We start from the raw sequence: 56,730 nt of genomic DNA, 5'->3' as shown, positions 1-56,730 counted from the left end.
AGGTCGTATTGCTGAGCAAGACGGCCAACTTGTTTTGATCTTTAACCCTGATAAGGAACCGCAGCGATGAGCGAAGCGCCAGAAACGAATGCATTCGACGCAGAAGAATTGAACTTTGACGACTTTCAATTAGAAGACTTTGAAGCTGAAAGTACGCTCCAACAAGAACCAGCAACTGCGGAACGTGATCTTAGCTTTTTCAAAAGTATTCCCGTCACTGTCACGCTGGAAGTTGCAAGCAAAGAAATCCCACTTGGGGACTTAATGAAAGCCGGAGAAGGCACGGTTATCGAACTTGAAAAGCTCAATGGCGAGCCTTTAGACGTAAAGGTAAACGGATCTCTAATGGGTCACGCTGAAGTCGTCGTCGTTAATGATAAGTACGGACTTCGTCTGATCGATGTACATGACTCTGCATTGAGTGGCGTTGGTCAATAATCTTAGGTAGGCATCACAATGAAAAATCTGAGCGCTTGGCACCGTTGGTTACCTCTTTTGGTACTGGTGTCACTTTTGTTTGCTTTCCCAACCATGGCGGCAGACAACGGCTTAACTATCTTGTCCGTTTCTGATGGCGACACACAGCAAGAATACAGCGTTAAATTGCAAATTCTGTTGTTGATGACGGCGCTCAGTTTTCTTCCAGCATTCATTCTGATGGCAACGAGCTTTACTCGGATTATCGTCGTCCTCGCGATTTTGCGCCAAGCCCTTGGTCTTCAACAAAGTCCTCCTAACCGCGTATTGGTTGGGATTGCTTTGGCATTGACCTTGCTGATCATGCGACCTGTTTGGAGCGATATTCATGAAAATGCATTTCAACCGTATGACAATGGTGAAATCACGCTAATACAAGCATTCTCTGTAGCAGAGAAACCAGTGAGAGAGTTCATGCTGGCACAAACTCATCAAAGCTCTCTTGAGCAAATGCTGCGTATTGCCAATGAACCACTCGACCAAAACGTTGAGGATATTTCTTTTGCGGTTGTCTTGCCTGCGTTTGTCATCAGTGAACTAAAAACCGCCTTTCAAATTGGCTTTATGCTCTTCATCCCCTTCTTAGTTATCGACTTGGTTGTCGCCAGTGTGCTCATGGCAATGGGTATGATGATGCTATCGCCTTTGATTGTTTCACTCCCTTTTAAACTGGTAGTGTTTGTACTCGTGGATGGCTGGGCAATGACGGTTGGCACATTATCTGCCAGTTTCGGTTAAATAGGAGCATGCTATGACCCCTGAACTAACCGTAACGTTATTTTCCGATGCAGTATGGCTGATCATTTTAATGGTTGCGGTACTGGTTGTTCCTGGCTTAATTGTCGGTTTGTGTATCGCCGTTTTCCAGGCCGCCACACAAATCAACGAGCAAACACTCAGCTTTTTACCACGTTTGCTCGTTACGCTATTGATGGTGATTTTTGCGGGTCATTGGATGCTCCGAAAAATCATGGAACTGTTTGATTTCTTATTCCACAACATACCGGGGATGATTGGCTAATGGCCATCACATTTGCAGAGCTCTCAGCGATACTCGGTCAACTCTGGTGGCCGTTTTTTCGTGTGGGAGCTGTATTTATTTCGATGCCCTTCTTTGGTGATGCAATCATTCCCGTTTGGATCCGTACCCTACTGGCACTTTCGATCGTCGTGATTACCGCACCATTGATGCCACCAATGCCACAAGTCGAATTATTCTCCATGACGTCTCTATTCCTTGCTTTTGAGCAAGCGATTTGGGGCGTGATGTTTGGGCTAATTTTGCACATGCTCTTTAACGTTTTCACCATGCTTGGTCAGGTCGTTTCTCTGCAAATGGGATTGGGTATGGCAATGATGAATGATCCTATCAACGGACTTTCCGTCGCCATTTTGGGCCGCATATTTCTTATATTTTCAACCTTGTTATTTCTCGCGCTAGAAGGACATTTGCTCGTCATTGATATCGTGATTCAAAGTTTTGTCGTGTGGCCGGTCGGTTCTGGAATCACTTCGCTTTCTCTGCAAGGCGTTGTAAATATTTTCGGTTGGATGTTTGCCTCTGCTTTAGCACTAGCGTTGCCTGCCATTGTTTCAATGCTCCTAGCCAACATCAGTTTTGGTGTGATGAATCGCGCCGCCCCCTCACTCAACGTGTATGCGTTAGGTTTTCCAATGACGATGCTTCTTGGCCTGTTCAGCGTATTAATTTCAGTATCTGGTGTGCCGGGTCGCTACACCGCGCTTGTACACGACACCATCAGACACTTGAGTAACTTTATGTTGGGGGGCGCATGAGCGATCAATCGTCTCAGGACAAAACTGAAAAAGCCTCGCCGCAGAAAGTAAAAAAAGCACGTCAGGAAGGACAAATTCCTCGTGCGAAAGAGTTTACTACTGCGGTGATATTTCTAGCGGTGGCGCTCTACTTTTACTCTCAGCTCAATAGCATTTGGGAAAGTATGTCAGGTATTTTTCGCTACAACATGATGCTGACGCGAGCCGACTTAGAAAACCCGAATCAGCTTGTCGAGCAATTGGGACAAAGTTTAGCGGTAATCATCGACATGCTATTGCCGTTGTTTACCGTCATTATTATCGTGACCTGTGGTAGCAGCCTTGTACTAGGCGGTTGGATGTTCCGTCCGGCGAACGTTATGCCAAAGCTGAGCAAAATTAATCCTTTAAGTGGGATAAAGCGCATTTTTTCGACACGCTCAGTGGTTGAGCTCTTAAAGTCCACATTCAAAGTAGCCGTTATTTTCGGCATCTTATATGGCTATTTAGACAACCACTTACAGCCTCTGCTAGGTATGCAAAACTTACCTTTAAGCCAAGGCTTTTCCCTCGTGATGTCTATTCTCTTTGAAGGCTTATTGTTGATGGGGTTTGCGTTGTTGTTATTTGGTGTTGTAGACATTCCCTACCAACGTTGGGAGCACCTAAAAGAGCTGCGTATGACCAAACAAGAGCTGAAGGAGGAATTCAAGAACAACGAAGGCCGCCCTGAAGTAAAGCAGCGAATCCGTCAAATTCAACAGCAGTTTGCACGCCGTAAAATCGATAAGATGGTACCAACGGCTGACGTAATCATCACTAACCCAACTCACTACGCTGTCGCTCTGAAGTACGAACCTTCACTTTCTGATGCTCCATTTGTGGTTGCAAAAGGCGTAGACGAAACTGCCATGCACATTCAACGAATCGCCCAAGAAAACAAGGTGGAGATCATCAACTCACCACCGTTGACTCGTTCGATCTATCACACCACGGCGATTGAACAAGCAATCCCAAGCCAACTGTACATTGCCGTGGCACATATTCTTACTTACGTTTTGCAATTGAAAGCCTTCCGTAAAGGTGAAGGAAAAGAGCCAACTCCTTTGCCTCATTTTTCGATTCCAAAACATTTGCAGCACTGATTAACCCGCGTTTATCCAAGGACACGAAAGTATGCTTAACCGGTTAAAACAACTTCAAACATCAACCAAAGGCTACATTGGCATTCCAATTGTCTTGCTAATGATTTTGGCAATGGTGATTTTACCTTTGCCTCCCCTGCTATTGGATGCGTTGTTTACCTTCAATATCGTCTTGGCAATCCTAGTATTGCTGGTCAGCACTACCGCAAAGCGACCATTAGACTTCTCAGTTTTTCCAACAATTTTGTTAGTCGCGACATTATTGCGTCTTACACTGAACGTCGCTTCCACACGAATCGTACTCCTAGAAGGACATAATGGGGGGGATGCGGCAGGTAAAGTCATCCAAGCGTTCGGTGAAGTCGTTATTGGCGGTAACTACGTCGTTGGTATGGTGGTGTTTGTTATCTTGATGATCATCAACTTCGTCGTAATTACCAAAGGTGGCGAACGTATCTCTGAGGTGTCAGCGCGCTTTACTTTGGATGCCTTACCGGGCAAACAGATGGCGATTGATGCCGACTTAAATGCCGGTCTTATCGATCAGGAAACCGCTCGATTGCGTCGTAAAGAAGTCGCTAACGAAGCCGATTTCCATGGCTCGATGGACGGTGCCTCAAAGTTTGTGCGAGGCGATGCTATCGCTGGTTTGCTGATTCTGTTTATCAACATCATTGGTGGTATCAGCATCGGCGTCTTTGAGCATGGACTCGCAGCATCTGACGCCTTTAAAACCTACGCACTACTTACAATCGGTGATGGCTTAGTAGCTCAAATTCCATCACTTCTATTGGCAACGGCTGCAGCGATTATCGTTACGCGAATTAATGATAGCGATAATGGCATGTCGGAAACCATGCAAAAACAATTGCTGGCAACCCCGGCGACACTGTTTACCGTCGCAGGCATCATGGCTGTGATAGGCATGGTACCAGGCATGCCACATTTGGCCTTTTTTGCTTTCGCGGGTGCTTTAGCTTTCGCGGGTTGGCGTCAAACGAAAAAGCCCGTGCAAGACTCCCAAATCGAGGAGGTCGAAGCACTTTCACAAGCCATGCAAGAGGACGATACACCACTTACGTGGGAAGATATTCCTCATGTTCAAACGTTGTCGCTTTCCCTGGGTTACCGTCTCGTTCACCTAGTCAACAAAGAACAAGGTGCACCTTTATCACAGCGTATTCGCGGTGTGCGCCGTAACCTATCTGAACAAGTCGGCTTTTTATTACCAGAGGTGCGTATTCGAGACAACCTAAGCCTTAAACCGAATCAGTATACAATTTCTCTCAATGGCGAAGTGATCGAACAAGGCTTTATCGAGCCAGAACGTTTGATGGCGATTGCAGTCGGAGAAACGTACGGTGAAGTAGATGGTATTTTGGGCAGTGATCCTGCTTACCAATTACCAGCAGTGTGGATTGAACATCAAGACAAAGCGAAAGCGCTGAACATGGGTTATCAAGTGGTCGATGATGGCACGGTCATCGCGACTCATATTAGCAAGATAATGAAAACAAACCTTGCTGAGTTGTTTACGCACGACGATGTTGAAGCCATGACGCAACGTTTGACACAGCAAGCACCGAAGTTAGCCGAAGCCCTAGCCGCGGCACTTAACCCTGCGCAGCAACTCAAAGTATATCGCCAGTTGTTACTAGACCAAGTGCCACTAAAAGATATTCGTACGATTGCTAACACGATGCTGGAGTCCGCGGAAAACACTAAAGACCCGATTTTACTGGCATCTGATGTGCGTTGCGCACTAAAACGCACGCTCGTAAACCTGATTGCGGGACAGAAAAACGAATTAAATGTCTATGCTCTCTCTGATGAACTAGAACAAATGCTACTGACTTCGCTACAACAAGCACAATCTTCTGGTACAGTAATGTTAGACAGCTTCCCAATTGAGCCAAATATTCTTGGTCAGTTCCAACAAAACTTGCCACTGATAAGACAACAGCTCAAACAACAGGGATTACCTCCGATTCTTCTCGTTATGCCTCAGTTACGTCCACTTCTGGCTCGTTACGCACGCACATTTACGCAAGGGCTGGCAGTATTGTCTTACAACGAAATTCCAGAAAACAAACAAATCAATGTGGTAGGAAACCTTGGTTAATCTTATTTCAACACATGCGATGTACGAACATTTGGTTGGTCTCGCAGTACAACATATCGTCACGGATGACGATCAATTAGTATTTGATGCTTTAAAGCACAATGACATTCAACACGCGTGCCAAGCCATTCGCGAGACTCAATCAGGCGAGGTAGAATTCCAACACCTGACGTTGAGATTTGGCACGCGTGGCGAACAAAGCGTCTATCAATTCGAACTCTCTGAACAAATGCAGTACTGCCTAGATTTGTTCAGCCTTTATCTCGCATTGCGACAAACACAGTTTCAGCTAGAAGCCTTTCACCCCGACTTAATCAGTAACGTCGTCGTGCCGATAAGAATTGACGCATTACTATGGGAACCAGGCATATACTTTCTCGAACAGATGATTCAGTTTCACTCTTGCGCTTTTCAACATGTGATTCCTTCTCTTCAAGCAGACAAAACGCTATGCGCCTATGATAAAGTCTCAGCGCTGATAGAGAAGTTAAGAGAAAACGCCTACTCACTTTGGTTTGAAGTCGCGACATCACAAGTGAACTTCGAACGAGTCGCTGACTTTAGCCCCGACATGATCAAACTATCGGTCACATTAGAGGATAAAGAAGAAAGACATGCTTTCCTACCGATTGCTAAGTTCTTAAGAAAGCACAAATACCCTTGGGTAGCCGGGCGGGTAGCGAGCCAAACAGAGCTAAACCGCTATCGCTTGTTAGGGGCCAATTATTACTTTGGTTATTTCAGTGACATCCCGACCTCCCTCTCTTTTCAATCTTTTGGTGAGGAATGACAGAATTTTAACTATTAATCTTTATAAAACAGCGCGAATTATTCGCGCTGTTTTTTTATTTATAACGAAGAACGACAATATTGATAGATGACTGCTTCCCTGATTAAGTCAGGCTTATTCAGGTTATTTGATGTTATATCTGTATTTTCATGGAATACAAGTCACTAAAAATCATCAATTTTGATCTTTTTTAGGAATTTTTTAATTTTCAAATTAATCATTAAAGCTGACCGACCGCCTCTAGTTAGTGACTAGGGAATATCCCGAGGCCTGAAAGATATAGTGACTAACTAAGGAGACTAAGATGGCTTTATCAATGCACACTAACTACGCATCGCTTGTAACTCAAAACACTCTGAACAACACAAGCGGTCTTCTAAACACTGCGATGGAGCGTCTAAGCACGGGTTACCGCATCAACTCAGCAGCAGATGACGCTGCGGGTCTACAAATTGCTACTCGTCTTGAATCTCAAACTCGTGGCATGAACGTAGCGATGCGTAACGCACAGGACGGCATCTCTATGATGCAAACTGCGGAAGGCGCAATGGATGAGATGACAAACATCACATACCGTATGAACGACCTTGCAACACAAGCTTCAAACGGCTCTCTATCTGCAAACGACCGTACAGCACTAAACGCAGAATACCAACAACTAGGTTCAGAACTTGCTAACATCATGTCTTCTACTAGCTTTGGTGGTAACAAGCTTCTATTAGATGGTGCTGGTCAATTTGAGCAAGCTGCTGTTACTTTCCAAATCGGTACGCAAGCTGGTGAACAACTATCAGTCGACGTTTCTGGTCAAGTTCAAGCAATCAACACTGCTGTTGGTACTGCTGGTGCCCTAGCAGTAGGTGACCTAACGTCTGCAGCAAACGCGCAAACTGCAATGACAGCACTAACTGGTGCGACTGGTGAAGCTGGTCTTCTAGGTGCAATCGGTACTGCACGTTCTGCGTTAGGTGCAAACATCAACCGTCTAGAGCACACAATGACTAACCTAGGTAACATGGTTGAAAACACTTCTGCAGCGAAAGGCCGTATCACAGATGCAGACTTCGCAGTTGAATCTTCAAACATGACTAAGAACCAAATGCTAATGCAAGCTGGTACGACCGTTCTTTCTAAGACTAGTCAGCTTCCTGGTATGGCAATGTCACTACTTCGCTAATTATTTAGTTAATAGTGCGCTCAATTTAAATCGTCCTAATGATAAAGCCTTCCCGCGGAAGGCTTTATTTTTATCTACGAATATAAATAGCGCTAGTATTACCAGTCAGGTGCTCTGGAATTCGAAAGCCTATTTTTAACATTATATTGTGTAGTATTTTATTAAATAGTTCTAGCTCTACAGGTTCAACTCTGTTTTCTAATTGGCTAAGTCTAAGCTCCGGGAATTTAGACATTGCTTCTTGTTGAATACTAGCGATTTCATCAGAATTAATACTCTGTTTGCAAAGTAGCTTTGTGCTAATAAAACCCTCATATGCACGAGCACATTTCATTAATCGTAAAGCAAATTCATTCATAACAGACATTCTTTTTAAGTGGTGGTCTAATTAATACAAGATCACTTGCATATGTAACCTCTTCAAAATAATACCAAAACACAATTAAAATACCGTATCAGAATTATCTGAATTGAATAGAGGGAAACACTTAATACAACTACGTCCTATTCAGCTCCCCCTATCTAACATCATAACTACAATTAAATATTTTCTGCCTCTAGGTCGCCTTTTCTATTAGGGAAAAGTAATTATCCCTTTAGAGGAATGCGGAATATCCAAGGTGGAAACATAGCTTCCTCTCAACAAAAAACATCAACTTAAGTTATTGTTTTGTAAAAACTTAAACATACGGCACGCATCTTGCGATGAAAAGTTAAACCAGACTTAAAAGAACACTATTTAAGTCGACTAAATATGAGAGAGGGAGCGACCTCATGAGTTCGTTAGATCCAATCACTATGGCAACGCAGTTCGCCACTTTAGATGTTCAACCATTCCAACAGCGCTATCAGCTACAAACGAACAAGTATCAGGCTCAACTTTCCGCATTAGGCAAAGTTGAAACCGCGCTACGAGACTTTCGTACTGCAATCAATGAGATGAATAGCAATACAAACAGTATTGTTAAGAACAGCGCTACGCTGTCTCAAGAAGGCAACTTTACAGCCAGTGCAGATGCCAAGGCTCTTACAGGAAATTACCAAATCTTCGTAGAGCAAGTAGCAACTTCACATCAAGTTTCAACCGGCATGCCCGCAGACCTTGAAGCAACAACGGAGATTCCAACAACCGGCTCACTTGAGTTCACTATAAACGGTGAATCAATGACGCTGGATTTATCAACCGTCGATAGTGACGGAGACGGAGTCGCTACCGTTAGCGACCTTGCAAGCGCAATCAACAACAATGTGGATAATCCTGGCGTCAGCGCAACACTAGTTCGCTCAAACGGTCAAACACATTTTATGCTATCGAGCACAGAAACTGGTGTTGCCAATAAAATCAACGTATCAGCCTCTGGTACAGGTCAAGCGTGGTTTGAAGATGCATTCACTAACCTAAACCAAATTAGCGCCCCGCAAGATGCCGTTATGTGGTTGGGATCTAAAGACTCAGGTCTCAAACTGACGAACGCAAGCAACACTTTTGAAGGCGTAATTGACGGTGTTGATATTACGGTCTCAAAAGCGCAGTCAGCAGGCGACGCACCTATTAGCTTGAAGGTCGGTGCGGATAGTGAGGGAACAAAAGAGCAATTGGATAAGTTTGTTGAAGCATATAACACTCTTATTGGCGCAATGAACCAACACACCCAAATAGGTGGTGAAGACAAAAAACGCGGCGTATTGGCAAGCGACCCTACACTGCGCTCTATTGAAAGCCAATTAACAAGCTTAGTCCGAGGTGAGCATGGCGGCATGCGTTTAAGCGAGATCGGTATCAGTCTAGATCGCAACGGCAAAATGAAAGTTGACCAAGAAAAGTTTAAAAACGCACAACAAAACAACAGTGCTGGTTTAGAAGCAATCTTTAATGGTGATGGTGCGTTACTTGATTCCATTGATGACATGGCGGAACCGTTTTTGAAGTTTTCATCAGGTACTTTCAAATCTAGAAAAGACGCTTTGCAAGCAAATCTAGACCGAGTCGAAGATAAACAGACCACATTAGAGCGCAAGTACGAGATGTCGTACAACCGCTACCTAAAACAATTCACTCAAATGAACTCAATTATGACCCAAATGAGCCAAACCATGACAATGTTTGGCTAAGCCTTTAGGAGAAAAAACTCATGCTTATGGACTCTGGCTATGACTCGTACCAGCAAGTAGACCTCAACGCGCAAGCGGCAGCAGCAAACCCACACCAATTAGTCATTATGTTGATCGATGGCTTACTTGATGAAGTTGAACGTATTCGTGGCCATTTGGCTGCGAATCGCTTGGCGGAGAAAGGTAACGGAATCAACAAATGTATGAACATCTTAATTGGGCTCACAAGCGCTCTAGATGATGAGAATGGTGGCGAAATTGCTGAAAACTTACGCCAGCTGTATGACTTCTGCCAAGTTGAGCTTTATTACGCCAGCGTGCAGAACGATGCGAATCGCTTGGTTAATGTCGAGCGTGTAATGGGTAACATTCGTGAAGGTTGGATGAATTTTGGACAACAAGCATAAAGTGTCGCCAGAGCGATTTCGTCATTTATCTCAGCTCATCCAATTCGCTACAAAAACAGCGGATTGGCATGCGCTTAAGCGTTATGACTTGCAGTTGCGAGAGCTATTGATCAGTCACAAACCTTTTTTGAAGGATCCTAAGCTTGCACCTGAAATTCAACGTGCCAAAACCGTTCATGCTGATGCATTCGCTAGATTAGAAAAGTCGAAGAACGAGTTAGAAAAAGAGATGAACATGTTCAATGACCATCAAGAGCGCGCTATGGCCTATCAATTAGCGATGACCATGGAGCTAACTCAATGATCGTATCTCCTTCAACTCAAATATCCGGCAATGCATCACCTGGCCATGAAGGCAACATAAAACAAGCAAGAGCTGTACACGGTTTTTCTCATAACCCTATGTCTGAGCATAGCCAGTATGACGGCCAAGGTTTCGCCTCAGCTTCAACCGTGCCGAGTTTTCATCTTACCGCTCCAGCTTTGGACAGCGAAGAAAAGGCGTATGATCGTGGTTCGGATACTGACGAACACTCGGCTTCTGAAGCAGATGCTCACCTGACAAGTACACTGGGTTCAACAGAATCACCTGATCTTGCTATGCAAGCTCAGGCTCTAACCCAGAGTATGCTCACTATGGCCGAAAAGCAGCCGGGTCAGTTCGGAAAAACTCCGCCTTTAGCGGTAGCTAACGACGTTAAGTCTGCAACACAAGACTCAAATAACGCCTTACTAAACACCTCTCCAAAGCAACAAGAGGTGCAACAAAGCCAACCGATGTCATCGAACTCGCGTCTATCAATCTCCAGTGCCGACTTTCAGACCCTATTGAGTCAACCAGCTCAAGGGCAACCAACGGCCTCACCACTCCAAGGACAAACACCAACGCCACAAGCCCCGAACACCGCCGTTGCCACGAGTCATATTCAAACTCAAGGCTCTGAGTGGGCGGCTGTGCGCGTTGACACCAGTGCTGGAAAATGGGGAGAGCAAATGATGCAAGTTCTGCATGACCGTGTGACTCTTCAAGCGCAACAAAATGTACAAGAAGCCAAAATCCGCCTCGACCCACCGGATTTAGGTAAGCTGGATTTACTTGTACGTGTTGAAGGCGACCGACTAAGCGTGCACATCAATGCCAATACAGCCGCAACACGAGAAGCTTTAATGCAAGTGTCTGAGCGTCTGCGCACAGAACTGCAAGAGCAGAACTTCGTCCATGTCGATGTCAACGTGGGCTCTGATCAAAGCCAGAGTCGCAATGACCAACATACAAATGAAGAAGACGCCACTATTTTCGCAGCACGAGAATCTGGTGCATTCCAAACCACAACAACAAACTATTCAGAACACTGGCTGAACACTCAAGCCTAGTTAATCCTCGAGGAAAAAGGTTATGACCAAACAACAAATGATCGCCCTGTTTATCGCCATGATCATCACCAGCGCCCTCGTTTCGGCCGCCACGATTATGGGCGGAATCTGGTACTTAAACAAACACGCTCAAGAGTCACCTGACTCTGGTTCCTTGATCGATGATTCTCCATTGTCATTTTTAGTCACAGAAGAACCGACAAGCAAAGGTCCTAGCTTCCATCCTTTAGACAAAGTCGTTTTGACCGTAAAAGGTAAAAAACAGACTCACTTTGTCATGCTAGAACTAGCAATTGAAACACGCCGTCCTGAGCGCATCAAAGACATTGATGAGTACATGCCAATGGTACAAAACTCATTATTAAAATTGTTTAGCGACAAAACATTTGATGAGTTACAGCAAGCGGGTGCCATCGATATTTTGCAAAACGAAGTAAAACAAACGCTTTTACTGGCTTTTGCTAAGACAGACATCGTTCGCGAAATCGACGATGTTTTGTTGACTAAATATGTTGTGCAATAACGGAGCACAACCATGTTAGACATGAATATACAAGACACCTATACCACAGAAGAGGAAGTGACGACGCCATCACGCCCAATTGACGAAAATGCACTGCTGCAACGTCATCAAGTGATGGTGAAACGCGTCGTTAACCAGCTACGTGTTCATGCCACTTCTCACTGTAGTATTGAAGATATGCAGCAAATTGGCCTTATCGCTCTAGTTGAAGCTGGACGCCGATACGGCGATGTTGACGATCCTCATTTCCCTGCCTTTGCCGTGTGTCGCGTTCGAGGTGCAATTTTAGACGAATTACGCCGGTTAGATTGGCGCTCACGTAAAACTCGCCAACAGGCTCACGAACTCAACGACGTGACTCGAGATCTCACACGCTCTTTAGGTCGGATGCCTACGGATGCAGAAATCATCCAAGCCTTGGGGACGAATGAGCAGGACTATTACAACCGCCAAAATGCCGCCCTTGCGGGAGAGATGCAAAGCCTTGACCAACTGATGGAAAGCAGTGGTGATAGTTATATTGGCGGGCAATATGATGGCATGGAACATGAGCATATTCGTCGCAGTTTAGATAGCGCTTTAGGCAAATTGCCGAAGCGTGATCAATTGCTGCTTACTCTGTTCTATCAACATGAACTCAACTTACATGAAATAGCTCTGGTATTGGATCTGACACCACCTCGTATATGTCAGCTTCACAAACAAGCGCTGAAACAACTCAACCAATTAATGTCCTCTTAGGAGTCACAAGATGCAAAAGTTTTTTGGAGTCCTCACTATCCTGGTGTGCGTCTTCGGTGGATACATGTGGGCCGGCGGTAACTTAGGCGCTATCTGGCAACCAGCCGAATTCCTTATCATCATTGGCGCTGCTGCTGGTTCTTTGATCATCGGTAACCCACCTCACGTACTGAAAGAAATGCGTCGCCAAGTGCCTGCGACCATCAAAGGCCCGACAGAAGAGCATGAGTACTACATGGAATTAATGGCGCTGCTCAATAACTTGCTCGAGACAGCGCGCAACCGTGGTTATAAGTTTCTCGACTCTCACATTGAGTCGCCAGAACAGAGCTCTATGTTTCTCGCTTACCCGACGATTGCTGAGGATCATCGCCTAATTTCTTTCATTACTGATAATTTACGTTTAATGGCAATGGGACAAATGTCGCCTCATGAATTAGAGGGACTGCTAGAGCAAGAAATTGAAGCTATCCAAAACGAAATGCTTTTGCCTTCACGCTCACTACAGCGTACAGCAGAAGCACTACCTGGCTTCGGTATTCTTGCAGCAGTTGGTGGCATCATTATCACCATGCAGGCCATTGATGGCTCAATCGCTATGATTGGTTATCACGTTGCAGCAGCTCTCGTAGGTACATTCATTGGTATTTTCGGTTGTTACTGTGGTTTAGACCCACTAAGTAACGCCATGGCTCAGCGAGTAAAACGTAATATGACTGCTTTTGAATGCGTACGCGCAACCTTGGTTGCCTACGTAGCGAAGAAGCCGACATTGCTCGCCATTGACGCTGGTCGTAAACATATTCAGCTAGACATCAAACCAACATTCAACCAAATGGAGAAGTGGTTAGCTGAACAGGAGGGATAATGCAAAAACAAGAGCATGTAGTGTTCAAACGTGCCAAAGCACACAGCCATGATGAACCTCATGGCGGCGCGTGGAAAGTCGCGTTTGCTGACTTCATGATCGCCCTAATGGCGCTGTTTCTTGTGCTTTGGGTTATGCAGGTGGTAGACAAAGAAGAGCGTAAAGCAATTGTCGCCCACTTACATAGCTCAAGCGTATTCGACAAGAGTTACGGTAATCCATTTGATACTTCACAAAGTATCTCTCCTATTGACTTGGCACAGGACTCTTCTGTGCCAAGTAAACACAATTCCAACCACGTGGTAAGCTCATACTTTCGAGGTGACGGCGATGGGCCAGAAATCGACTCGTTGATTCCTGGTAACTTCGATACTCAGGAGCAACTTGCAGCGCTGGCGAAAATCATTGAACGAATGACCGCTCAGATTAACGCACAAGGGAATGTCAACGTAACCGTGACCCCACAAGGCTTACGTATCGTCCTTCAAGATGATTACAAACAGCATATGTTCAGTCGTGGTGGCGCAGAGCTGACCCCTTTCTTCGAAGACTTATTACTTGCACTTGCGCCTGTATTTCAGCGTGTGAACAACCCACTGATCATCAGCGGACATACGGATGCGATTCCATTTAAAAAACGCTTTGGTCGTCAATCAAACTGGGCGCTATCTGCATCTCGAGCTGATGTCGCAAGAAATACGCTGGTTGAAGGTGGCATGCCGGATGATCGCGTCATGCAGGTCACAGGCATGTCGGATAGAGCTCTGCTTAACCCTGATGAACCAGATTCAAGCGAAAACCGCCGTATCGAGCTGTTCGTTTTAACGACGCCAGCAGCCAAAGTACTCGAAACTCTTTTTGGTAACCACCAAGAAAGTGAACTGCAAAAAGCGAAAGATAAAGCCGAATTTAACCAACCAGTCATTCGACAAGAAGTCATCAATTACTCGGGTGATACGGCCACCAACGAAGTAAATATTCAAGAATTATAACCTCAAAAGGTCACCTCGCCTGATGGTGACCTTTCTAACTGAAACCTCTGTTACTGTGACTTTTTAGTTGAGTTCTATATGCACATAACACCATCCGAAAACAAAAAACGCGATCTGTTGAAGAAAGCCTTTTTATGGTTAATTGTCTTCGACTACCTTTTATTGGCGTTTTTCTTAACTCAGCTATCCAGTTTAACGCTTAACAATGGGACCATGATCAGTATGCTGCTCGTCGTCTACAACGTCTTACTCGTTTCTCTGTGCTTTCAAAGAACCAATAAACAGGACTCTTATATTATCTACCCTGTTTTATCCGCGACGTTGTTGGCATTTGTCTGCTTTCTTTATTTCTTTTTTTTAATTTAGATACCTGACTCCACCATTGACTTTATTTTTACTGCTTTTTCGAAGTGGTCGAGCCGATGGGTCTGAATCCACCACGTAGCCGCCTCCATCAACTGTTCAGGATCATCATTTTTGTTGGCGAAAAACGCATAAAATGAGAGCCCAACCTGCTCACCTTTGCTTTCGATCTTTTTGTCACAGACCTCTATTATTTTGTCTCTCAATGAAGCTCTCATTTCTATTCCCTTACGCTAGTACATACTCACTAACCATACGGTTGAAAGAAATCAGATCAAACGAACCTTTAATTTCAAAACGTACTCTTCCCACCTCACTCATGAAAAACTCAATTTCACAATCTAAGTCAAAAGTACCAGACGTCTCGATAGAAAATGCATTGATCTTGCTATAAGGCAGCGACGTGTAATCCACTTTTGAGCCTGTAATCCCTTGCACATTCGCCGCAATCACTCGCTTGTTGGTAAACACCACTTGGTCGCGAACCGTTTTAAAGCCCGCAAATACCGACTCGCCATCAATAAGAAACTTGTGAAAATCTTCCCTAACTTTTGATACCTCAATGGGTTTAAGCTTAAACACTGATGAATTGTCGAAATCGATCATAGTCATTCCTTTTTAGTTGATAGCGAACAAACTCAACGTAGCAGATACACAGACCGTTGCCTATCAGCTAAGTACCATCTTTCGATTTCAAACCTAGGAAAAATTCAACAAAGTGCATTACTTCCAGCCCTGCCGCCATAGCTCTGGATCTTTCAGGTCTTGCCAGTTCATCTCTTGCTCACGTTTACTCATAACCGCCTCAATGACACATTTCACAACATTGCCTTCTTCATCCAGCTCCATTTCTGTTACGACAAAGTGCTTCTCTTTATTTTTAGGTGACGTCGCCGTCCATTTGCTGTGCAATAGCTTCTTGGGGTGAATTCTATTCATAGTGGTATACCAATTTAACTAACATCTTTATGTATACGACTGAATACCAAGAGAGAATCAGATTTTATTTTTAAGCATCCACGAAAAGAAAAAGCCGCAAAAGAGGTCATCCCCTAATGCGGCCTTACTTGCAACCCAATTAGGTCTTTTGACCGTTCAAACGAGGGGTTAAGTACTGACTCTGTAGCAACTGCAACGCCTTACCAACCAGCACAATCACTACCGCGCCGATCAGTACTGGCGTGAACAAAAAGCTCCACCCCTGCCCAGAGGCCATGATCAAGATAGGATTTGCGCCCGCAGGTGGATGCGTTGTCTTCGTAATCAGCATCGCTGACACACCTAACCCAGTCGCAATCGCCAGCGTGATTGGCGTGATCTCAACGTATTGACTAAACGCAATACCGATAGATGCCGTAATGCAGTGACCAATGATCACATTTTTTGGTTGAGCGAGAGGGCTGCTAGGCACCCCAAACACCAACACCGCCGTAGCGCCAAATGGCGCCATGAGAAGTACAACCTCAGTAAGAGACACCTCGGCGTAAGACAACACACCAATAGCCAATGTCGCACCAAGCCCCGCGACCAACGATAAAATTAAATTATTCATAAACACCTCAAAGTAGACCGAATTGTCTATAAATTAAAATAGACAAACCTGTCTACCTTTGTCAATATGTGTTTGTAGAACTTTTTTGAGGGCGTAGTTATGAACAAAAAGAAACAGTTATTGATCGACACCGCTTTGTCGCTGTTTTACAAACAGGGCATCAACTCCATTGGCATCAATGAAGTCCTTAAAGTATCTGGCGTGGCTAAACGCACGCTGTACAGCCATTTTGAAAGCAAAGAAGCGCTCATCCTTGCCGCACTAGAACAACGCCACCAAATCTTCATGGCGTGGCTAGAGGAGAAACTGTCATCAGCACAATCGAGCACAGACGTGATCGACCAGTTGTTTACCGCGCTTAACGGCTGGTTTCATGGTTCTGAGGAAAAATTGGGCGAGTTTCGCGGCTGTTTTTTCATCAACACGTCCGCCGAATTCAGTGACGACCGCGGCGAGATTGCAACGTATTGCCGCCACCATAAACAACAGGTTCGTGAGCTAATTCAACGCTATCTCAAATCAGACAACACATCATTACTCGATGCCATCTGCATCATGAAAGAAGGTGCCATCACCACCGCTTACATGACAGAAGAGTACGACGACGTCACAAAGAAATGCGTGGAAATTTTGCACAAGCTGTAACGGTAAGAAATCAAGAAACGAAACGACCAAGCACCAAACTGGCGAGAATGTTCAGAAATGGTAAGGTTATTTTATCCACCTAATGAGACACGCTTGATATGAAAATTGGCGAACTGGCGCAAAAAACTGGCCTTGCTCCCTCGCGTATTCGATTTTACGAGCGCATCGGGCTGCTAAAAACCGTGACCCGTAAAGCCAACGGGTACCGCGAGTATCCGCAAGAAGCACTAATGATTCTGGACATGATCACAACGGGTCAGCAAGCTGGCTTCAGTTTGGATGAACTAAGTGCCTTACTGCCATCCGACCTTTCTAACTGGGATCATCATCAGTTATTGACAACCTTGCAGCAAAAAGTCCAAGAGCTCGACGAGCTTGAGCGAAAAATCGCGCAGAGTAAAAGCAAGTTAAAAGAAGTACTTAAAGAGATTGAAGCTAAGCCAGATGACATGGACTGTGCAATGAATGCAAAACGCGTCATGTCTCAACTTGGTCAAACGATTCTGACCAAAGAAAATCCCTCAAATAAAAAATAAGACCGTCACCAAATCAAAGCAATGTTAACAAGCGAAGCTTTACTCTTGATGTTGGGTTAAAGATTCGCCAATTCCCCTGCCAGCCACTAAATTGAGTCTGTAAAAACCATTCGCCCTTAGCTCAGGTGTGCCATCTCCTTGTTTCTATACTCAATAAAAAATCAATCCAATTTATCTTCAAAATGCGGGTTGACCTTAAACCTAACTTTAACGTTAGGATGAATATCAAAGCAACACAGCGGGAGATTGGTGAATGCAAACGATATTGGGTGCAAGTGGGCAAATTGGCCGTGAGCTGGCATTAAGCCTAAAACGAGACTTTACGAGCGACATCCGATTGGTGAGCCGCAATCCACATCGAGTCAACGAGACGGATCAACTGGTAAAAGCGGACTTGCTCGACGCGAAACAAACATCAGATGCCGTAAAAGGTTCTAGTATCGTTTACCTTACTGCAGGGCTACCAATGGATACCCAACTGTGGGTGGAACAGTGGCCAACAATAATGCGTAATGTCATCGCCGCATGTAAAACTCATCAAGCAAAGCTTGTTTACTTTGATAATACCTACATGTACCCGCAAACGGATACGCCTCAACAAGAAGATGCACCATTTCAGCCCAATGGAGAAAAAGGTCGAATTCGTGCGGTCATTACTGACATGCTGCTAGAATCGATGAATAAAGGAGAAATCGAAGCCGTTATCTGTCGTGCTCCGGAATTTTACGGCCCGGGGAAAACGCAAAGCATCACTAATTCCGCCATTATCGATAATCTACTTAACCAAAAGAGTGCAAAAGTGTTTTTACGTGATGACACCAAACGCAGCTTAATTTATACGCCAGACGCAAGCCGAGCGATGGCGCTAATTGGGAATACGCCCGATGCTTACGGACAAACTTGGCATTTGCCTTGCGATGATCGTCGACTGACGTATCGGGAGTTTATCGCTGTTGCAGCAAAGGTTTTTAACGTTCAACCGAAATACAAAGTCATCAAGCGCTGGCAATTGTGGCTAGCTGGGCGATTTAATCAAACCATTCGAGATGCAGCCGAGCTTTTGCCTCGCTACGAATCTGACAACCTTTTTGTTTCGGATAAGTTTCAGACTCGTTTTCCAGATTTTAAAATCACCACATTCGAACAAGGCTTGACCACAATTCAACAAGAAAAAGCCAATGACCAGAAACCTCTTTAAGCAGGCATTGATAGGAACTTTTTGATGAAAGATAACACACCGGCATCATCCCCAGATCGTTGGATCATATACGGAGCCAATGGTTATACAGGCGAGCTGATTGCGAGAGAGGCCGTAAAACGGGGTCACCACCCAATCCTTGCAGGTAGAAGTTTAGAGAAAGTACAAAGCCTAGCGGCTGAACTAGGGCTGCAAAGTCTTGCTTATTCTCTTGAGGATAAAAGCAGCGCGGTCCAACATATTTCGGGTTCCTCACTGGTATTAAACTGCGCAGGGCCCTTTTCTTCGACGGCAAAACCGATGATGAAAGCGAGCCTAGAAGCTGGCGCACATTATCTCGATATTACAGGTGAGATCTCTGTATTTGAGTTTGCACAAACGCTGCAATCACAAGCAAACGAAGCTGGTGTCGTATTGTGCTCCGGTGTTGGTTTTGATGTTATTCCAACGGATTGTATTGCAGCCACATTGAAAGCTGCGCTACCAGATGCAACACATTTGTCTCTCGGTTTTGACTCTCGCTCTGGTTTTTCTCCGGGCACGGCGAAAACGTCTGTCGAAGGTTTGGCTCAAGGCGGTAAAGTGCGGCTTAACGGAAAAATCACCACCGTTCCGCTAGCGTATAAAGTTCGCAACATTGATTTTGGTGACGGCGAAAAACTTGCGATGACCATTCCGTGGGGCGATGTTTCAACCGCCTATTACACCACGGGGATTGAGAATATTGATGTTTTTATTCCCGGATCGCCAAACATGATAAAAAACGCTAAACGAGCGAATTGGGTTCGCCCCCTTCTCGGCATAACCTGGGTACAAAGTCTCATAAAAAGCCGTATTGAAAGAACCGTAAAAGGGCCGAATGAGGAGCAAAGAAACCAATTACCCACATATGTGTGGGGTAAAGCAAGCAACAAACTCGGACAAAGCAAAACAGCACGAGTACAAACGGCCAATGGCTACAGCTTAACCGTAACGGGATCTCTGGCGATTGTAGAACACCTGCTACATACAAAGCCTGAAGCCGGTGTATACACACCCTCTAAGCTCATGGGCTCCAGTTTTGTGTCGCAGCTTCCCGGTTCTAGTGACATAACCATTGAAGAGTAAACAAAAAGGCACCTATCGGTGCCTTCTGCATTAACAGGGGTTGAGGCCATCACAACTCGTGTTCGGTACGAGCGATGATGTCATCCTGCGCGTCTGGTGATAGCGCGGTAAAGAAGGCTGAATAGCCCGCAACTCGTACGACAAGGTCACGATATTGCTCAGGGTTCTTCTTCGCTGCCAGCAAGGTTTTACGAGAGACGATGTTGTACTGCACGTGCCAACCTTTGTGGTGATTAAAGAAGGTACGAATCAGCATTGAAAGCTTGAGCTTATCCCCTTCTGAAGCGACAGCCGCTGGGCTTAACTTCTGGTTAAGCAGCACACCACCCAAGATTTTATTGGCTTGAATTTTACCGACTGAGTTGTACACCGCCGTTGGTCCCAAACGGTCAGAGCCCGATGCTGGACTTGCGCCTTCCGCCAGTGGCGTTTTCGCTTTTCGACCATCTGGTGTTGCCATCGTGGATGCGCCAAATGGCACGTTGGCAGAGATGCTCGATGTTCCCGCGTAGTAGCCACCACCAATTGGTCCGCGCCCATGACGTGTGTTGACAAATTGCGCCAACTCATCGATATAAACTTGGTAAGCATCAGCCAGCAATTGGTCGACATAATCGTCGTCATTGCCGTATTTTGGCGCGAAGTTGATTAAACGTTGGCGAAGTTGTTCGTTCTCAATACCATCGAAGTCTTCTTCTAATGCTTTTGCCAGTTCCGTTTGGCTGATTTGCGCTTCTTCAAACACCAAATGTTTGATCGCCGCCAAACTGTTACCTAAATTGGCGATGCCCACTTGCAGGCCAGATACCCAATCGTATTTCGCTCCGCCTTCTTTTACGGTTTTACCACGCGACAAACAGTCATCCACCAGCGATGAGCAGAAAATATCTTGCGCTTGCTGCTCAAGCACACTGTCGACTACGGTATCGATCTCTATCGATTTACGTGTGTAGTAGCGAATTTGCTTCGCCCAAGAAGCGGTGACTTGCTCAAAGCTCTCGAAGTTACCTTTTGCTAGCGACTTATCATGCGGCAAGAAGGCTTTGCCCGTCGTTGCATCCACACCTTCGTTAAGCGCAGCCAGTAAAATACGCGCAAAGTTAATGAAGCTCATGCCCGTGCAACGGTAACCCCATTTGCCTGGAACAGCGGTTTCAATACAGCCAATAGACGCGTAGTTGTAAGCGTCTTCTTTCTCGACACCTAGCTTGATGAACTCTGGAATGACGATTTCATCGTTGTTGAATGCAGGCATACCGAATCCGCATTTGATCACTTCAATACAGCCCATCAAGAACTCTTGATTCAGACCTTCATGATAGCGAACACTCAAGTTCGGCTGTGTGGAACGTAGCTGACCACAAGACTCCAAAATCGCCCAAGATAGCGGATTTACGGCGTCTTCAGGTTCCCCATCCTCATTTAGCTTTTGGCCTCCGATACAGACGTTTTGATACAGCGGAGAACCTGCCGACGCTTTTGAGTGCGCGCCAGAGCGAATCTTGTTTACTTCAAGCAATTTCAACCAACAGCTTTGCAATAGCTCAAGGGCGAACGCTTTGTTCATCGCACCACTTTCAAGATCACGCACATAGTAGTCGTTTAGGAACTGGTCCATCCGACCGAATGAAACAGAGTGGCCATTCGATTCAATTTGCAACATCAACTGCACAAAATAGCTCAGTTGCAGAGCTTGCCAGAAGTTGGTTGGCGCATGGAAAGCCACATGACGACAGTTTTCTGCGATTGTCTCCAGTTCCGCTTTCCTCTCTGGTCGAGTTTCGTTTTGTGCCATTTCCAGAGCGAGATCGGCGTAACTCACGATGTGCTCCTGAATCGCAAGCAAGACAATTTCGACGGACTTATAAAACTGCTCTTTCTTCAACCCTTCATACGTCGACACGTCGTTATTAGCGCGATGCTGACGAACCTCATCCAGCAGACCGTTCATACCGACTTTCAGGATTTTTTCGTTATCCACCGCAAGGTGCGCGTCGCCCGAAGTCATGTTGCCTTCGGCTTTAATGATGGTGCTGGCTAAGATCTCTTGCTGCTCGTCGGTAAAGAGTCCATAGCAGCGATCTTGAACCGTTTTACCGCGCCAGTATGGCGTAATGGCGTGAATGCTTTGTTTGTCTTCTTCACTTACCGCAAAACCAGCCCCAGGTCGGTCGGCCAGTTCGTCGATTTCCGCTTCAATCCAACGCACCGTGTATTCAGGGAAGATCGGCGCAGCGCGTACTTTGCTCGCTTGGTTACCGACAATCAGCTCGTCGTGCTTAATCCAAATGGTGCGAGTGCGTAAGTGCTCTTGTAACGCCAACGCTCGTTGCACAATCACAGGTTTGTCTTCATTTGCCTGATACGCTCGAGTATAAGCCTCTGCGCGCTCAGTACAGATAGGCGGCGTTACGATGTTGACCAGTGCAGATTTGTGGGCTTTGATTCGCTCAGGAAGGGTATGTAGGTCCATGGTTAACCTCTAACAATCACGTTAAGTTGAGTATGTTCGCTTGCGTATTGCATTGCGTTTTCTAGCAGTTCTGGATTATTTAATGGTTTGTCAGAACACTCGTAAGGCATATCGAGCAAACGGTATTTATTGATGCCGAGGGTGTGATACGGCAGCAAGTGAAGTTCTTGACAGCTTTCTAATGAAGCAGCGAAATCAATGATCGCTTTGAGCTCATCAATGGTGTCATTGAAGCCCGGCACAACTGGCACGCGAATCACAATGCGTTTTGCAATCGGTGCCAATTTTCTAAAATTGTCTTTGATGCGGCTTAACGATCCCTTCGCCCAGCGGAGAAACTTTTCTTCGTCGGTGTGTTTAAGATCCGCTAACCAGCAATCAATATACGGCGCGACTTTTTCTACGTTTTTCCACGGAACATGCATGCACGACTCCACCGCCGTAGACACGTGGTTTTGATGCAAACGTTCGGCAAGTTCTGCCACAAGATTTGGCTGCATCAGCGGCTCGCCACCAGAAAACGTCACGCCACCTTGGCTTTGATCGTAAAAAGGCTTGTCTTTCATCAACACTTCAAACAAGTCGTCCGATTTCGCCGCTTCTCCACATATGCTGAGCGCTTGTGTTGGACATACGTTTCGCAGCGCAATGATCTGCGCTTCGCTCATGGCTTTTCGATTGATGATGATTTGATCGTCAATGCGTCGGATACCATCGCTCGCCATGTCGCCGTTTACGGTTTGTTTATAAGCCGACACACAAAGCTGGCAGTCCGCTATACAACTGCGCTCATCAAACAGCAGAGAGTGCTTTTCACTGCGGCTTTCTGGGTTTTGGCACCAAGGGCAGGACAAACTGCATCCCTTCAGAAACAGAATGGTGCGAATACCATCACCATCGTGAGTCGAGAACCTCTGAATATTGAAATACATTGCTGTCCGCCTCTTGGTTTGCTCTTCTACTTTTCACGCTTTTCTTTTTCTGAAAGCTTCACTTGATAATGAAATATTGCCACTTAACTTTCGTTTTGTGAAATTATTATAGTTTCAATTGAAATTACAATTGATCAAAATCAAGATCTCAGCGGATTGTCAGATCTATAGTGATCCCATCATCAAAACGAAGATTTTGTATAAGGTAGAACCCATGATCGAACTCTATTTAGATACTGCTGACGTGGCAGAAGTAAAACGCTTTAACCAATGCCTACCTCTGAAAGGGGTAACCACAAATCCAAGTATTTTGGCGAAGTCAAAACAAGGCTTGAACCAAACCTTAGCTGGCATGCAAGAAGCGCTAGGGGGCACACCCCGTTTCCATGCTCAAGTGGTGAGCACAACTGTAGAAGGCAAGGTGGAAGAAGCGCGCCAAATCCATGAATTACCTTATGATATGGTCGTCAAAGTGCCAGCAACCGAAACAGGCTTATCGGCAATTAAGTTAATGAAAAAAGAGGGAATTCAAGTACTCGCCACTGCTATTTACTCTGCTCAGCAAGGTTTCCTTGCGGCATTGTGCGGCGCTGACTATCTTGCGCCTTATGTGAACCGTATTGATGCGATGAACGGAAACGGTGTAGAAGTGGTCGCAGACCTGCAATTGCTACTGGATCAAAACCAACTGCCTGCAAAAATTTTGGCAGCGAGTTTTAAGAATACCCAACAAGCGATGGAAGTGATGAAGTTAGGCATTGAAGCGATCACCTTGCCTATCGATGTGGCCGCGCAGATGTTTTCTCATCCAGCAGTTCAGCCGGCTGTCGATCAATTTGATAAAGACTGGAAATCCGCGTTTGGCAATAAACTTTCATTTGAAAGTTAAGCGTAAAATTATCGAAAGTCCCATTCCTCCTCGACCGAGGGGCTTTTGATATGGGAATCTCTGAGAAAAAGTAAAATTCGCGCAGGCAACTGTTTATAGATACGGCTTACGAAGAGATTCCCACCTCACTAATCTCGCCTCTACCTTCACGCAAACTACTCTATTCGTAACATCACTACTGACGAAAAACGCTCGTTCCACGAGAAAAAAATTTTGCTTCAAGCCGACAAGCTCACAAGCGCAACGCATCAATAAGTCTGTAATTATTAATTTTATCTATTGGAAATGAACACTGTTCATTTATAATCAGCGAACCTAACGCAGTAACAAGGAATCCACTTCATGAAACGCATTGCGCTTCTCTTTGCCATGTTTGCATTACTTTCTGGTTGTAGCAGCATGTCGCCAGAACAATGCCAAACCGCAGATTGGTATCGCGTCGGCTACCAAGATGGCCGCTCAGGCAACAACCCAAACATTTTGTACGAATACATTAAAGACTGTCGCGAAGCAGGCGTAACGCCAAATCACGTTGAGTGGCAAGACGGTTTTGATAAAGGCACCATTCTTTACTGTTCGCCAGACAATGGTTACACGGTGGGTGTAGAAGGAAAAACCTACTATGGCGTTTGCTCTAACGATCTTTTCCTTAAAAACTATCAGTTAGGCCATCAAGAATATCAGCGTCAACAACGCATTAACGCATTAGATGCGGAGATATCACGCCTTGATCATCAATTGGATGCAAACTTAGATAAAGACAACGCGAAGCGTATTAGAGAGAGAAGAAAACAACTGGCGCGTGAGCGTGCATCACTCATCTCGCCAGGAGCTAATTACTACTTTAACTTTTAGTCGCGACGGGCTACAACGCTAGGGTCATAAAGCGGCTGTTTGGATCAGGTTGATAGTCATCAAACGGCTCGCAGTACGCGAAGCCATGTTTTTCATATAGGCGATGCGCGGGTTCAAAAAATGCCATCGACCCAGTTTCCAAACTTAAACGTTGTATCCCCTGATGTTTCGCTTGCTCAATCACGTGATTGAGTAAGCGGGATGCCACGCCCTGTTTTCTCGCCAATGGTGTCGTACGCATCGATTTCAACTCTGCGTGACCACCTTCTAGTTGGCTCATTGCCACACATCCCAATAGCTGATCACCATCCCAGCCCGTCCAAAACGTGATTGAAGGCAACTTCAACTTGCTTACATCTAACGCATGCACGCTCTCTGGTGGCGATGTCGCGTACATGTCCTGTAAATGCTCTTCCAACAACGCAATCACCTGCGGCCGTTCTAAATTGTCGATTTCAATTCTCATCTTTCCATCCTTGGTATTTTTCTAGTTAAAGCGGCTGCATCATGATGTGCTGCGGTCCAACGGGGCCGCCGTGGTAAAGCTCATTGGTATCTTCAAACCCTGATTTTAAATAGCACTGATAAGCAGGTATGTTGCGGCAATTCACGGTGAGATAAAGCGCATCAAACTCGGGATAATGGCGTTTGGCGAAATCGGCAAACTGTTGAATGGCTTGCTTGGCGATGCCTTTGCCTTGATGACGGTGATCCACCAGCAAAGCACGCACGCCTAAACTGTTTTTCGAGCAAAAATCGTATTTCTCGTTGTAAGCAGCATCAAATAGAAAAAAGCCAACCACGTCATCGTCCGCCAAAATCAGATGCGGAAGCTCTGTGGGTTCAAGACGTGTAAGCATTTCACCCACATCCGCGACCGTAAACTGCGATTGCTCTTCTAGCACGCTAAGTTCGCAAGTTTGTTCATGTCGCTCAGGCGAATACTTTTCAATAGTAATCATAATCTTCCTTGTTGTTTTTATGCTCAATTCATACAGGGTATGTCGTAAATAGAAATACCTAGTGTCGTATTTCCCACTCGCAGGCAAACGTTTAGCACTCTATTATCCTCGCCATTCGATAGAGAGGTTTCCATGTCCCGTTTTTTACTTTGTAGTTTTGCACTCGTTTTACTCTACCCTACTGCCATTGATTTGTATCTTGTTGGTTTGCCTCAAATTGCGTCAGATCTCAACGCCAGTGAATCTCAGTTGCATATTGCGTTTTCGATCTATTTAGCTGGCATGGCTACCACCATGTTATTCGCGGGGAAAATTGCAGACTCTGTGGGACGAAAGCCTGTTGCCGTCGTCGGCGCGATGATCTTCGTGCTCGCGTCTTTTCTCGGCGGGATGGCTGAGCAACCAAACACTTTTTTGATTGCTCGCTTTTGCCAAGGCATCGGAGCTGGATCTTGCTATGTCGTCGCATTCGCGATTTTACGCGACACGTTAGACGATGAACGCCGCGCGAAAGTATTGTCGATGCTCAATGGCATCACCTGTATCATTCCAGTGATCGCACCCGTGATTGGTCACTTGATTATGCTGAAATTTCCTTGGCCGAGTTTGTTTACCACGATGGCAGGAATGGGCATTCTCGTCAGTGTATTGGCCATTTTTGTTCTCAAGGAATCACTACCCAGCCAACAAAGTGAAGAACAGACAGCGCCAGAGAGCCATCAAGAGACTTTCTTCGAGCGATTTTTTATCAGTAGGCTGATCATTACTGCACTTGGAGTGACCACCATTCTGACCTTTGTTAACGCTTCACCAATTGTCGTGATGAGCATGCTTGGTTTTGATCGCGGTGGCTATTCTTCCATCATGGCAGGGACTGCGACGATCAGTATGTTGATTTCGTTCTCGGCGCCATTGGCATTGGGGATTTTTAAGCAGCGAACTTTAATGATGACCTCTCAAGTATTGCTCGCTTGTGCAGCCATCGTGCTCAGTGCTGCCCATTTCCATGATGGACAATCTCATTACTATGTGTTCGGACTTGGGCTGATTTGCGCTGGCTTCGCTTGTGGCTTTGGCGTGGCCATGAGCCAAGCGCTCAGCCCATTCTCTCAACAAGCTGGCGTGGCGAGCTCACTACTGGGCATTGCTCAAGTTTGTAGTTCCGCGTTTTATATTTGGTTTATGGGTTTCATCGGCGTTAGTGCACTGAATATGTTGGTGTTTATCTTAGTGTTAGGTAGCGTAATCAGCCTTGCTCTAATACTATTGATTCCAAAGCCTGTTCACGATACCCATTATGAAGAAATCCCTAGCGCGACTTGATTTAAACTTACTGTTCACTCTGCAATTATTGCTGCAAGAGCAAAGCGTCTCGAAAGCCTCGAAAAAGCTGAACGTTACGCCCTCTACCGTAAGTAAGTCGCTCAACAAACTTCGTCATTGGTTCGATGATCCTTTGTTTGTCAAAACACCTAAAGGTCTTGCGCCAACGCCTTTGGCGCAAAGCATGGAGCAAGATCTAGCAGAATGGCTGCAAATTGGCAGCCAGATTGCAGAAAAACGCAGCGATATTACGCCTAAAGGAGTGCGTTTTGATATCACGATTGAGTCGCCATTAGTGCTCACGGTGCTGGACAGACTCATCGTCGCTATCCACCAGCGATACCCTGAAGCGAAAGTAAAAACCAGTAACTGGGATTACGATTCACTCGACGCCATCATTCGAGGCGAGGCGGATATCGGTTTTACCGGCCGAGAAAGTCACCCTAGATCGAAAGAGTCGTTGGATCTTCTGCCGTATTTCTTGGATTTTGAGATTCTATTTTATGACCTGCCGATGGTGTATTTACATAAAGATCATCCGGCATTACAGCAAGAGTGGAATCTCGAGACCTTTCTGAGCTACCAACACATTAATATTGTTTGGGAAAAAAGTGAAACTTGGGCGTTGGATGAAGTGTTAACGGAACTAGGGCTACAGCGCTCTATCGGGCTGACGATGTCCAACTTTGAGCAATCCCTTTTTATGGCAGCGCAGCCCACGCATGACATGATCACCACCGCGCCGCACTATTGCAAAAGCTACACAGAAAAGCTGCATCTCGATTTGGTGTGCTTGCCAATTCCGTTAGACCAAACTCAACAAGACAAGTTACTGATTCCATTTACCATGATTTGGCATAAACGCAATGCGTACAATCCCAAATTGCTATGGTTGAAAAACACCATCAAGTCATTGTACGAACAACCATCCCTACCACAGTAACACTTAGGCTAAGGTCAGGTTTTCTCTGGTGATTTTTGATGATTTTCTCGCTCTGACAGCTATAACTAATCACTTTATCAACTAATGAAAAAGGTCGTTTGACGCTACACTCAATCCATATTTCTGCGTTAAGGGCCAAGGATGTCGACCTTTTTACTCACTGCTATTACGATGCTGGCGTTCGCCGCCAATTCATTATTGTGCCGACTTGCATTGGCCGAAGGGTTGATTGATGCAGGAAGCTTCACTCTCGTCCGATTGATATCCGGTGCGATTACCTTAATCGCATTGCTTGTCGTGAGAGGTCAGTGGAAAACCGATCGGCCAACTTCTCGCTTTCGCTTTTTTGCTGGCGTGGCTTTATTTGGTTACGCTGCCCTTTTCTCTTTCGCGTACTTACAACTGGCGACAGGAACCGGTGCTTTGCTTTTGTTTGGTGCCGTGCAACTGACGTTACTGGCCATCTATTGGTGGCAAGGTGAGCGCTTTCAGTTTCTCGAAATCATCGGTATCGGCCTTTCGATTGTTGGCTTTGTTTGGTTAATGTTGCCATCAACCACTCGCCCCGATATCAGTTCTGCACTTCTCATGTTGATTTCTGGCGTTTGTTGGGCTGCGTTTACTGCGCTCGGCAAACAAGCGCCTTCTCCAAGTAGTGGCATCACGTGGGGATTTATCGCTGCATCTATGATTGGCATACTGCTATCGCCGTTGATGCTGTCCTCAATCCATCTCTCTCTGGGCGGAATCTTGCTCGCTATCACGTCTGGCGCCATTGCATCTGGCCTTGGTTATACGCTTTGGTATCAAGTCATGCGTAAGCTCTCTTTACTTCAAGCCGCAGTCAGTCAACTTTCCGTACCAGCCATTGCTTTGCTGCTAGGTACCGTCGTACTCCACGAGCCTCTTTCACTACACACACTTTTAACCAGTGGCATCATTCTTGGTGGCATCGCTTTGGTTTTTTTATCTCGATCCAAAAAAGCAAGCGAACAATCGGCAAGCCGATAAAAAATAATAACTTTCCCTCTCAAATACCCATTCATCATCTATGCTTTTTAAAGCAGCAAAGCTCATTGCAGATGGTACGAGCGGCCTGCTTTAGTATCAGGCGAAGGGTATAAGGTGAGAATGGGCTCACACAACACGACGATTTTGTTTCAAAAGTGAGAATTGTCACAGATCGCGATTTTGCTCGTTTTAGGCGTTTCGTCAATAACGCCAAGGGCTAGCGCGAGATCGAGCCAAATACGCACTTTGTGTTTTGACAAAGGGTTTACAAAGCACACTTTTTCACCCGCTATATTCCGCCCCCCGAATTTATTCAGAACAAGATTCTGATTATTCACATAAGAAATTCATCAACTTATAACGATAAGCCTGAGCAAACTTTGACACTATGAACGACAAAATAAAATTCGCTATTAAAGTATCGCTTAGCCTGACTCTGGCTTATCTAATCCCGTTTGCCATGGGTTGGCCGCAAGCATCGACGGCCGCAACCACAGTGATGCTGATTGCATCCACAGGCAGTCGTCGTGAATCCCTCGCCAAAGGTACCTTACGTGTGTTCGGTACGTTGGTTGGCGCCGTCGTTGGCTTGTTACTGGTGGGATTGTTTGCTCAAGACCGCTTGCTGTACATGCTGAGCGTGTCGGTTGTGGTCTCTTTCATTTTTTACTTCCGTAATGCCTATCAAAAAGATCCAACGTTACTCATGCTGACCGGTGTGATGACGCTGATGATGTCCAATGGCGGTGACGCAGAAGGTGCGTTTCTTTATGGCGTTGACCGCGCTTATATGACGGTGTTTGGGGTGGTGGTTTACACACTCGTGGGGACTTTCTTATTCCCGACCAAAACAGAACAAAATCTAAGACAGCTCATCGAACAACTCAACCAAGCACAACGCGCGTTGTTCACCGCTATCCTGCAAAATTTCGAGCAAAAATCGGCAGGACAAGTCTCTCCTCAACAAGAGGGAGAAGAAAATCCAGAAGCAGGAGAGCCACAACCTAGCGTGGATTCTCTTATCGAACAGATGTTTGCCACCCAAAATGCGCTCGAACAGCGTTTTGCTACAGTCAGTGTGGAATGCAGCGACGTGTCGGCCTACATGAAAGAGTGGCGCTTGGCGGTTCATTTGAACAAGCAGGTAACGCAACAATTGACCGTTGCGGCGCACAGCCACTTTAGCCACCAGCAAGACCGTGAAAGCATCAGCAACTTTGATCAAGCCGTTGCGGAAATTGACGCGCTATTTGATACCTGCCAACAAGTCTGGGACGAAAAAGAGCCCGCTTTTCGTGCTCAAGAATTCAAAGTCGAATACAACCAAGCGTTGCTTGAAGACGCAGCGCACCTAGAGAAAGGCTCTGCGCTTATGCTGGGGCACCTCTTGGGGCTCATGCATCAAAACTTGTCGCGTTTGGCGGAGAGCATTAGCTGCATTGACTCTGTGACGAACAATGTCTCCTTTGACGTGCCACTGCCGAAACCGAAAGGCAAGTTTCTATGGTGGGACGCAGAAAACTTTAAAACCGCGGTCAAGACCTTTGTCACCTATTGGGTTGCAGGACTGATTTGGATTTATTTCAATCCACCAGGCGGCTACTCGTTCGTAGTCTTCTCGACCATGTTTATGTCTTTGCTGTCGTTCGTGCCTGTGCACCCGATTTTGTTGCTTGTGCTGTTCACTTTCGGCTTCTTGTTCGCGGTGCCTTCTTACGTCTTCATTCTTCCGCAATTGGATCTCGGGTTAGAACTTGGCCTGTTCATTTTTATCTACACTTTTATCGGCTTTTATCTGTTCAACGGGCCAGTGACGATTTTCTACATGGTGGGCTTGTTTGTTCTTGGTTTAGACAACAACATGTTCTATCACTTCGGGATCCTCATGACGATCATGCTGCTGTTCTACATGGTGGTGTTCATGATCATTTTCGCGCACTACTTCCCGTTTAGCTCACGACCAGAACACCTCTTTTTGACTATAAAAGAGCGCTATTTTAGGCACACTCGGGATCTGTTTGACTCCTATCAGAAGCAGTCCAGCTCGATTATTACGCCGCTCAAACGGGCCTTGCATTTGGTGACGCTCAACGTTTCATCGAAAAAGCTCAAGGTGTGGGGTTCGAAAATCAACCACAAACACTTTGACAAAACCACGCCAGAAGCGATTGGCGCGTTTAGCAAAGCGTGTGATGTACTCAGTAGTCATATCAACATCTTAATGGCCGCCGAGAAAAAGTTGCTGACCAATCCGTTGATTACTCAACTTCGCCAACAACACCGCGATTCCATCATTCCTTTGATGGCGGGCGCTTTAGCCAGCCATCAAGCAACACAAGAACTCGATTCCGTATTCGACCAATACAGTCAGGATTACCAAACATTCGAAGATAAACTGGAAGATTTTTTTAGTGAGTTGGATTTATCTGACTACGCTTATTCTGAGATAGCCGGTTTTTATATCTTGCTGAATTTAAAACGGAACGTGTTCGAAGCAATCAAGCATTGCAAGCAAACCTACGAGGATATCGATTGGGTGAACTTACAACAGAAGCGGTTTTAAAGGTGGGGATATGATGCTTCCAAAACTAACCAAACCAAGCCTCGCCATACTTTCTTTGCTCGGACTCAGTGCGTGTACCACTGTGGGGCCAGACTATGTTCATCCAAAGCAGGCGCCAATGCCAAGTGACTGGTCGGTGCAAAAAGCAGCCAAAGATACGCAGCAATCAGAGCAACAGCTACAACAATGGTGGCAGCAATTTAATGACTCAACTCTCAATCAGCTGGTTGAGTTGGCGAGCAAACAAAACCTCGATTTAGAAGCCGCGGGACTGCGTATTGTCCAAGCTCGTTCATTGCTTGGCATTTCGACTGGCTTGCAATACCCGCAAGTTCAAACCGTGTCAGGAAATCTAGCGCGTGCCTACGTGAATGATCAGGGTGTAAACAACGCCGCTCTGTCGTTTGATGCTGCGTGGGAAATGGATATTTGGGGCAAGTATGCTCGCGGTATTGAGTCGGCAGAAGCCGGTTATTACGCATCCATCGCGTCGTATCACGACATAATGGTCACCATCACCGCAGAAGTGGCGCGTAACTACATTAACTATCGCACGTTCCAAGAGCGCATTTTGCTGTCTCGTCGCAACATCGAAATTCAAGAGCGTGTCGTCCGCATTACACAGGTGCAGTTCGACTCTGGCAACGTTACAGAATTGGACGTTCAGCAGGCGAAAAACCAACTCTATACTACCAAAGCGGCATTACCGAGTCTCGAAGTCGCGATGAAACAATCACGTACCGCGTTGGCGTTATTACTAGGTGCATTACCGGAAGAAGTAGACGAGCTGCTGCAATCAGATGGAATGCATAAGCAAATTGCTGACTACGAAAAACAGTTCAAATCGACAGGCAGAAAATCGGCGTTATCGGGCACCGACGAGCGCTCCATTGTGCCGCGCCCACCGCTATTGGATACCCAAGTGGACGCAAACTTAGTGATGCGACGTCCAGATTTGCAAGTCTCTGAGATGCAAGCTCGCGCGCAGAGTGCGCAAATTGGCGTGGCGGAAACCGCTCTGTACCCAAGCTTTTCGTTGTTCGGTTCTATCGGTATCGACAGTACGGTTCCCGATGGCAGCAGTTTCAGTTTTAGCGATTCGCTCACCATGGTGGTTGGCCCAACGTTCAGTTGGAACATTTTCCAATACGGGCGCGTGAAAAATAACATTCGTTTCGAAGATGCTCGCTTCCAAGAAACACTGACTAACTACAACAAAAAAGTGCTGCAAGCCGTGAACGAAGTGACCAATGCGATCGAAGCGTATGACCTGTATTTGCAGCAAAAAGATTTACGTCTGCAATCGGTCAACTCTTCCATTCGTGCATTCAACATCTCCATGACGCAGTACGAAAACGGCCAAATCTCTTTTGAACGTCTGCTCAACTCGGTAGAGAAAATGACCCGTGCAGAAGACAGCTACGCAACGATCAAAGGGAACGTCGCGAACCAAGTTGTAGCGCTCTACAAAGCCCTAGGTGGAGGCTGGCAAACCCAAACAGGCAAACCCTTCCTCAGTGAATCTATTGCCAAGCAAATGACAGAACGAACTGACTGGGATGGTTATTTAAATGAAGAAAACCGCGTATTGCCGCCTTTGCGCCTCGAAACTCCGGATGAGACCAGTGATGAGAACAAAACGGAGGATCTCTAATGCCTCATGAACTTTCTTGGGGAGACATTTACTTTTCTCCTGCGCTACTGGTGCTCTTTCTCGCCGTCACGGCAACATGGATAACGGTGATGATATTGAACAAGACACGTTTGTCTCGCTTCATCGCTTTTCCGTCTCTGACGTTTATTGCCATCATGGTCGGTTATGTGGTGGCCATCGACAGCTTTTATATTCAATTTTAGGTGCCAAACAAGATGAAAAAACTATTCGTAATCGCACTCAATCTTGTCATTCTTGGTGGCGCAGCTTGGCTCGGCTATCAAAAATTTGAAGAGTATTTTAATAACCCATGGACACGCGATGGCCAAGTACGCGCGAACGTCATCAAGGTCGCACCGCGAGTGTCTGGCCCAATTGTGAATGTTTCGGTGCAAGACAACCAAGACGTGAAAACGGGCGATTTACTGTTTGAAATCGACCCAACTACTTACGAAGTCGCACTATCTCAAGCCGAAGTGGCGTTGGAAAAATCCATCGTGAGCTCTCGCGGTAAAAAAATCGAATACGATCGCCTTAAAGACATTCGCGCCAAAGACCGCGGAGCTGTTTCTCACAAGGATCTGATTCGTCGTGAAATCGCTTACGAAGAATCGCTACTGCAAATCAAATCTGCAGAAGAGCAATTAAAGTCAGCGCGCCTTAACCTCAGCTTCACCAAAGTTTATGCGACCGTCGATGGTTTTGTGTCTAACCTCGATATTCGAAACGGTACGCAAGCGGTCGCAAACCAGCCACTGCTGGCGCTGATCGACAAGAACAGTTTCTGGGTGTTTGGTTTCTTCCGTGAAAACCAACTCGCACAAATCGAACCGGGTAGCCAAGCACGTGTCACTTTGATGTCTCACCCAGACACGCCAATTGACGCAACGGTTGACTCTATCGGTTGGGGTATTGCGCCGAAAGACGGCACGGTCGGCTACAACCTTCTTCCAAACGTGAACCCTGTATTTCAGTGGATTCGCTTAGCACAACGTATTCCGGTGCGAATCTCAATCCAAGAACTTCCAGAAGATGTTGATCTTCGATTCGGGCTTTCTGCGTCCATCATGGTGATGAAAGATTCATCGGCAGAAAATGAACAGTAACTAAGTGAGAAGAACCATGGTCATTGGTAAAAAACTCAAAAACATTAATGAAGAAAACAACTTCTTCTATCTAACTTTAGCGCTGGTGATTTTGTTGCTAGGGAGTGCGATGGCACAAGTGGTAGGTGAAGGGACGATTGAACACATACTGCAGGCGTTCACGGTTCTCACGTTCATTGTCTGTTTTGCCAGCCTTCGCTTCGACAAAATGTGGTCTCGTTTCCTCTATACCCTGTTTGGCGTTTGGGTTCTTGTGATTGTGATCAAGACCGTTTTCAACATCCGAGAGATGAATGTAGTGATGCTTGCCCTCACCTTCGCGTTCTTTTTCGGCACTTTTAAATCCATCGCGAGGCAGATTCTTTTCACTGGCCACGTCAATAGCAACAAAGTCATTGGCTCAGTCGCGCTTTTCTTGCTGCTTGGTCTGATGTGGGCAATTGCCTATCTCATTCTTCTAGAGTTCTCACCAACCTCATTCACTGGGATGGAAGCCATTTCTTGGGGGCAGAATTTCTCTAATGCGGCGTATTTCAGTTTCGTCACCTTAACCACGCTTGGTTATGGCGATATCAGCCCTCTAACACCTCTGGCTCAAGTCGTGGTGTATTTAGAGGCCATTACAGGTGTGTTCTATATGGCGATTGTTGTTTCAAGTCTCGTCAGTTCTAACATTGATCATCAGGTAAACAAAAATGGATAAACAATCGGTAAAAATCGACAGTAAGCTTTTCATCAGTAATATGGTGGAATCGGCAATACGCATTGGCTTGATCTTCGTCTTGCTGATGTTTACGTACGACATCATCAAACCCTTCATTCTTCCCGTTATTTGGGGTGCAATTATAGCCGTCGCTTTAATGCCACTTACAAAAAAGCTGGAGCGTGCATATGGCGGTCGTAGAGGCCTGGCAGCCACAACGATTGCTTTACTTGGTATTGCACTCTTAGTCACACCACTTGTTATGGTGTCAGGTTCTATTGTGGATGGTGCAACGCATGCGCTTGAAGTATTGCAAAACGGACAAGTGAAGATCCCAGGTCCAAAACCTTCCGTTGCAGATTGGCCTGTCGTAGGTGATAAGCTCTATGAGGTGTGGACCCTATTCGCGACTAACCTTGAACAAGCGATTCAAACCTTTATGCCGCAGATAAAGTCCGCGCTCACTTCTTTGCTAGGCACTCTTGGCGGTGTATTGGGCAGTTTACTGCTTTCAATCTTGTCACTTGCGATTGCAGCAGGTTTTATGACGTACTCTGAATCTGCAGCATCAGGGCTAAGAACCATCGCTATTCGTACCGCTGGTGAAAACGCTAAAAGCTGGACCACGCTTATCGCTGCAACCATTAAAAGCGTACTGCTTGGCGTAGTCGGTGTGGCGGCGATTCAAGCCCTTTTGATCGGTGCTGGTTTCTTTGTATTTGGCGTTCCGGCAGCTGGTTTGCTCACTCTGATTCTGATGATCTTGTGTATCGCTCAGCTACCAGCGCTGCTTGCCGTACTACCAGTGATTGGCTTCATGTACATGACTCAAGATACAACGACAGCAACCATGTTTACTGTCTGGGTAGTAGTTGCAGCACTTTCTGAAAACCTCTTTAAACCAATGTTAATGGGACGTGGTGTCGACGTGCCAATGCCTGTGATTCTGCTCGGTGCCATCGGTGGTATGCTTTTCTACGGCATCGTTGGTCTGTTCTTAGGTGCCGTTATCCTGGCGATTTGGTATGAGTTATTTGTTTGGTGGTTGAGCATTGAGAAAGCACAACAGCAAGAAGAAATGGCAGAACAACAAGACGCTTCTGATGACCAATCAGAGCCTGGACACGGTGCAGGCATATAATAAATCAATAAGTTAGAAAGAAATTTAATCTATAACTTATGATATCAAACCGCTCTATTGCAGCGGTTTGATTCTATTTGGATCACAGTTTCCCCGTAATAAATGCGATAAAAATGACGTTCTTGTTAAATTTTCATACTTCTTACACTTGGGAGTTGCAATCGGGCAATGAACGATGCACTCTCGATGACCACTAATTTGCTTAGGATAAAAACAATGAAATTGATCAAGCCTTTAACTTGTGCGCTTGCTCTCGCAATGAGTGGCATGGCATTCGCAGATGTAACCGTGAGTGTTCCTGACAACGTTTCAGTATTAGCGGCTAACGGTGAAAAAGCAGACCTTTCGGGTGGTTTTTTCGCCTCGGAAAGAACACTAACGTTACCTGATGGCGTTAACCAAGTCGTATTTCGCTTCGCCCCTTACTTTAACCAAGGCAATGACCGTTTAAGTGTTGAAAGCGATGTTATCGTTACACGATTTGACGCTGCCAATACCGAGCTGACGCTACAAATGCCAGAATACCGCAACCTTCGCGATGCGGAAGAAAAGATCAAGGACTTAGATTGGAAACTGGTTGATGATTCAGGCAACACCGTCGCCGTTGAGCAAGACAAATTGATCAAACCGGGTATGCAAATCGGTCGTGATTACGTGCGTGAAGTGGAAAGCTACAACAAAACAGGCGGCGTTGCTGCTATCGCTGTTGCTGGTGCAGCCGTTGCTCAACCAGTCACACTGCCAGCAAAGATTCCTGAAGATATGAAACAAGCGAGAGCGACTGCGGTTAAATCAGATTCGACAGCAGAAGAGATGCTGCACTTCTGGTACCAAAAAGCAGACGCAGAAACCAAAGCTCGCTTTAAAGCGTACGTTAATCAACAATAAGTCTGATTAACTCTATCGATATTAAAAAAGCCACTTCATGTGGCTTTTTTGATCGAACAAGCTAGGACGCTTGAGCGACTTTGGTATTGATGATCATCATGTCTTCAATATGGTTATATCAATTTAACCAAACACTACCAGTAACGCTCATAGATGATATTGCCTCCTGTTTTAGGACGATACTTTTCCAACCCAAGACCTTGTAAGACTGGCAAGGTATCTTTGATCATCTGCGGGTTCCCACACATCATGACAAAACTACTTTGAACAGAGAATGGCACATCAGCAGCGTTGGACAGTCTACCCGATTCGATGAGTTCGGGAATTCGACCTTGTAACTGACCATCCACCACTTCCCTACTGACTATCGGGATGTACTTTAATCTGCCTTCATATCGTTGCTGTAGTTGCTCAATCAGATATTTGTAGACCAGATCTTTTTCGTAGCGAACCGCATGAACAAGCACAATTCGCTCATTATGAGGTGGTAAGTTTATATCATCCAGTAGCGATAAAAACGGTCCAATACCTGTACCTGTAGATAGCAGCCACAGGTCATGAGCCTGTTTAGGAATAGAATCGTGGATTAAGTCACCATGTGCGGTCTCACCAACATAAATGCTGTCACCAGATTTAAGCTTTTGGAGCCTTGGGGAAAGTTGTCCTTGAGGGTCCGCTACTATTAGGAACTCCAACCAATCGAACTGTTCACTTGGTGCATTAACCACAGAGTAAGCACGACTTATCAGCTTGCCTTCATCATCAAGCAAAGCAAGCTTGGTGAACTGACCAGCTTTGAAGGAAAGAGGCGCGCCAGATATTCTCAAACTGAACAACTCACCTGTCCAATCAATGCGTTTCTCAACTCTTGCGAGGTTGAAACCTTTGAGTTCAATCATGAGACACCTCCTACCTGGTTACTCTTAGTTAAACTTACGCCTTCAACTCGATTATGTAAAGTTTCTAGTTTACATAATCAAACCACCATTTCATTTCACATTTTAAAAACAATTTTATTACATATTAAATGATTACATCTAGAATAAATGCTCAAAGTGATAAGTCGCGTCGCAATTCGTGGCAATGCAGATGAAAAAGGAGCACTAAAAATGGACACACTGTTAAAGGACTTTCCCGTTATCACAGAGATCAAAGTCGCATGGGGTGAGATGGATGCTCTGCAACACGTCAATAACGTGGTCTATTTTCGCTACTTTGAGACGGCGCGTTTAGATTACTTCAACAAAATTAATCTGCTAGTCGACCTGCAAACCTCGCAAATTGGGCCAGTACTGAGCGAGACGCAATGCCGCTACAAGCTTCCTGTCACTTACCCAGACACGTTATTAGTCGGCTCGCGCGTGATCGACATTCAAGAAGATCGCATCACGATGGAATACCAAGTGCTGAGTAAGAAGTGGGGTAAGATTGCGACCATCGCGACCGCCACTGGTGTGGTGTTTGATTTTAAGAACAACGTAAAAGCGGCGATTCCAGACCACGTTCGCCAGTCGATTTTAGACTTGGAAGGAACTGTGGGTAGCACGCATCATTTAGAGTAGCAAGAAACGAGAGATTAAAGGCGAGATTCCCCCGACAGCGCTTCTTCAGCGCTGTCGGGAATAACGTAGGGCTAATCTTCTAGACTACGCGATAAGAGAACTAGCGTCATTCTAGCGAGCCAAAGCGCGACGAAGAATCTACATACCGCTTGCTGCAGGCCCATAGAGCTATGAATAGACTCAATACAATCTGAGGGTAGATTCTGAATCACGCTCGTTCCTCGCTGTTCAGAATGACGGTTCGAGTTTGGCTCTGAGCTCTACAAAACTATCTAAAAAAGCTATTTCAGAAGAACCTAAGTGAGTCACTCGGAATCTCGCTTGAGACGCATCAGCAGCGCGACTCTTCCAGCCTACGCGATAAGAAAAACTTCGTCATTCTAGCGAGCCAAAGTGAGACTAAGAATCTACTTGCCGCTTGCTGCAGACCATAGAGCCATGAATAAACTCAATACAATCTGAGGGTAAATTCTGAATCACGCTCGTTCCTCTCGGTTCAGAATAACAGTTCGAGTTTGGCTCTGACCTCTATAAAACCATCTAAAAAGCTATTCCAGAGAAGCCTAAATGACCATCCGGAATCTCTCCTTAAATGTAACAGCAGAGCTACTCTTCCAGCCTACGCGATAAGAAAAGCTGCGTCATTCTAGCAAGCCAAAGCGCGACGAAGAATCTACATACCGCTTGCTGCAGGCCATAGAGCTATGAATAAACTCAATACAATCTGAGGGTAGATTCTGAATCACGCTTTAGACGTAACAGCAGAGCCACTCTTAAAGCCCACACGATAAGAAAAGTGACGTCATTCTAGCGAGCCAAGGCGAGACTAAGAATCTACTTACCGCTTGCTGCAGACCATAGAGTGATCAGCAGAACGTCTCGATATACAGCGCTTCCACCTTATCTCTTGCCCATTGCGTTTTACGCAAAAACTTCAGAGAAGATTTGATCGACGGATCTTTCTTAAAACAGTTCACTCGAACGCGCTCATACAGGCCATTCCAACCAAAGTGTTCAACTAGTCGGGTGACGATTTTTTCTAAACTCAGCCCATGCAGAGGGTTATTCGGCTGTTCGTTGCTCATGTTGTTGATCCAGTAACGATGTAATTGGCGGGCTAATCTAACTCAAAGTGACCACTTAACCTAATGTTTTCACCTTCAAAGGCGTTTCGCTTGAATTACTTTACTCATCTCCCCTATAGTAGCTCAAACTTCACTAACATCCTTTTCACGATGAAAGCCCTCAACGACCTGAATATTTTTGTCGAAACCGCGCGCCAAGGCAGCTTTTCAAAAGCCGCCAACAGCATGGACATGACACCTGCCGCCATTAGCGCGTCGATCAAGCGTCTTGAAGGGCAAATCGGTTTCCCGCTGTTTGTGCGTTCGACCCGAAGCCTGCGTTTAACCTCAGAGGGCGAACTATTTTTAGACAAAACCACGCAAGCGTTGGCAACATTGCAAGAGGGGTTGGATCAGATCTCAAGTGCGCGTGGCGAGTTATCTGGTCAGCTGCACATTACTGCGCCCTCCGATTTTGGTCGCAATATGTTGCTCGATTGGGTGGATGAGTTCATCGATCTCTACCCAAATGTTTCCATCAAACTAGAGCTGTCCGATAGCTTGACGGATATGTACACCAAGCCTGTCGATATTGCGATTCGCTACGGCGAGCCGGCCGACTCCAATCTGGTCGTGTTGGCTTTGTGTGGGTCAAACGAACGGATCTTATGTGCATCGCCAGAGTACGTAGCTACACATCCAGAACTCACTTCTCCTGCCGATTTAATGCAACACAACTGCTTGTGCTACATGGTCGCGGATTCGGTCTACAACAAATGGACGCTCACGCGTGACGGCGAGAAAGAACAAGTCGTGGTCAACGGTAACTTGATGAGCAACGATAGTGACTTGCCACATCGGTTAGCGATCAAAGGCAAAGGCATTGCGAATAAATCGTTGATGGACATCAGCCGAGACTTAATCGAGGGAAGATTAGTGCGAGTGTTACCAGAGTGGGATTGCGGCCCAGTGCCGCTCTACATGGTGTGCGCCGATCGTCGCTTACTGACGCCAACGATTCGGACTTTCCGCGACTTTATCCAACAAAAATGCTGCCAGCAACGCGCCAACGTGCTGGCAACCTTCTGTCATTAGGCGATAAATCGAAGAGGACGAATCTGGGTATATTCAACCCAATCGTTCTCTTCCAATGTTTCAAGAAACGTCGCCATGTGCGGGCTTTGCAAATGCTTATCCAAGGCCTCTTGCGATGCCCAAATTTCTTGGAACATAAATAGGCCTTCAACTTTCTCGTCAAGATACAACTCGTATTGGCAACAGCCTTCTTCTTTGCGAGTTGGCTCTAGTAAACCAGCAAGCAAGTTCACCACCTGATCCTTACTGTCTGGATAGGCTTTCACTTCTGCAACTAAGTGGATCATCGTTTTATCACTCTTTTGCGATTTATATATTGATTACAGGGCTCTACGTAACCTGCAAGTAAGCTCGAATTAGATCTCGGTGAATACGGTTTCTGCGTCCCAGCGAGACTTTGGCGTTTTCGCGTTGAAGTCATCTTCCGCGTGGTAGCCAAGCGGCACGATCACAACGCTGGTGTAACCTTTTTCACGCAAGCCAAATTCTTCATCCAGCACTTTGGGATCAAACCCTTCAATTGGCACTGCATCAATTTCTAGCGTCGAAGCACCCAACAGCAACGTACCCACGTTGAGGTAAACTTGTTTCTCCATCCAATGGTTCGCATCTTTCAGATCAAAACGGTGCATGTTCACAAAGTAGCTACGACCACCGCGCACAGCCGCTTTCGCTTCTTCGGTTGGGAATCGGCCATCTTTTTCTTCTTGCGCCATTAGCGCTTCAATGTAGTCGTTATCAATGCCTGTTTTTGCACAAAACACCAATACGTAAGAAGCGTTGAGAATCTTCGCCGCGTTAAACGCGTAATTCTCTTGCGCCGCTTTAGCGATGCGCTGTTTGCCTTCTTCTGTGCTTGCCAGAATGAAATGCCAAGGCTGGGAGTTCACACTCGATGGACTAAAACGAATTAGCTCTTTAACTGCGTCGATTTTTTCTTGAGGTAGCTTGCGCGTTGGGTCAAACACTTTCGTTGAGTAACGAGATTTTGCAGCTTGTACGATATCCATGAGTTTCTCCAATTAATCAATTTAAGCTGTGTAACAGCATAACCTCATGAGATAAAGGGAAAAACCGATTTCGATTAAAAACATTTTCAAAATAAATTTGAAAATAAAACGATAAGAAAGGCTTTGAGCGTTCTCACTGAACTTCTTCATCTTTTCGGCAATAATGCTTGTTTGCTCGCAACCAAACTCAACTCATGCAGCCTCAAGATAACGTTATTACATCCTTTCTGTGTAAAAAGCTCGGTCACAATCACCTGAGAATTGCCGGCGAATATTGGCACATTGAGAAGTTGGTTGCCTTGCAATGCATGATGTTGAAGGAAGCGCCTGACCTCCAAGAAGGCCTGCTGTGGTGGAGTAAAAGTGTTTCATTGTTCGACCGCCGTTTGTACGTCACATTTCAACATGGTGATGCCCAAATCCATCTGCAAGTAGAATGCAGAACGGCCGATATGCCAAATTGGGCGGAGTCGGTGTTTGGCTTGCTCAAAATGCAGTTGGAAATGCTTGAGCTAAGCGAATCAATACAGGTACAGGTTCACGCCAACAATCCACTCGCGGCCGATATTTTTCTAGGGGAAACGCGAGATTCTAAAACGAGTTCAAGCGTGTTTGACTTGGTGAAACATGTTTATTTGCTGCTTTCTCACCAGCCAATTGAACAACCAGAATTGCTGAGTGTTTTGAACGCCTTGTTCATCAAAAACAGCAATTACGCGCTCAAGTTAGAGCAAGCGGCAAGGCAACTGGGCGTCTCCAAACGCACCTTGCAACGTCGACTACAAGAAAAACAAATGAGCTACTCTCAATGCGTTGATTTCGCTAAAAGAAAGCAAGCACTCACTTTGCTCGCCGACACCCAACTCACGACGCAGCAAATCGCCTATCAACTTGGTTACGAAGAACCATCGAACTTTCACCGCACTTTTCGTCGTTGGTATCCGTTTTCACCCATGCAGTATCGCTAACAATGTTTGGATAACCGAACTCAGCTAAATCAGCAACCGATCCGCTTGTACTACGCCAAAGCCAATACCTTCGACGATAACCACATCGACCAACCTGTCGGCAAAATCTGGATGGAAGTGGACAATATTGCGTTTGAGAAAGTGGTCTCGGTAGAATGCCGTGACCGTGATGGCGCATGGCGGCGCTACCCCGCCTTCTTCGAGCGTTTTTTAAGTCATGGCACCGAACTCTGGGCAACGACCGAACTTCCGGTAGCGCATCCCCTTACCTTTCGCCTGTGTTATGAAGTCGATGGGGAACGTTACATTGAGAATAACCACCAGCGTGACTATGTGGTTTCTAAAGGGCTTTTAATTGGCGCAACGGAATACATTGTCCCGACTCGGCAGCTTATTAATATTGGGGCGCAATACACGCTCTTTATCGAACTGGCATGCCGACTTGAAAACGTTGCGAGGATTGACTGTTACGTCGATGATGACCCCACACCTCACGCAATGCGCTTGACCCAACACTCGCTACATTATGCTTGTTGGGTGCTGCAATTATCGCTCACTCAAACTGCAAAGCAGTGCCGTTTCCGCCTTTATGATGAATCCGACAACGAGCTCGCGAAAGAGCATTACCCGATACAATATCCTATTGTGCAACCGCTCAATTAAAACTGTCGGTCAGATCAAAGTCGCCGCTTCGTGACATCATTTCACGTCTTTTTTGGCGTGAAATGACACTCTCAATTTCAAACCTTTGCTTTATCGTTTCTGCATTGCTGCATAACGGAGGCAAAAACTGTGTTTGAAACTCTACCTAACCCAATGAATAAAATAAAAATACTTCCTTTCGCGATCGCTCTTGCTCTTTCTGGCTGTGGAAGCGACGAAACCACACCAATCGATACAGGCAGCCACGTGGCATCTCCTGATTGGCAAGATCAAATCATTTACTTCCTGATCATCGACCGTTTTAACGACGGCGACAGCGCTCTTAATGATCAAGGGCAAAACGAATTCGATCCAACTTCGGATAAAAAATTCAGCGGCGGCGACCTCGTTGGCGTGAGTGATAAGTTAAGCTACATCGAAGATCTCGGTGCCACATCGATCTGGATTACTCCGCCAGTTGCTAACCAATGGTGGGATGCGGAGCAAAACTACGGCGGCTACCACGGGTACTGGGCGCGCGATTTCCAAAAAGTGGATGAGCACTTCGGCGACCTAGAAAGCTACCAAGCGTTAGCACGCGAAGTGCATGCGCGTAACATGTTCTTAATTCAGGACATCGTGACCAACCATGTAGGCAACTTCTTTACCTACGATGATCCTTACAGTTATGATCCAAGCCTACCTTGCCAAGGCTTCCGTTTGATTAAAAATGCTCTACCCGCCGGGCAAGAACTGCCGTACCCACTCAACATGAACGAGTGTAAAACAGACGGCACAGGCAGCTACCACTGGACGCCAACCATCACCGACCACAACGATCCGGTACAAGAAAAAACCTGGCAGCTCTCTGATTTGGATGACCTTAATACGTCCGATCCTGAAGTACGCGCTTATCTAAAAGAGAGCTACCGAAAATGGATTCGCGAAGTCGGCGTCGACGGATTCCGTATCGATACGGTGAAGTTTGTTGAACACGATTTCTGGAACGATTTCCTACACGCCGACGATGGTGTGATGACGCAAGCGGTTGATACTGGTCGCGATAACTTCCTGACCTTTGGAGAAGTCTTCGAAACATCTACGCCTTACAACACCGAAGGCGAAGAGAAGATGCTGACTTACATCGGTGAAAGTGGCTCGCCGAAACAGCTAACCTCGGTACTGAACTTCCCATTTCAAGCGACCATGACGCGCGTATTTGCATCAGGGCAACCGACCGACTATTTGCGTTTCCGTCTTGAGAAAATGATGGAGATGTTCCCGAATCCATACATCATGCCGAACTTCATTGATAACCACGACATGCCGCGCTTTCTGTCGCAAGGTAGCGTGAATGACATGAAACAAGCACTGATCACCATGATGAGCGTACCGGGTATTCCTGTGATTTACCAAGGTACAGAACAGGCGATGTCAGCGGCGCGTGATGCGATGTTTGCTGGCGGTTACCGTGAAGATGGCAACTACGTAGACTCGTTCGACCAAAACAGTGAAATGTACTTGTTCATTCAAGAACTTGCCAAGCTACGCACTGAAAACAAAGTCATGACACGTGGCGAAATAAAAGTGATTGGCAGCGATAAAGCGGGCGCGGGCGTCTTCGCCTTTACCCGAACGTTGGATAACGACGAGGTCTTGGTTGTGATGAATACATCCAACTCGCCGATGTTGATGAACCAACTCGATGTAGAACAAGTTGGCGGCACCGTCTTCAAACAACAAATCATGTCGAACTGGGCAGAAGCTCCAGAACAGTTAGTCGCAGATGAAAATGGTAACGTAACCCTTGAGCTACCAGCCAAGTCTGCAGTGATTTACTCAAAAACAAGCAGCAATCAATCTGTAGATACGCCAGACCTCAACATCCAATTGGCGCAAGATTGGGAAGGACAAACCATCACTGGTGATATTGTTATCGCGGGTAGTGCGAACGCCAACGAGAAGCTGAACCTTGTCGTCGACGGTAACTTGGAAACAGCGCAAACCATTACTGTAGGCGCTGATGGTCGGTTTAGCGTCACGCTGTCGACTCGTCACTTTGCAATTGGCGAACAACAACACCGCTTCGCGATTTATTCCACCGAGAAAAAAGCAGGCATCGAGGACGTGAATTTTGTCTCGAACCTAAGCTGGTCAAACACGCCAGACGACACTATTGATGACGCAGGCGATGCGCAAGATGGCATGGGCGGCCCTAATGGTAACTACTCATTACCAACCGATCCAACGTTCGACAAAGACAACAGCCAACTCGCGATCAACAAAGCAGAAGTGTTTACCGTTGGCAGTAACGTACGTTTGACCTTCACCATGGACAAGATCACCGACACTTGGTTACCACCAAACGGCTTCGACCACGTGGGTTTCACCATCTTTATTGATTTACCGGAAGAAGCCGCAACCAACTTGTCTGAGCTACCGAAGATCAACGCTTCTATGCCAAGCGGAACCTGGAGTCGTAATGCGGTTGTTTTTGGCTGGCAAAGCTCGATTTACAACACCAAAGGAGCAAATGCGACGACATGGGGAGAAGCGGTCACGCCAGCACCAACAGTGACAGTAGACAAAGCCAATAACACTATTTCGATGGACTTTGCGAGTGACGCGCTGGGTCGACCTGATTCACTGGATGGCATTCGATTCTATGTGACGACTTGGGACTTAGACGGCCTTTCGGCAACTTACCGTCCGCTAGAACAAAACAAAGGCCCTTGGAACTTCTCAGGCGGCGCATCGGATGAAAGTAAGATTTGGGACGACTTACCAATCATCACCTTGTCGGAATAAACCGTTAAATAAGACACCGCCCAGCGTTATGACTGGGCGGTCATCAACAAAAGAATGCAGAAAGACACTTCTGCTCGTTTTTATTCTAGCTAAAGAATGATTTCACCCACAGCACCAAACTGTCCCAAAGCTGACCAAACCACGAGCCCTCTTCCACCGCTTGGCTGCTGACCAAGGGATAACTCGCCACGGTACTGTCATCGCTTTTCCAAACGACCTTACCAATCTCATCCCCTTGCGCGATCGGCGCAATCAACGGTTCATTTAACACCACACTCTTATCAAGCCCAGCCGTCATTGAACGAGGCAGAGTGAGATAGGCATCATTAGCGAAGATCGCCTCAACTTGATTGGCATTTCCCTTCCAAACGCGAACTTTAGACTCAACCTGCCCTTGTTTGGCAACTTGTTTGGTGTCATAAAAACGAAAACCATAACTGAGCAAATTCTTGGATTGGCTCGTTCGAGCCTGTTTACTTGGCGTGCCCATCACTACCGAAATCAACCGCATTTTCCCTTCTTTGGCCGAGCTCACCAAACTGTATCCCGCATTGCTGGTGTAACCGGTTTTGCCCCCGTCGACATCAATGGAATTGTCCCACAGTAATTTATTGCGGTTGTACTGCGTAATGTCATTCCACTTGAAGACTTTCTCACTATATAGCGCATACACAGCGGGAACATCGTTGATGATCGACTGCATGAGTTTTGCCATATCGGTGGGTGAGGTTTGGATGCCTTCACTATCGAGACCATGGGAGTTTACAAAATAAGTGTCTTGCAGCCCTAACTTCTCAGCCCAACCATTCATCAAGGCGACAAAGCCGCGTTCACTGCCAGCAACGTGCTCAGCCAGTGCAACGCACGCGTCATTACCCGATTGGATGATCACGCCGCGCATTAAGTTCGCAACACTAATTTCATCTTTCGGTTTGATGAACATTTTAGAAGATCCGGGAAACTTGGCCGACCACGCGTTTTCGCTCACGGTGACAACATCATCCCATTTCAAACGTCCCGCTTTGATTTCTTGCCCAACGACGTAAGCGGTCATCAACTTGGTTAAACTCGCCGGAGCAAGGCCTGCTCGCCCGTTATGCTCGGCAATAATGGCACCGGATTGAAAGTCCATTAATACGTAACCTTTTGCCTGTAACTGAGGTGGGTTGGGCGTAACAACGGCAAAAGTAGGTACGCTTATTAAACAAGTCACAATAATCCATCGAGCCAGTGACACTTTCATCCGACTTCCTCCATGCTCTCACTTTGTCGCAACTCTATTGAGCATAGCTCACTCAACCAGTTGCACCAGTCGCTAATCGTTTCATTTTCTTGAACTTACATTGATTTGACCAAGGTATAGAACTGACGAAGCGATTTGGAAATAGCATTGGTTCTTCACGCCATTCGCAGTAAAGTAGCGCTACCCCTCAATAAGGAAATAAAGATAACAATGAACGCTCAATCATTTATCGACGCAGGATTGCATTACACTCCCCACAGTTATACCGTTCCTCTGGATTACCAAGACGTGAGTAAAGGCACCATTGAAGTCTTCGCTCGTGCGGTTTGCCTAGTTGGCGATGAAGAATCGACCAAACCTTGGTTGGTTTACTTTCAGGGCGGGCCAGGCTTTCCCTCTCCGCGTCAAAACGGCAATAACGGCTGGGTAAAACGCGCGTTGCAAGAGTACCGAGTTTTGCTGCTCGACCAACGCGGTACGGGCAATAGTTCGATGGTTAATCATCAGACTCTGGCTCATTTCACGCCGCAACAACAGGCCGAGTACTTAAGCCACTTCCGAGCGGATAACATCGTGCGCGACGCGGAATACATTCGTGAGCAATTTGGCGTCGAAAAATGGGCGATCTTAGGTCAAAGCTTTGGTGGTTTTTGCTCCCTCACCTATTTGTCTTTGTTCCCAGACAGCTTGCTACAAAGCTATATCACGGGTGGCGTGCCATCAGTCTCGCGTCATGCTGACGATGTGTATGAAGCCACCTTCAAACGCACCATGGAGAAAAACCAAGCGTTCTTCCAGCAATTTCCCAATGCACAGCAACTTTGCCAAAACATTGCCAATCACTTATTGGAGCAAGAAGAGTTTCTGCCAAATGGTCAGCGTTTTACTGTCGAACAGTTCCAACAAATTGGGATTAACTTTGGTGTCAGTGATACCTTCTTGCCAACTTATTACTGGCTAGAAAGTGCATTGATTGAAGTGAACGGCAAACAACAACTTCGTTATGAGTTCTTGAACGATATGTTGGCGCAGCAAAACTTCCAAACCAACCCGATTTACGCCATTTTGCATGAATCGATTTATTGCCAAGGCTTTGCGTCAAATTGGAGTGCACACCGTGTTCGCCAAACCCGACCAGAGTTTAATTATGAACCTGGCAAGCCATTTTACTTTACGGGGGAAATGGTCTTCCCATGGATGTTCGATCAATACGTCAACCTCAAGCCACTAAAAGATGCCGCTGAAATATTGGCCGCGAAAGAAGATTGGACTGCGCTGTACGATCAAACACAACTGGCTCAAAACAAAGTGCCTGTCAGTTGCGCCGTTTACGCCGATGATATGTTTGTGGAAATGGATATCAGCCGAGAAACGCTCGCGTTAATCCCAAACTCAAAAGCGTGGATCACTAACGAGTACGAGCACAACGGTTTACGTGCCGACGGTGAGCGCGTTTTAGATAAGTTAATTGCGATGGGGAATCAAACCGCCGCTAATTTGAAATAAATACTATAAAAACGCCTCTTCTAGAGGTAAGAGGCGTTTCATTCCTACCATCTTGTTTTTACGAATCTCTTACGCGCTTGGTCATACGTTTCGTCATCACCCGGTAGCCCATTTTATGATAGAAATCCTCACCTTCATGGTTAAATGACGCCACGGTTAAGCCGATTTCTTCTATTCCTTGAGCACACAAATCACTTTCCATCTTATCCATCAGCGATAAACCTATTCCTAAGTTTCGATGGTTCTCTGAAACAATAAGCTCATTAATAAAACCAACGCGTTTTTCTGGTGAAATCAGCGACTGAACGTTACGAACCGAACCAGAGATAAAACCGACGACCTTTCTTTGCGAACAAGCAATAAAAGCGCTCACGCTCCCGTCAAAATACTTTTCGAAGGTGCCATATAATTCTCTTAGTTGCGCCAATTCCTTGGGTGGACGATAGAAGTTCGGTTCAGCTTCATAGTGCGATGTATCGAGTTCAACGAGTAATTGTTTGAGCAAGGGAGCATCTTCTTCCCTCAGCCGCCTGATATAAAACTGCTGCATGTCCTTTCCTTGCCAACTGATCCGATTATTATTTTGTAGCTCTTGCGCACAACTTTAATGAAGAGCCGAAGAAGGAATCACAGTACAAATTTAAACCAAAGGTGTCGAGTTCAACTTACCTTGTTCTCTACAATTTATGCTTATAATTTGAACACATAGCGATTTTACCCGCGTGACGCTTTGCCGCATCAAACACCGCTACATCCTGCCTAGCCATAATATCCGCATAATTTGTCCGTATTTCCGACTAATTTAGTCAGGTATACTTCGTGCCGCTAAAATTTTAAGGTCGTTGACCACCTGTATTTTTAAAGGAAACCTCATGAGTCAGTATGTAGTTTGTGCGCTGTACAAGTTTGTTGAGCTGAATAACTATCAAGAACTACGCGAGCCATTACTTGCGTTGATGGAAAAACACCATATTCGCGGAACATTACTGCTGGCAAGTGAGGGCATCAACGGCACTGTTGCCTCTGATCGTGCAGGTATTGATACGCTACTGGAGTGGCTAAACAACGAGCCTCGTTTGACAGGCACCGTATACAAAGAGTCGTACTCTGAGACCCAGCCATTCAATCGCACCAAAGTGAAATTGAAAAAAGAGATCGTAACATTAGGTGTTGAAGGCATAGACCCTCGCCACGTAGTGGGTACTTACGTGAAACCTCAAGAGTGGAACGATCTTATTGCTGATCCTGAAGTGTTTGTTGTCGATACACGTAATGATTACGAAATCGAGATCGGCACATTCAAAGGCGCTGTAAACCCAAATACTGAAACCTTTCGTGAATTCCCAGACTATGTAAAAGAAAACATGGACCCGGAAAAGCATAAGAAAGTGGCGATGTTCTGTACCGGTGGTATCCGCTGCGAAAAATCAACTGCTTACATGAAAGAACAGGGCTTTGATGAGGTCTACCACTTAGAAGGCGGCATTCTAAAGTACCTTGAAGAGGTACCAGAGGAAGAGAGTATGTGGGAAGGTGATTGTTACGTGTTTGACGGTCGTGTTGCAGTAAACCACCAGCTAGAAAAAGCAGATTACGATTTATGTAACGCTTGTCGTCTACCGATCACTGAAGAAGACAAACAGTCAGAATTGTTCGAGCAAGGCGTGAGCTGCCCGAAATGTCACGGCACACACTCAGAAGAACAAATTGCTCGATTCCGCGAACGTGAAAAACAAATTGTTCTTGCAGAACAACGAGGCGAGCAGCATGTTGGTGGCGAAAGTGCCAAGCAAAGAGAAGCTCGACGTGCCGCTAAGTACGCACAAAAAGAAGCTCAGCGTAAACAAGACTAAGCTCGACTCTAATTCTATTTTAAGCGAGCTGCCGTAAGGTGGTTCGCTTTTACTATGCACCAACACTCTTTCAATACAATTTTGTATCCTTCACCAAAACCTCTAGTTGATTGTCTCTTTTGCCTTCGGGTAGCCCCACCATCTCATCATAAGCACTTTGATGTACTAAAACCTGCTTATTTGCTTTGATATTCTTGCACTTCTTTTGCATCTCGATAAGGGAATGAGCCCTCAAAAAGATACCGTTGTCGTCAGTGATGAATTGCGCTTTTCCATCAACTACGACAGATGCTTGATACAATGCGAGATCAAGCGAGTGAATGATCAATTTATCTACGTAGAAGAACTTTTCTAACTTACTCAGTGGTATCGACATGTCTCACCTCCTTGTGAGCAACCTCTACGTTTTAATGAACAAAACCGATCATTAGGTGAGATCTCTTCGGGTCATTTGCGTACAACATCGGAAACAAAGAGGATTCCGATGCAAACAATCAATGTCGTGTGGTTAAAACGAGATTTAAGACTGACTGACCACCAGCCCTTAACACAAGCATTGTCGTCAAAGCACCCAACGGTACTTTTATATATTGTTGAACCGTTGCTGTTAAACAACCCTCACTATTCTGAGCGTCACTGGCGATTTGTTTGGCAATCATTGCAAGACATGAATGAGACGCTCAAAGCCTATGGACACCGCATCACCGTTCTGTTTGGCGATGCCTTAGCATGTTTTCAATCAATTCAAATGCAATATCAAATCAACGCTGTGTTTTCTCATCAGGAAATAGGGCTCAACTGCACCTTTGAGCGCGATAAGCAAATTGCCGACTGGCTGCATGAGCAGAACATCACGTGGTTTGAGTTCGAGCACGGTGCTGTTATTAGAGGAGCAAAAGACCGGCAGGGTTGGGACAAACATTGGGATTTGGTCATGAGAGCCTCCATAAGCCCTCTTGAGCTGCAAACCAACTTGTTGCATTCATTGGATGCAGAATCTCTCGGCTGCGCGTTTTCGCCACCTTCATCCTGGCTATCAAAATGCAAAGGAATGCAAACGGGAGGGAGCCAACTCGCTTGGAAAACACTGGAGGACTTTTTCAATCGTCGAGGTCGTGATTACTATCGAAGCATTTCTAGTCCCACAGCCTCACGTACAGCCTGTACTCGCCTTTCTCCATACCTCGCTTGGGGTAATATATCCTTGCGTGAAGTTTATCAGTACCTATTGAAACACTGGCAAGTTGTTGGGTTTCGTCGCAGCTTAATTGCGTTGTCTTCACGGCTGCATTGGCACTGCCATTTCATACAGAAATTCGAGTCGGAATACGACATGGAGTTTTACTGTGTTAACCGGGCTTACGAATCGTTGATTAAACAAAGTAGCACTTTCGATGAAGAAAAGTTAGCAGCATGGAAATCTGGATATACTGGCATACCTTTGATCGATGCCTGTATGCGCTGTTTGCATCAGACTGGCTATATAAACTTTCGCATGCGCGCCATGCTGGTTAGTTTTCTCACTCATCACATGAACATGGATTGGCGAACTGGCGTGACGCATTTAGCGCAACTATTCCTCGACTTTGAGCCTGGTATTCATTACCCACAATTCCAAATGCAAGCCGGGGTAACTGGGACCAATACAATCCGGATTTACAACCCGGTTAAGCAAGCCCAAGAACATGACCCTGATGGCGCGTTCATCTATAAATGGGTGCCTGAATTGCAAATGGTCCCCACCCCACTATTGTTCGAGCCCTGGACAATGACACAGATGGAAACCGTCATGTACCACTTGAAACCGGATAGCCGTTACCTAGCGCCTATTGTCGACCTAAATAGCACAGCTAAAGACGCAAGGGAGCGTCTATGGGCATGGCGGAAACGGGCCGATGTAAAACAAGAAGGCAAACGGATTTTAACGCGACACGTGAGGCCATCGAAAGAAAGCAGGGCTCGTTGATCATCTTTTCATTTAGATGCGTACAAACGAAGACATTCTCTAGGGAAACCGTTGTACCCCCAACTCGTAAGGAACACATTATGTTTAAACGTATCTTGGTTATCACGGCTACATTGATGGCGACTTTATCTTTTATGCTTCCCGTCAAGGCTCATGAGCATGGCATGATGAAGGCTGATATTGTCGACGTTGCCACTGAAAACGGCTCTTTTAATACACTTGTCGCTGCAGTGAAAGCGGCTGATCTAGTCGATACACTCAAAGGAGAAGGCCCATTTACTGTTTTTGCACCAACGGATGACGCTTTTGCAAAACTGCCTGACGGTACAGTCGATATGCTCTTAATGCCGGAAAACAAAGACAAGTTAGTATCCATTTTGACTTATCACGTCGTCCCAGGGAAAGTAATGGCTGCCGATGTTGTTAAGCTGGACAAAGCGACTACGGTTCAGGGCCAAGATGTGATGATTAAAACCATGGGCGACAAAGTCATGGTCAATGGTGCAAATGTAATGGCAACCGATGTGAAAGCTAAAAACGGCGTCATTCATGTTATTGATACCGTCATTATGCCTAAATAACATGATTCAGAGGGCGGTGTATTCCGCCCTTTAAACGGTGCTTCTTCTATCCTTAATACTGCCCCTTCCCACCTTCAACCCAACAACCAATCACTCATTCACTCCAACTATAAAAAAGACAAAAACAACATCAAAACCAACACCTTAGAAACAAAAAAGCACAATATTAATGAGATTGGCGTACCGTTACCTTTCAATTTGAGAACATGATTCCATGTCAGTGTCGTTTACTTTTCCACATGTAAATTCTTGAGCTAAATTTTGGCTGCTCAATCACATTTCGGCAAACCATTCGAAAGGGTGGGACGCAAAGCTTCCGGTCTGTCAGCATTCCATCATCAAAAGTAATGCTCATGATAGCGGGGTTGCCATGTTGCAACACTACATTATCCAAAGTATGGATTCATGCAGCGTTGCTTCGTGCTCAGCATGCGCCGAGGTGTGACATTAATTTGTCAGCCATAACAGAGGACATGTGATGAAATCCTTTCCAACCAAATCCGTACTCACGTTAGCACTTGCAAGCATTAGCTCAGGTGCTGCGGCTCACGGCTACGTATCAGAAACCAATGATGGTGTCGCTGCAAGTCGCGCGGCACTATGTAAGTATCCAACACCTGATACTAACGAAAAAAATAATAACTGCGGTGCCATTCAATACGAGCCACAAAGTGTTGAAGGTCCTGATGGTTTTCCACAAACAGGGCCTCGCGATGGAAAAATAGCAAGTGCCGAAACCGCTCTAGCTGCCGCTCTTGATGAACAAACTGCCGACCGCTGGGTTAAACGTCCTATTCAATCAGGTACACAGACTTTTGAATGGACATTTACCGCTAACCATGTGACGCGTGACTGGAAATATTACATCACCAAACCTGATTGGAACCCAAATGCCTCACTATCACGCGACTCGTTTGATCTGACTCCTTTCTGTGTAGTCGACGGCAATATGGTTCAACCTCCAAAACAGGTGAGCCATCAATGTAATGTGCCTACGCGAGAGGGGTATCACGTCATTCTGGCGGTATGGGATGTTGGCGACACAGCGGCTTCATTTTATAACGTGATCGATGTGAAATTTGATGGTGACAGTCCAGTCATTCCAGATTGGACGCAAGGCGGTCAAATTATTCCGACGATGGATTTAAATGTTGGAGATTCGGTTTATACACGCGTATTTGATCAGGCGGGTGAAAACATAGCTTATCGAACCGAGCTAGAAATTACCGATGCAGTCATGGGCAAAGCGAAAAATTGGTCTTACGCTCTAGCAACGAAGATCAACCAAGAGCAAACTAAACTGCAAGCTGGACAGTATGCCGAGGATAAATTCACTCCTGTTTATGGTACTAACCCGGTGTACCTGCAAGCTAATAGCGGCCTTGAGCGTGTAGAAATCGGCTACAAGATAGAAACTCCCGCTCCAGAGTACTCACTCACAGTAGATGGCTTAGCAGACGAATATATTATTGAGTCAACACCGACAACGTTGGAGCTGACACTAACTGCTGAAGGCGATTTAAACGCAGAACTCACCGTGTACAATCACCACCGTGAGCCACTTGCAAGCTGGGCAGACGAAATGAAAGACGGCTCGGTGGAGGCTGTATCGCTCGCTTTAAGCAAATCAGAGCCTGGTCACCATATGCTCGTGACTCGTATTAAAGACAAAGATGGTAACTTGGTGGATCAGCAAACGCTCGACTTTCACTTAAAAGAAGAGTCAGTAACGCCACCACCATCTGGCGAGTACGATTTTGTCTTCCCTGAAGGGCTATCTAGCTACACGGCGGGTACAAAAGTGCTTGCAAGCGACGGTGCCATTTACCAATGTAAGCCCTTCCCATACTCTGGTTACTGTGTACAGTGGAAAGAAAGCGCAAACCAATACGAACCAGGAACAGGTTCACATTGGGAAATGGCTTGGGATAAAGTCAACTAAATCGCCCTTTGAACGTTAAGTAAAAAGAGCCTCGCTATGAGGCTCTTTCATTATCAAACGCAAAAATGGCAGTTTTCCCGATCTAAACCATGAACACCTGACAAATTAGCCAAATGAGCCCGCCCTTCAATCAGCCCCATTTCATAACCTTCCAATAGAACGGTTTGTCGCATTGATAAGCGCTGAACAGGAAAATTATCTGGTGGTGCAATCACTCTGACATGCGTTCCCGGTGGAGGATTACGAATAAATTCCAACGATTGATTGTAGTTATCTGCACGTCTTAACATCGCGTCCGCCATTTTAGGATGTTCGGCAAATAACTTCTTCATCAGCCATGTGGTTTTTACTGGCTTCTTGGCATAATTTAGCGGGTGAGAAAGCACAACGGTTATGTCGCGAGCTCCGCGACGATAAGCCTCACGCACCGGGATAGAATCTGCAACCCCGCCATCGGTATAGCAGCCTCCAGAAAAGCAAGGGGTATGCTTGTATGCAATGGGTAACGCTGTTGTCGCTTCAATCGCATGGTGAAAATTATCACGCGTCACGCGATAATAATCTGCCTGTCCTGTATCTACATTCGTCGTCGCTGCCAGAAAAGGAATGCCATTAAACAGTTTATTTTCATCGACGGGATACAAACGATTAGACTCTTCAAACAGCCACTTCACATCAATGAGGTCCCCACCTTTAACGAATCGAGTCGGATCAAAAAAGCGTTTACTCGTTGCCAGCTTAGTAATGACATTAATGCTGCGATGCGGATAGTCGGTCAAATAACCAATCAAGTTTGATGCGCCAGCAGATACACCAATGGCAAAATCAAACGGTTTATAACTCTGCTCTAAAAACGCATCTAGCACTCCGCTTGCGAAGACACCTCGCATCGCGCCACCTTCCACTACAATTGCTTTTGTTGCCATATTTCCCCCATTATTCTTGCCAAAAGAGTAATGAAATTCGTGCAATCAAAACAATTGAATATTCTTATTATTGAAATAGGTGAAGTCTATTTATTCCCGAATTCAACTGCGAAGTGCGACACTCGCTAATATCAAGCAGCCAATGCCATTTCTTTAAATACAATTGCTGGCTGCTTGAAGTCTAAACATTTTCTCGGTCGATAATTTATCCGCAAT

59 protein-coding genes, 1 pseudogene and 1 riboswitch (1 of these 61 only partly in view) are annotated in these 56,730 nt (G+C 45.9%); of the genes and pseudogenes, 43 read left to right on the top strand and 17 right to left on the bottom strand.

The genetic code is table 11. From position 1 onward, the window contains the following. From NL645_RS21680 to lafA, 9 genes are all read left to right on the top strand, one after another. A protein-coding gene (locus NL645_RS21680; RefSeq protein ID WP_074190374.1) for a FliM/FliN family flagellar motor switch protein crosses the window boundary here: on the top strand, window positions 1–70 show its 3' portion. It extends 749 nt beyond the left edge of the window; the window shows 70 of its 819 coding nt (coding positions 750–819); the start codon falls outside the window, past its left edge; the stop codon is at window positions 68–70. Further along, window positions 67–438 (top strand): flagellar motor switch protein FliN, encoded by a 372-nt coding sequence (gene fliN / locus NL645_RS21675; RefSeq protein WP_005398044.1) that lies wholly within the window; start codon window positions 67–69, stop codon window positions 436–438. Before NL645_RS21680 ends, fliN begins: the two co-directional genes overlap by 4 nt. A gap of 18 nt (window positions 439–456) precedes the next feature. Next, window positions 457–1,215 carry a flagellar type III secretion system pore protein FliP gene (fliP, locus tag NL645_RS21670; protein ID WP_005398045.1) on the top strand — a complete coding sequence of 253 codons (759 nt, stop codon included), beginning with the start codon at window positions 457–459 and terminating at the stop codon, window positions 1,213–1,215. Between the two features lie 13 nt (window positions 1,216–1,228). Further along, the gene (fliQ, locus tag NL645_RS21665) at window positions 1,229–1,498 is read left to right on the top strand and encodes a flagellar biosynthesis protein FliQ (RefSeq protein WP_005375036.1); all 270 of its coding nucleotides are present in this window, start codon (window positions 1,229–1,231) and stop codon (window positions 1,496–1,498) included. Next, window positions 1,498–2,274: a flagellar biosynthetic protein FliR gene (gene fliR, locus NL645_RS21660; protein WP_006741982.1), complete on the top strand. Its 777-nt coding sequence runs from the start codon at window positions 1,498–1,500 to the stop codon at window positions 2,272–2,274. Before fliQ ends, fliR begins: the two co-directional genes overlap by 1 nt. After that, window positions 2,271–3,398 carry a flagellar biosynthesis protein FlhB gene (gene flhB, locus NL645_RS21655; RefSeq protein WP_253652387.1) on the top strand — a complete coding sequence of 376 codons (1,128 nt, stop codon included), beginning with the start codon at window positions 2,271–2,273 and terminating at the stop codon, window positions 3,396–3,398. The genes fliR and flhB overlap by 4 nt, the downstream gene beginning before the upstream one ends. A 31-nt stretch (window positions 3,399–3,429) precedes the next feature. Next, a complete protein-coding gene (gene flhA / locus NL645_RS21650; RefSeq protein ID WP_006741984.1) occupies window positions 3,430–5,520 on the top strand; it encodes a flagellar biosynthesis protein FlhA in 2,091 nt (696 codons plus the stop codon). A 19-nt stretch (window positions 5,521–5,539) separates the two neighbouring features. Next, window positions 5,540–6,310, top strand: coding sequence for an EAL domain-containing protein (locus NL645_RS21645; RefSeq protein WP_047009608.1), 771 nt, complete (start codon window positions 5,540–5,542; stop codon window positions 6,308–6,310). Between the two features lie 304 nt (window positions 6,311–6,614). Continuing rightward, the gene (gene lafA, locus NL645_RS21640) at window positions 6,615–7,487 is read left to right on the top strand and encodes a lateral flagellin LafA (RefSeq protein ID WP_046875749.1); all 873 of its coding nucleotides are present in this window, start codon (window positions 6,615–6,617) and stop codon (window positions 7,485–7,487) included. A 70-nt stretch (window positions 7,488–7,557) separates the two neighbouring features. On the opposite strand, the gene NL645_RS21635 is transcribed toward lafA, so the two are convergent. Next, complete coding sequence (locus NL645_RS21635; protein ID WP_046875748.1) at window positions 7,558–7,845, bottom strand: hypothetical protein; 288 nt, start codon at window positions 7,843–7,845, stop codon at window positions 7,558–7,560. 416 nt (window positions 7,846–8,261) lie between these two features. Between NL645_RS21635 and fliD the strand changes: the two genes are divergently transcribed. The 9 genes from fliD to NL645_RS21590 all read left to right on the top strand — a co-directional run bounded on the left by fliD (window position 8,262) and on the right by NL645_RS21590 (window position 14,870). Beyond that, the gene (fliD, locus tag NL645_RS21630; RefSeq protein ID WP_253652386.1) at window positions 8,262–9,599 is read left to right on the top strand and encodes a flagellar filament capping protein FliD; all 1,338 of its coding nucleotides are present in this window, start codon (window positions 8,262–8,264) and stop codon (window positions 9,597–9,599) included. A 20-nt stretch (window positions 9,600–9,619) separates the two neighbouring features. Then, window positions 9,620–10,006, top strand: coding sequence for a flagellar export chaperone FliS (fliS, locus tag NL645_RS21625; RefSeq protein WP_005398523.1), 387 nt, complete (start codon window positions 9,620–9,622; stop codon window positions 10,004–10,006). Further along, the gene (locus NL645_RS21620) at window positions 9,990–10,310 is read left to right on the top strand and encodes a LafD (protein ID WP_253652385.1); all 321 of its coding nucleotides are present in this window, start codon (window positions 9,990–9,992) and stop codon (window positions 10,308–10,310) included. The genes fliS and NL645_RS21620 overlap by 17 nt, the downstream gene beginning before the upstream one ends. Next, window positions 10,307–11,380, top strand: coding sequence for a flagellar hook-length control protein FliK (locus NL645_RS21615; protein WP_182035988.1), 1,074 nt, complete (start codon window positions 10,307–10,309; stop codon window positions 11,378–11,380). Before NL645_RS21620 ends, NL645_RS21615 begins: the two co-directional genes overlap by 4 nt. Before the next feature lie 22 nt (window positions 11,381–11,402). Next, entirely contained in the window at window positions 11,403–11,903 is a 501-nt protein-coding gene (fliL, locus tag NL645_RS21610) for a flagellar basal body-associated protein FliL (protein ID WP_005398533.1), read from the top strand. A gap of 12 nt (window positions 11,904–11,915) precedes the next feature. After that, window positions 11,916–12,644 carry a FliA/WhiG family RNA polymerase sigma factor gene (locus NL645_RS21605; RefSeq protein WP_005396579.1) on the top strand — a complete coding sequence of 243 codons (729 nt, stop codon included), beginning with the start codon at window positions 11,916–11,918 and terminating at the stop codon, window positions 12,642–12,644. A gap of 10 nt (window positions 12,645–12,654) precedes the next feature. Then, the gene (gene motA, locus NL645_RS21600) at window positions 12,655–13,512 is read left to right on the top strand and encodes a flagellar motor stator protein MotA (protein ID WP_005396580.1); all 858 of its coding nucleotides are present in this window, start codon (window positions 12,655–12,657) and stop codon (window positions 13,510–13,512) included. Further along, window positions 13,512–14,504: a flagellar motor protein MotB gene (locus NL645_RS21595; protein WP_253652384.1), complete on the top strand. Its 993-nt coding sequence runs from the start codon at window positions 13,512–13,514 to the stop codon at window positions 14,502–14,504. Before motA ends, NL645_RS21595 begins: the two co-directional genes overlap by 1 nt. A 78-nt stretch (window positions 14,505–14,582) precedes the next feature. Beyond that, window positions 14,583–14,870, top strand: coding sequence for a hypothetical protein (locus NL645_RS21590; RefSeq protein ID WP_104972923.1), 288 nt, complete (start codon window positions 14,583–14,585; stop codon window positions 14,868–14,870). On the opposite strand, the gene NL645_RS21585 is transcribed toward NL645_RS21590, so the two are convergent. From NL645_RS21585 to NL645_RS21570, 4 genes are all read right to left on the bottom strand, one after another. Beyond that, window positions 14,867–15,085 carry a DUF6500 family protein gene (locus tag NL645_RS21585; RefSeq protein WP_054866829.1) on the bottom strand — a complete coding sequence of 73 codons (219 nt, stop codon included), beginning with the start codon at window positions 15,083–15,085 and terminating at the stop codon, window positions 14,867–14,869. The genes NL645_RS21590 and NL645_RS21585 overlap by 4 nt on opposite strands. A gap of 10 nt (window positions 15,086–15,095) precedes the next feature. Beyond that, entirely contained in the window at window positions 15,096–15,473 is a 378-nt protein-coding gene (locus tag NL645_RS21580; protein WP_005396583.1) for a PH domain-containing protein, read from the bottom strand. Window positions 15,474–15,590: 117 nt separating this feature from the next. Next, window positions 15,591–15,806 carry a TIGR02450 family Trp-rich protein gene (locus NL645_RS21575; protein ID WP_048625403.1) on the bottom strand — a complete coding sequence of 72 codons (216 nt, stop codon included), beginning with the start codon at window positions 15,804–15,806 and terminating at the stop codon, window positions 15,591–15,593. Between the two features lie 139 nt (window positions 15,807–15,945). Continuing rightward, a complete protein-coding gene (locus NL645_RS21570) occupies window positions 15,946–16,419 on the bottom strand; it encodes an HPP family protein (protein WP_065646207.1) in 474 nt (157 codons plus the stop codon). A 99-nt stretch (window positions 16,420–16,518) separates the two neighbouring features. On the opposite strand from NL645_RS21570, the gene NL645_RS21565 reads away from it, so the two are divergent. The 4 genes from NL645_RS21565 (at window position 16,519) to NL645_RS21550 (ending at window position 19,905) form a co-directional block, all read left to right on the top strand. After that, a complete protein-coding gene (locus tag NL645_RS21565; RefSeq protein WP_253652383.1) occupies window positions 16,519–17,064 on the top strand; it encodes a TetR/AcrR family transcriptional regulator in 546 nt (181 codons plus the stop codon). A gap of 98 nt (window positions 17,065–17,162) precedes the next feature. Then, window positions 17,163–17,600 (top strand): MerR family DNA-binding transcriptional regulator, encoded by a 438-nt coding sequence (locus NL645_RS21560; RefSeq protein ID WP_006741992.1) that lies wholly within the window; start codon window positions 17,163–17,165, stop codon window positions 17,598–17,600. 253 nt (window positions 17,601–17,853) lie between these two features. Beyond that, on the top strand, window positions 17,854–18,798 hold the full coding sequence (locus NL645_RS21555) for an SDR family oxidoreductase (RefSeq protein WP_253652382.1): 945 nt from the start codon (window positions 17,854–17,856) through the stop codon (window positions 18,796–18,798). Window positions 18,799–18,822: 24 nt separating this feature from the next. Next, window positions 18,823–19,905 carry a trans-acting enoyl reductase family protein gene (locus tag NL645_RS21550; RefSeq protein WP_253652381.1) on the top strand — a complete coding sequence of 361 codons (1,083 nt, stop codon included), beginning with the start codon at window positions 18,823–18,825 and terminating at the stop codon, window positions 19,903–19,905. Between the two features lie 49 nt (window positions 19,906–19,954). On the opposite strand, the gene NL645_RS21545 is transcribed toward NL645_RS21550, so the two are convergent. Together NL645_RS21545 and NL645_RS21540 are read right to left on the bottom strand one after the other, a co-directional pair. Beyond that, window positions 19,955–22,378: a formate C-acetyltransferase/glycerol dehydratase family glycyl radical enzyme gene (locus NL645_RS21545; protein ID WP_253652380.1), complete on the bottom strand. Its 2,424-nt coding sequence runs from the start codon at window positions 22,376–22,378 to the stop codon at window positions 19,955–19,957. Window positions 22,379–22,380: 2 nt separating this feature from the next. Then, window positions 22,381–23,310: a glycyl-radical enzyme activating protein gene (locus tag NL645_RS21540; protein ID WP_253652379.1), complete on the bottom strand. Its 930-nt coding sequence runs from the start codon at window positions 23,308–23,310 to the stop codon at window positions 22,381–22,383. A 214-nt stretch (window positions 23,311–23,524) separates the two neighbouring features. On the opposite strand from NL645_RS21540, the gene NL645_RS21535 reads away from it, so the two are divergent. Together NL645_RS21535 and NL645_RS21530 are read left to right on the top strand one after the other, a co-directional pair. After that, a complete protein-coding gene (locus NL645_RS21535; RefSeq protein ID WP_253652378.1) occupies window positions 23,525–24,199 on the top strand; it encodes a fructose-6-phosphate aldolase in 675 nt (224 codons plus the stop codon). 342 nt (window positions 24,200–24,541) lie between these two features. Beyond that, entirely contained in the window at window positions 24,542–25,054 is a 513-nt protein-coding gene (locus NL645_RS21530) for a DUF2799 domain-containing protein (RefSeq protein ID WP_005484189.1), read from the top strand. A gap of 10 nt (window positions 25,055–25,064) precedes the next feature. On the opposite strand, the gene NL645_RS21525 is transcribed toward NL645_RS21530, so the two are convergent. Beyond that, complete coding sequence (locus NL645_RS21525) at window positions 25,065–25,520, bottom strand: GNAT family N-acetyltransferase (RefSeq protein ID WP_253652377.1); 456 nt, start codon at window positions 25,518–25,520, stop codon at window positions 25,065–25,067. A gap of 25 nt (window positions 25,521–25,545) precedes the next feature. Continuing rightward, entirely contained in the window at window positions 25,546–26,016 is a 471-nt protein-coding gene (locus NL645_RS21520) for a GNAT family N-acetyltransferase (protein ID WP_170902733.1), read from the bottom strand. 132 nt (window positions 26,017–26,148) lie between these two features. On the opposite strand from NL645_RS21520, the gene NL645_RS21515 reads away from it, so the two are divergent. From NL645_RS21515 to NL645_RS21470, 10 genes are all read left to right on the top strand, one after another. Further along, window positions 26,149–27,339, top strand: a complete 1,191-nt coding sequence (locus tag NL645_RS21515) for an MFS transporter (RefSeq protein ID WP_253652376.1) — start codon at window positions 26,149–26,151, stop codon at window positions 27,337–27,339. Continuing rightward, complete coding sequence (gene yidZ / locus NL645_RS21510; protein ID WP_024702169.1) at window positions 27,314–28,282, top strand: HTH-type transcriptional regulator YidZ; 969 nt, start codon at window positions 27,314–27,316, stop codon at window positions 28,280–28,282. Before NL645_RS21515 ends, yidZ begins: the two co-directional genes overlap by 26 nt. A 141-nt stretch (window positions 28,283–28,423) precedes the next feature. Next, the gene (locus tag NL645_RS21505; protein WP_253652375.1) at window positions 28,424–29,293 is read left to right on the top strand and encodes a DMT family transporter; all 870 of its coding nucleotides are present in this window, start codon (window positions 28,424–28,426) and stop codon (window positions 29,291–29,293) included. Between the two features lie 388 nt (window positions 29,294–29,681). Continuing rightward, a complete protein-coding gene (locus NL645_RS21500; RefSeq protein WP_140075939.1) occupies window positions 29,682–31,856 on the top strand; it encodes an FUSC family protein in 2,175 nt (724 codons plus the stop codon). A gap of 10 nt (window positions 31,857–31,866) precedes the next feature. Then, a complete protein-coding gene (locus NL645_RS21495) occupies window positions 31,867–33,510 on the top strand; it encodes a TolC family protein (RefSeq protein WP_140075940.1) in 1,644 nt (547 codons plus the stop codon). After that, on the top strand, window positions 33,510–33,713 hold the full coding sequence (locus NL645_RS21490) for a DUF1656 domain-containing protein (protein ID WP_140075941.1): 204 nt from the start codon (window positions 33,510–33,512) through the stop codon (window positions 33,711–33,713). Before NL645_RS21495 ends, NL645_RS21490 begins: the two co-directional genes overlap by 1 nt. A 12-nt stretch (window positions 33,714–33,725) precedes the next feature. Further along, window positions 33,726–34,616: an HlyD family secretion protein gene (locus NL645_RS21485; protein WP_053300964.1), complete on the top strand. Its 891-nt coding sequence runs from the start codon at window positions 33,726–33,728 to the stop codon at window positions 34,614–34,616. A 16-nt stretch (window positions 34,617–34,632) separates the two neighbouring features. Next, entirely contained in the window at window positions 34,633–35,319 is a 687-nt protein-coding gene (locus tag NL645_RS21480; RefSeq protein WP_005396612.1) for a potassium channel family protein, read from the top strand. Continuing rightward, the gene (locus tag NL645_RS21475; RefSeq protein ID WP_005396613.1) at window positions 35,312–36,460 is read left to right on the top strand and encodes an AI-2E family transporter; all 1,149 of its coding nucleotides are present in this window, start codon (window positions 35,312–35,314) and stop codon (window positions 36,458–36,460) included. The genes NL645_RS21480 and NL645_RS21475 overlap by 8 nt, the downstream gene beginning before the upstream one ends. 216 nt (window positions 36,461–36,676) lie before the next feature. Beyond that, entirely contained in the window at window positions 36,677–37,348 is a 672-nt protein-coding gene (locus NL645_RS21470) for a DUF2057 domain-containing protein (protein WP_253652374.1), read from the top strand. Window positions 37,349–37,482: 134 nt separating this feature from the next. On the opposite strand, the gene NL645_RS21465 is transcribed toward NL645_RS21470, so the two are convergent. Continuing rightward, window positions 37,483–38,247 carry a ferredoxin--NADP reductase gene (locus NL645_RS21465; RefSeq protein WP_203343064.1) on the bottom strand — a complete coding sequence of 255 codons (765 nt, stop codon included), beginning with the start codon at window positions 38,245–38,247 and terminating at the stop codon, window positions 37,483–37,485. Window positions 38,248–38,457: 210 nt separating this feature from the next. On the opposite strand from NL645_RS21465, the gene NL645_RS21460 reads away from it, so the two are divergent. After that, window positions 38,458–38,910 carry a thioesterase family protein gene (locus tag NL645_RS21460; RefSeq protein WP_253652373.1) on the top strand — a complete coding sequence of 151 codons (453 nt, stop codon included), beginning with the start codon at window positions 38,458–38,460 and terminating at the stop codon, window positions 38,908–38,910. An 866-nt stretch (window positions 38,911–39,776) separates the two neighbouring features. Here the strand turns inward: NL645_RS21460 and NL645_RS21455 are convergent. Continuing rightward, entirely contained in the window at window positions 39,777–39,995 is a 219-nt protein-coding gene (locus NL645_RS21455; protein ID WP_005396617.1) for a VF530 family DNA-binding protein, read from the bottom strand. Between the two features lie 150 nt (window positions 39,996–40,145). Here NL645_RS21455 and NL645_RS21450 point away from each other — a divergent pair, with 150 nt between their 5' ends. Beyond that, entirely contained in the window at window positions 40,146–41,069 is a 924-nt protein-coding gene (locus NL645_RS21450) for a LysR family transcriptional regulator (RefSeq protein ID WP_253652398.1), read from the top strand. Here the strand turns inward: NL645_RS21450 and NL645_RS21445 are convergent. Together NL645_RS21445 and nfsB are read right to left on the bottom strand one after the other, a co-directional pair. Next, a complete protein-coding gene (locus tag NL645_RS21445; RefSeq protein WP_021822050.1) occupies window positions 41,066–41,356 on the bottom strand; it encodes a putative quinol monooxygenase in 291 nt (96 codons plus the stop codon). The genes NL645_RS21450 and NL645_RS21445 overlap by 4 nt on opposite strands. A gap of 69 nt (window positions 41,357–41,425) precedes the next feature. Then, window positions 41,426–42,079, bottom strand: coding sequence for an oxygen-insensitive NAD(P)H nitroreductase (gene nfsB, locus NL645_RS21440; RefSeq protein WP_253652372.1), 654 nt, complete (start codon window positions 42,077–42,079; stop codon window positions 41,426–41,428). A 194-nt stretch (window positions 42,080–42,273) separates the two neighbouring features. On the opposite strand from nfsB, the pseudogene NL645_RS21435 reads away from it, so the two are divergent. Both NL645_RS21435 and NL645_RS21430 read left to right on the top strand, forming a co-directional pair. Further along, window positions 42,274–43,710: pseudogene (locus NL645_RS21435) on the top strand (helix-turn-helix transcriptional regulator). 129 nt (window positions 43,711–43,839) lie between these two features. Continuing rightward, window positions 43,840–46,497: an alpha-amylase family glycosyl hydrolase gene (locus NL645_RS21430; protein ID WP_253652371.1), complete on the top strand. Its 2,658-nt coding sequence runs from the start codon at window positions 43,840–43,842 to the stop codon at window positions 46,495–46,497. Between the two features lie 85 nt (window positions 46,498–46,582). On the opposite strand, the gene NL645_RS21425 is transcribed toward NL645_RS21430, so the two are convergent. Next, entirely contained in the window at window positions 46,583–47,740 is a 1,158-nt protein-coding gene (locus NL645_RS21425; protein ID WP_253652370.1) for a D-alanyl-D-alanine carboxypeptidase family protein, read from the bottom strand. A gap of 210 nt (window positions 47,741–47,950) precedes the next feature. Here NL645_RS21425 and NL645_RS21420 point away from each other — a divergent pair, with 210 nt between their 5' ends. After that, window positions 47,951–49,246, top strand: coding sequence for an alpha/beta fold hydrolase (locus NL645_RS21420; RefSeq protein WP_253652369.1), 1,296 nt, complete (start codon window positions 47,951–47,953; stop codon window positions 49,244–49,246). Between the two features lie 58 nt (window positions 49,247–49,304). On the opposite strand, the gene NL645_RS21415 is transcribed toward NL645_RS21420, so the two are convergent. Further along, window positions 49,305–49,796 (bottom strand): GNAT family N-acetyltransferase, encoded by a 492-nt coding sequence (locus tag NL645_RS21415; RefSeq protein WP_253652368.1) that lies wholly within the window; start codon window positions 49,794–49,796, stop codon window positions 49,305–49,307. A gap of 322 nt (window positions 49,797–50,118) precedes the next feature. Here NL645_RS21415 and NL645_RS21410 point away from each other — a divergent pair, with 322 nt between their 5' ends. Continuing rightward, window positions 50,119–51,099, top strand: coding sequence for a rhodanese-related sulfurtransferase (locus NL645_RS21410; protein WP_253652367.1), 981 nt, complete (start codon window positions 50,119–50,121; stop codon window positions 51,097–51,099). Between the two features lie 70 nt (window positions 51,100–51,169). On the opposite strand, the gene NL645_RS21405 is transcribed toward NL645_RS21410, so the two are convergent. Beyond that, window positions 51,170–51,475 carry a DUF6482 family protein gene (locus NL645_RS21405; protein WP_134646142.1) on the bottom strand — a complete coding sequence of 102 codons (306 nt, stop codon included), beginning with the start codon at window positions 51,473–51,475 and terminating at the stop codon, window positions 51,170–51,172. A 108-nt stretch (window positions 51,476–51,583) separates the two neighbouring features. On the opposite strand from NL645_RS21405, the gene NL645_RS21400 reads away from it, so the two are divergent. From NL645_RS21400 to gbpA, 3 genes are all read left to right on the top strand, one after another. Further along, window positions 51,584–53,065, top strand: coding sequence for a deoxyribodipyrimidine photo-lyase (locus tag NL645_RS21400; protein ID WP_253652366.1), 1,482 nt, complete (start codon window positions 51,584–51,586; stop codon window positions 53,063–53,065). An 80-nt stretch (window positions 53,066–53,145) separates the two neighbouring features. Next, a complete protein-coding gene (locus NL645_RS21395) occupies window positions 53,146–53,646 on the top strand; it encodes a fasciclin domain-containing protein (protein ID WP_053808256.1) in 501 nt (166 codons plus the stop codon). Window positions 53,647–53,918: 272 nt separating this feature from the next. Continuing rightward, a riboswitch (cyclic di-GMP riboswitch) is annotated at window positions 53,919–54,019 on the top strand. A gap of 105 nt (window positions 54,020–54,124) precedes the next feature. Next, window positions 54,125–55,588, top strand: a complete 1,464-nt coding sequence (gene gbpA / locus NL645_RS21390; protein ID WP_182035973.1) for an N-acetylglucosamine-binding protein GbpA — start codon at window positions 54,125–54,127, stop codon at window positions 55,586–55,588. Between the two features lie 53 nt (window positions 55,589–55,641). On the opposite strand, the gene NL645_RS21385 is transcribed toward gbpA, so the two are convergent. Further along, entirely contained in the window at window positions 55,642–56,514 is an 873-nt protein-coding gene (locus tag NL645_RS21385; protein WP_005397800.1) for a patatin family protein, read from the bottom strand. Between the last annotated feature and the right edge of the window lie 216 nt (window positions 56,515–56,730).

The sequence above is a fragment of the Vibrio sp. Y51_MX_L26 genome (genome assembly GCF_024181935.1).
GTDB lineage: Bacteria > Pseudomonadota > Gammaproteobacteria > Enterobacterales > Vibrionaceae > Vibrio > Vibrio diabolicus.
This window is presented reverse-complemented; position numbering and strand designations above follow the sequence as displayed.

Excerpts from the sequence above, each read along its gene's own strand:
- fliN (WP_005398044.1), top strand. The coding sequence starts at position 67 with ATGAGCGAAGCGCCAGAAACGAATGCATTCGACGCAGAAGAATTGAAC.
- fliP (WP_005398045.1), top strand. The coding sequence starts at position 457 with ATGAAAAATCTGAGCGCTTGGCACCGTTGGTTACCTCTTTTGGTACTG.
- fliQ (WP_005375036.1), top strand. The coding sequence starts at position 1,229 with ATGACCCCTGAACTAACCGTAACGTTATTTTCCGATGCAGTATGGCTG.
- fliR (WP_006741982.1), top strand. The coding sequence starts at position 1,498 with ATGGCCATCACATTTGCAGAGCTCTCAGCGATACTCGGTCAACTCTGG.
- flhB (WP_253652387.1), top strand. The coding sequence starts at position 2,271 with ATGAGCGATCAATCGTCTCAGGACAAAACTGAAAAAGCCTCGCCGCAG.
- flhA (WP_006741984.1), top strand. The coding sequence starts at position 3,430 with ATGCTTAACCGGTTAAAACAACTTCAAACATCAACCAAAGGCTACATT.
- NL645_RS21645 (WP_047009608.1), top strand. The coding sequence starts at position 5,540 with ATGTACGAACATTTGGTTGGTCTCGCAGTACAACATATCGTCACGGAT.
- lafA (WP_046875749.1), top strand. The coding sequence starts at position 6,615 with ATGGCTTTATCAATGCACACTAACTACGCATCGCTTGTAACTCAAAAC.
- NL645_RS21635 (WP_046875748.1), bottom strand. The coding sequence starts at position 7,845 with ATGAATGAATTTGCTTTACGATTAATGAAATGTGCTCGTGCATATGAG.
- fliD (WP_253652386.1), top strand. The coding sequence starts at position 8,262 with ATGAGTTCGTTAGATCCAATCACTATGGCAACGCAGTTCGCCACTTTA.
- fliS (WP_005398523.1), top strand. The coding sequence starts at position 9,620 with ATGCTTATGGACTCTGGCTATGACTCGTACCAGCAAGTAGACCTCAAC.
- NL645_RS21615 (WP_182035988.1), top strand. The coding sequence starts at position 10,307 with ATGATCGTATCTCCTTCAACTCAAATATCCGGCAATGCATCACCTGGC.
- fliL (WP_005398533.1), top strand. The coding sequence starts at position 11,403 with ATGACCAAACAACAAATGATCGCCCTGTTTATCGCCATGATCATCACC.
- NL645_RS21605 (WP_005396579.1), top strand. The coding sequence starts at position 11,916 with ATGTTAGACATGAATATACAAGACACCTATACCACAGAAGAGGAAGTG.
- motA (WP_005396580.1), top strand. The coding sequence starts at position 12,655 with ATGCAAAAGTTTTTTGGAGTCCTCACTATCCTGGTGTGCGTCTTCGGT.
- NL645_RS21595 (WP_253652384.1), top strand. The coding sequence starts at position 13,512 with ATGCAAAAACAAGAGCATGTAGTGTTCAAACGTGCCAAAGCACACAGC.
- NL645_RS21590 (WP_104972923.1), top strand. The coding sequence starts at position 14,583 with ATGCACATAACACCATCCGAAAACAAAAAACGCGATCTGTTGAAGAAA.
- NL645_RS21585 (WP_054866829.1), bottom strand. The coding sequence starts at position 15,085 with ATGAGAGCTTCATTGAGAGACAAAATAATAGAGGTCTGTGACAAAAAG.
- NL645_RS21580 (WP_005396583.1), bottom strand. The coding sequence starts at position 15,473 with ATGATCGATTTCGACAATTCATCAGTGTTTAAGCTTAAACCCATTGAG.
- NL645_RS21575 (WP_048625403.1), bottom strand. The coding sequence starts at position 15,806 with ATGAATAGAATTCACCCCAAGAAGCTATTGCACAGCAAATGGACGGCG.
- NL645_RS21570 (WP_065646207.1), bottom strand. The coding sequence starts at position 16,419 with ATGAATAATTTAATTTTATCGTTGGTCGCGGGGCTTGGTGCGACATTG.
- NL645_RS21565 (WP_253652383.1), top strand. The coding sequence starts at position 16,519 with ATGAACAAAAAGAAACAGTTATTGATCGACACCGCTTTGTCGCTGTTT.
- NL645_RS21560 (WP_006741992.1), top strand. The coding sequence starts at position 17,163 with ATGAAAATTGGCGAACTGGCGCAAAAAACTGGCCTTGCTCCCTCGCGT.
- NL645_RS21555 (WP_253652382.1), top strand. The coding sequence starts at position 17,854 with ATGCAAACGATATTGGGTGCAAGTGGGCAAATTGGCCGTGAGCTGGCA.
- NL645_RS21550 (WP_253652381.1), top strand. The coding sequence starts at position 18,823 with ATGAAAGATAACACACCGGCATCATCCCCAGATCGTTGGATCATATAC.
- NL645_RS21545 (WP_253652380.1), bottom strand. The coding sequence starts at position 22,378 with ATGGACCTACATACCCTTCCTGAGCGAATCAAAGCCCACAAATCTGCA.
- NL645_RS21540 (WP_253652379.1), bottom strand. The coding sequence starts at position 23,310 with ATGTATTTCAATATTCAGAGGTTCTCGACTCACGATGGTGATGGTATT.
- NL645_RS21535 (WP_253652378.1), top strand. The coding sequence starts at position 23,525 with ATGATCGAACTCTATTTAGATACTGCTGACGTGGCAGAAGTAAAACGC.
- NL645_RS21530 (WP_005484189.1), top strand. The coding sequence starts at position 24,542 with ATGAAACGCATTGCGCTTCTCTTTGCCATGTTTGCATTACTTTCTGGT.
- NL645_RS21525 (WP_253652377.1), bottom strand. The coding sequence starts at position 25,520 with ATGAGAATTGAAATCGACAATTTAGAACGGCCGCAGGTGATTGCGTTG.
- NL645_RS21520 (WP_170902733.1), bottom strand. The coding sequence starts at position 26,016 with ATGATTACTATTGAAAAGTATTCGCCTGAGCGACATGAACAAACTTGC.
- NL645_RS21515 (WP_253652376.1), top strand. The coding sequence starts at position 26,149 with ATGTCCCGTTTTTTACTTTGTAGTTTTGCACTCGTTTTACTCTACCCT.
- yidZ (WP_024702169.1), top strand. The coding sequence starts at position 27,314 with ATGAAGAAATCCCTAGCGCGACTTGATTTAAACTTACTGTTCACTCTG.
- NL645_RS21505 (WP_253652375.1), top strand. The coding sequence starts at position 28,424 with ATGTCGACCTTTTTACTCACTGCTATTACGATGCTGGCGTTCGCCGCC.
- NL645_RS21500 (WP_140075939.1), top strand. The coding sequence starts at position 29,682 with ATGAACGACAAAATAAAATTCGCTATTAAAGTATCGCTTAGCCTGACT.
- NL645_RS21495 (WP_140075940.1), top strand. The coding sequence starts at position 31,867 with ATGATGCTTCCAAAACTAACCAAACCAAGCCTCGCCATACTTTCTTTG.
- NL645_RS21490 (WP_140075941.1), top strand. The coding sequence starts at position 33,510 with ATGCCTCATGAACTTTCTTGGGGAGACATTTACTTTTCTCCTGCGCTA.
- NL645_RS21485 (WP_053300964.1), top strand. The coding sequence starts at position 33,726 with ATGAAAAAACTATTCGTAATCGCACTCAATCTTGTCATTCTTGGTGGC.
- NL645_RS21480 (WP_005396612.1), top strand. The coding sequence starts at position 34,633 with ATGGTCATTGGTAAAAAACTCAAAAACATTAATGAAGAAAACAACTTC.
- NL645_RS21475 (WP_005396613.1), top strand. The coding sequence starts at position 35,312 with ATGGATAAACAATCGGTAAAAATCGACAGTAAGCTTTTCATCAGTAAT.
- NL645_RS21470 (WP_253652374.1), top strand. The coding sequence starts at position 36,677 with ATGAAATTGATCAAGCCTTTAACTTGTGCGCTTGCTCTCGCAATGAGT.
- NL645_RS21465 (WP_203343064.1), bottom strand. The coding sequence starts at position 38,247 with ATGATTGAACTCAAAGGTTTCAACCTCGCAAGAGTTGAGAAACGCATT.
- NL645_RS21460 (WP_253652373.1), top strand. The coding sequence starts at position 38,458 with ATGGACACACTGTTAAAGGACTTTCCCGTTATCACAGAGATCAAAGTC.
- NL645_RS21455 (WP_005396617.1), bottom strand. The coding sequence starts at position 39,995 with ATGAGCAACGAACAGCCGAATAACCCTCTGCATGGGCTGAGTTTAGAA.
- NL645_RS21450 (WP_253652398.1), top strand. The coding sequence starts at position 40,146 with ATGAAAGCCCTCAACGACCTGAATATTTTTGTCGAAACCGCGCGCCAA.
- NL645_RS21445 (WP_021822050.1), bottom strand. The coding sequence starts at position 41,356 with ATGATCCACTTAGTTGCAGAAGTGAAAGCCTATCCAGACAGTAAGGAT.
- nfsB (WP_253652372.1), bottom strand. The coding sequence starts at position 42,079 with ATGGATATCGTACAAGCTGCAAAATCTCGTTACTCAACGAAAGTGTTT.
- NL645_RS21425 (WP_253652370.1), bottom strand. The coding sequence starts at position 47,740 with ATGAAAGTGTCACTGGCTCGATGGATTATTGTGACTTGTTTAATAAGC.
- NL645_RS21420 (WP_253652369.1), top strand. The coding sequence starts at position 47,951 with ATGAACGCTCAATCATTTATCGACGCAGGATTGCATTACACTCCCCAC.
- NL645_RS21415 (WP_253652368.1), bottom strand. The coding sequence starts at position 49,796 with ATGCAGCAGTTTTATATCAGGCGGCTGAGGGAAGAAGATGCTCCCTTG.
- NL645_RS21410 (WP_253652367.1), top strand. The coding sequence starts at position 50,119 with ATGAGTCAGTATGTAGTTTGTGCGCTGTACAAGTTTGTTGAGCTGAAT.
- NL645_RS21405 (WP_134646142.1), bottom strand. The coding sequence starts at position 51,475 with ATGTCGATACCACTGAGTAAGTTAGAAAAGTTCTTCTACGTAGATAAA.
- NL645_RS21400 (WP_253652366.1), top strand. The coding sequence starts at position 51,584 with ATGCAAACAATCAATGTCGTGTGGTTAAAACGAGATTTAAGACTGACT.
- NL645_RS21395 (WP_053808256.1), top strand. The coding sequence starts at position 53,146 with ATGTTTAAACGTATCTTGGTTATCACGGCTACATTGATGGCGACTTTA.
- gbpA (WP_182035973.1), top strand. The coding sequence starts at position 54,125 with ATGAAATCCTTTCCAACCAAATCCGTACTCACGTTAGCACTTGCAAGC.
- NL645_RS21385 (WP_005397800.1), bottom strand. The coding sequence starts at position 56,514 with ATGGCAACAAAAGCAATTGTAGTGGAAGGTGGCGCGATGCGAGGTGTC.